The sequence below is a fragment of the Pseudomonas sp. Pme6b genome (assembly GCF_058129925.1).
In genome coordinates this window covers 5,613,567-5,671,237 of the sequence record NZ_CM176704.1, presented here as the reverse complement: position 1 = coordinate 5,671,237, position 57,671 = coordinate 5,613,567, and the positions used below count along the sequence as shown (strand labels likewise).

General features: G+C 56.4%; 44 protein-coding genes and 3 pseudogenes (2 of these 47 cut by a window edge). 20 read left to right on the top strand and 27 right to left on the bottom strand.

Annotation, left to right across the window (positions count from 1 at the left end; all coding sequences use genetic code 11):
* Both AC4ANE_RS25855 and AC4ANE_RS25850 read right to left on the bottom strand, forming a co-directional pair.
* Positions 1-1,119 carry the 5' portion of a cation:proton antiporter gene (locus tag AC4ANE_RS25855; protein ID WP_004654928.1) on the bottom strand. It extends 141 nt beyond the left edge of the window, so 1,119 of the gene's 1,260 nt are visible here — the first part of the coding sequence; the start codon lies at positions 1,117-1,119; the stop codon falls past the left edge of the window.
* A gap of 279 nt (positions 1,120-1,398) precedes the next feature.
* Positions 1,399-1,728, bottom strand: a complete 330-nt coding sequence (locus AC4ANE_RS25850; protein WP_004663292.1) for a DUF2790 domain-containing protein — start codon at positions 1,726-1,728, stop codon at positions 1,399-1,401.
* Between the two features lie 217 nt (positions 1,729-1,945).
* Between AC4ANE_RS25850 and AC4ANE_RS25845 the strand changes: the two genes are divergently transcribed.
* Both AC4ANE_RS25845 and AC4ANE_RS25840 read left to right on the top strand, forming a co-directional pair.
* Complete coding sequence (locus tag AC4ANE_RS25845) at positions 1,946-2,170, top strand: hypothetical protein (RefSeq protein ID WP_004663296.1); 225 nt, start codon at positions 1,946-1,948, stop codon at positions 2,168-2,170.
* Between the two features lie 451 nt (positions 2,171-2,621).
* Positions 2,622-3,935 carry an OprD family porin gene (locus tag AC4ANE_RS25840; protein ID WP_044423795.1) on the top strand — a complete coding sequence of 438 codons (1,314 nt, stop codon included), beginning with the start codon at positions 2,622-2,624 and terminating at the stop codon, positions 3,933-3,935.
* A 269-nt stretch (positions 3,936-4,204) separates the two neighbouring features.
* On the opposite strand, the gene AC4ANE_RS25835 is transcribed toward AC4ANE_RS25840, so the two are convergent.
* The 15 genes and pseudogenes from AC4ANE_RS25835 to AC4ANE_RS25765 form a co-directional block, all read right to left on the bottom strand.
* On the bottom strand, positions 4,205-5,464 hold the full coding sequence (locus tag AC4ANE_RS25835) for an IS256-like element ISPsy17 family transposase (RefSeq protein ID WP_460408603.1): 1,260 nt from the start codon (positions 5,462-5,464) through the stop codon (positions 4,205-4,207).
* A gap of 87 nt (positions 5,465-5,551) precedes the next feature.
* Positions 5,552-5,941: a hypothetical protein gene (locus AC4ANE_RS25830; RefSeq protein WP_169790068.1), complete on the bottom strand. Its 390-nt coding sequence runs from the start codon at positions 5,939-5,941 to the stop codon at positions 5,552-5,554.
* Positions 5,942-6,026: 85 nt separating this feature from the next.
* A complete protein-coding gene (locus AC4ANE_RS25825) occupies positions 6,027-6,290 on the bottom strand; it encodes a hypothetical protein (RefSeq protein WP_057431362.1) in 264 nt (87 codons plus the stop codon).
* A gap of 219 nt (positions 6,291-6,509) precedes the next feature.
* Positions 6,510-6,755, bottom strand: coding sequence for a hypothetical protein (locus tag AC4ANE_RS25820; protein WP_080392311.1), 246 nt, complete (start codon positions 6,753-6,755; stop codon positions 6,510-6,512).
* Between the two features lie 208 nt (positions 6,756-6,963).
* A pseudogene (locus AC4ANE_RS25815) lies at positions 6,964-8,302 on the bottom strand (RHS repeat domain-containing protein); the annotation flags it as partial.
* A 132-nt stretch (positions 8,303-8,434) separates the two neighbouring features.
* Positions 8,435-8,887: an NTF2 fold immunity protein gene (locus AC4ANE_RS25810; protein WP_080718958.1), complete on the bottom strand. Its 453-nt coding sequence runs from the start codon at positions 8,885-8,887 to the stop codon at positions 8,435-8,437.
* Positions 8,865-10,549 (bottom strand): annotated as a pseudogene (locus AC4ANE_RS25805) (RHS repeat-associated core domain-containing protein); the annotation flags it as partial. The gene AC4ANE_RS25810 and the pseudogene AC4ANE_RS25805, both read right to left, overlap by 23 nt.
* Before the next feature lie 109 nt (positions 10,550-10,658).
* Positions 10,659-11,078, bottom strand: a complete 420-nt coding sequence (locus AC4ANE_RS25800) for an NTF2 fold immunity protein (RefSeq protein ID WP_054082432.1) — start codon at positions 11,076-11,078, stop codon at positions 10,659-10,661.
* An 8-nt stretch (positions 11,079-11,086) separates the two neighbouring features.
* Positions 11,087-11,729 (bottom strand): annotated as a pseudogene (locus tag AC4ANE_RS25795) (RHS repeat-associated core domain-containing protein); the annotation flags it as partial.
* A 193-nt stretch (positions 11,730-11,922) separates the two neighbouring features.
* Entirely contained in the window at positions 11,923-12,354 is a 432-nt protein-coding gene (locus AC4ANE_RS25790; protein ID WP_010196009.1) for an NTF2 fold immunity protein, read from the bottom strand.
* Between the two features lies 1 nt (position 12,355).
* Positions 12,356-16,582 (bottom strand): RHS repeat-associated core domain-containing protein, encoded by a 4,227-nt coding sequence (locus AC4ANE_RS25785; protein WP_031597051.1) that lies wholly within the window; start codon positions 16,580-16,582, stop codon positions 12,356-12,358.
* Positions 16,583-16,693: 111 nt separating this feature from the next.
* On the bottom strand, positions 16,694-17,281 hold the full coding sequence (locus AC4ANE_RS25780; protein ID WP_002555708.1) for a hypothetical protein: 588 nt from the start codon (positions 17,279-17,281) through the stop codon (positions 16,694-16,696).
* Positions 17,282-17,561: 280 nt separating this feature from the next.
* Complete coding sequence (locus AC4ANE_RS25775; RefSeq protein ID WP_460408602.1) at positions 17,562-20,726, bottom strand: CusA/CzcA family heavy metal efflux RND transporter; 3,165 nt, start codon at positions 20,724-20,726, stop codon at positions 17,562-17,564.
* 24 nt (positions 20,727-20,750) lie between these two features.
* Positions 20,751-22,004, bottom strand: a complete 1,254-nt coding sequence (locus AC4ANE_RS25770) for an efflux RND transporter periplasmic adaptor subunit (protein WP_002555706.1) — start codon at positions 22,002-22,004, stop codon at positions 20,751-20,753.
* Positions 22,005-22,071: 67 nt separating this feature from the next.
* Positions 22,072-23,298: a TolC family protein gene (locus AC4ANE_RS25765; RefSeq protein ID WP_002555705.1), complete on the bottom strand. Its 1,227-nt coding sequence runs from the start codon at positions 23,296-23,298 to the stop codon at positions 22,072-22,074.
* A 266-nt stretch (positions 23,299-23,564) separates the two neighbouring features.
* Here AC4ANE_RS25765 and AC4ANE_RS25760 point away from each other — a divergent pair, with 266 nt between their 5' ends.
* The 3 genes from AC4ANE_RS25760 (at position 23,565) to AC4ANE_RS25750 (ending at position 26,143) form a co-directional block, all read left to right on the top strand.
* Positions 23,565-24,239: a heavy metal response regulator transcription factor gene (locus AC4ANE_RS25760; RefSeq protein WP_002555704.1), complete on the top strand. Its 675-nt coding sequence runs from the start codon at positions 23,565-23,567 to the stop codon at positions 24,237-24,239.
* The gene (locus tag AC4ANE_RS25755; RefSeq protein WP_044423944.1) at positions 24,236-25,627 is read left to right on the top strand and encodes a heavy metal sensor histidine kinase; all 1,392 of its coding nucleotides are present in this window, start codon (positions 24,236-24,238) and stop codon (positions 25,625-25,627) included. Before AC4ANE_RS25760 ends, AC4ANE_RS25755 begins: the two co-directional genes overlap by 4 nt.
* 114 nt (positions 25,628-25,741) lie before the next feature.
* Positions 25,742-26,143 (top strand): MAPEG family protein, encoded by a 402-nt coding sequence (locus tag AC4ANE_RS25750; protein ID WP_002555701.1) that lies wholly within the window; start codon positions 25,742-25,744, stop codon positions 26,141-26,143.
* A 47-nt stretch (positions 26,144-26,190) separates the two neighbouring features.
* Here the strand turns inward: AC4ANE_RS25750 and AC4ANE_RS25745 are convergent, their stop codons facing one another.
* Together AC4ANE_RS25745 and ligB are read right to left on the bottom strand one after the other, a co-directional pair.
* Entirely contained in the window at positions 26,191-26,601 is a 411-nt protein-coding gene (locus AC4ANE_RS25745; protein ID WP_002555700.1) for a DUF1090 domain-containing protein, read from the bottom strand.
* Between the two features lie 39 nt (positions 26,602-26,640).
* Positions 26,641-28,326 carry an NAD-dependent DNA ligase LigB gene (ligB, locus tag AC4ANE_RS25740; RefSeq protein ID WP_002555699.1) on the bottom strand — a complete coding sequence of 562 codons (1,686 nt, stop codon included), beginning with the start codon at positions 28,324-28,326 and terminating at the stop codon, positions 26,641-26,643.
* Between the two features lie 40 nt (positions 28,327-28,366).
* On the opposite strand from ligB, the gene AC4ANE_RS25735 reads away from it, so the two are divergent.
* A complete protein-coding gene (locus AC4ANE_RS25735; protein ID WP_460408600.1) occupies positions 28,367-28,645 on the top strand; it encodes a hypothetical protein in 279 nt (92 codons plus the stop codon).
* A gap of 150 nt (positions 28,646-28,795) precedes the next feature.
* On the opposite strand, the gene metK is transcribed toward AC4ANE_RS25735, so the two are convergent.
* On the bottom strand, positions 28,796-29,986 hold the full coding sequence (gene metK / locus AC4ANE_RS25730; RefSeq protein WP_002555698.1) for a methionine adenosyltransferase: 1,191 nt from the start codon (positions 29,984-29,986) through the stop codon (positions 28,796-28,798).
* Between the two features lie 20 nt (positions 29,987-30,006).
* Positions 30,007-31,002 carry an ArsR/SmtB family transcription factor gene (locus AC4ANE_RS25725; protein ID WP_002555697.1) on the bottom strand — a complete coding sequence of 332 codons (996 nt, stop codon included), beginning with the start codon at positions 31,000-31,002 and terminating at the stop codon, positions 30,007-30,009.
* A 258-nt stretch (positions 31,003-31,260) separates the two neighbouring features.
* On the opposite strand from AC4ANE_RS25725, the gene tkt reads away from it, so the two are divergent.
* The 8 genes from tkt to AC4ANE_RS25685 all read left to right on the top strand — a co-directional run bounded on the left by tkt (position 31,261) and on the right by AC4ANE_RS25685 (position 39,264).
* The gene (tkt, locus tag AC4ANE_RS25720) at positions 31,261-33,258 is read left to right on the top strand and encodes a transketolase (protein ID WP_002555696.1); all 1,998 of its coding nucleotides are present in this window, start codon (positions 31,261-31,263) and stop codon (positions 33,256-33,258) included.
* A gap of 141 nt (positions 33,259-33,399) precedes the next feature.
* Positions 33,400-34,443, top strand: coding sequence for an erythrose-4-phosphate dehydrogenase (gene epd, locus AC4ANE_RS25715; protein ID WP_002555695.1), 1,044 nt, complete (start codon positions 33,400-33,402; stop codon positions 34,441-34,443).
* Between the two features lie 22 nt (positions 34,444-34,465).
* Positions 34,466-35,629 (top strand): phosphoglycerate kinase, encoded by a 1,164-nt coding sequence (locus AC4ANE_RS25710; RefSeq protein ID WP_002555694.1) that lies wholly within the window; start codon positions 34,466-34,468, stop codon positions 35,627-35,629.
* A gap of 27 nt (positions 35,630-35,656) precedes the next feature.
* On the top strand, positions 35,657-35,887 hold the full coding sequence (locus AC4ANE_RS25705; RefSeq protein WP_002555693.1) for a putative periplasmic lipoprotein: 231 nt from the start codon (positions 35,657-35,659) through the stop codon (positions 35,885-35,887).
* A gap of 85 nt (positions 35,888-35,972) precedes the next feature.
* Positions 35,973-36,170: a hypothetical protein gene (locus AC4ANE_RS25700; RefSeq protein WP_004654900.1), complete on the top strand. Its 198-nt coding sequence runs from the start codon at positions 35,973-35,975 to the stop codon at positions 36,168-36,170.
* A gap of 52 nt (positions 36,171-36,222) precedes the next feature.
* Positions 36,223-36,549 (top strand): MliC family protein, encoded by a 327-nt coding sequence (locus AC4ANE_RS25695; RefSeq protein WP_002555692.1) that lies wholly within the window; start codon positions 36,223-36,225, stop codon positions 36,547-36,549.
* Between the two features lie 114 nt (positions 36,550-36,663).
* A complete protein-coding gene (fba, locus tag AC4ANE_RS25690) occupies positions 36,664-37,728 on the top strand; it encodes a class II fructose-bisphosphate aldolase (protein WP_004654897.1) in 1,065 nt (354 codons plus the stop codon).
* 160 nt (positions 37,729-37,888) lie between these two features.
* A protein-coding gene (locus tag AC4ANE_RS25685; protein ID WP_095178871.1) for an IS3 family transposase occupies positions 37,889-39,264 on the top strand; the annotation gives its coding sequence in 2 pieces (ribosomal slippage) (positions 37,889-38,360 and positions 38,360-39,264; 1,377 coding nt in all).
* 137 nt (positions 39,265-39,401) lie between these two features.
* Here AC4ANE_RS25685 and AC4ANE_RS25680 read toward each other — a convergent pair.
* Together AC4ANE_RS25680 and AC4ANE_RS25675 are read right to left on the bottom strand one after the other, a co-directional pair.
* Entirely contained in the window at positions 39,402-39,821 is a 420-nt protein-coding gene (locus AC4ANE_RS25680; protein ID WP_002555669.1) for a DUF3010 family protein, read from the bottom strand.
* Between the two features lie 55 nt (positions 39,822-39,876).
* A complete protein-coding gene (locus AC4ANE_RS25675; protein WP_002555668.1) occupies positions 39,877-40,287 on the bottom strand; it encodes a lysozyme inhibitor LprI family protein in 411 nt (136 codons plus the stop codon).
* A gap of 228 nt (positions 40,288-40,515) precedes the next feature.
* Here AC4ANE_RS25675 and AC4ANE_RS25670 point away from each other — a divergent pair, with 228 nt between their 5' ends.
* The 6 genes from AC4ANE_RS25670 (at position 40,516) to etfB (ending at position 48,269) form a co-directional block, all read left to right on the top strand.
* Positions 40,516-41,493 (top strand): dipeptidase, encoded by a 978-nt coding sequence (locus AC4ANE_RS25670; protein WP_002555667.1) that lies wholly within the window; start codon positions 40,516-40,518, stop codon positions 41,491-41,493.
* Between the two features lie 84 nt (positions 41,494-41,577).
* Positions 41,578-42,108, top strand: coding sequence for a DUF5943 domain-containing protein (locus tag AC4ANE_RS25665; protein WP_005613912.1), 531 nt, complete (start codon positions 41,578-41,580; stop codon positions 42,106-42,108).
* 15 nt (positions 42,109-42,123) lie between these two features.
* Positions 42,124-44,184 (top strand): dimethylglycine demethylation protein DgcA, encoded by a 2,061-nt coding sequence (dgcA, locus tag AC4ANE_RS25660; RefSeq protein WP_031598465.1) that lies wholly within the window; start codon positions 42,124-42,126, stop codon positions 44,182-44,184.
* Positions 44,185-44,300: 116 nt separating this feature from the next.
* Complete coding sequence (gene dgcB, locus AC4ANE_RS25655) at positions 44,301-46,262, top strand: dimethylglycine demethylation protein DgcB (protein WP_002555664.1); 1,962 nt, start codon at positions 44,301-44,303, stop codon at positions 46,260-46,262.
* On the top strand, positions 46,262-47,482 hold the full coding sequence (gene etfA, locus AC4ANE_RS25650; RefSeq protein WP_002555663.1) for an electron transfer flavoprotein subunit alpha: 1,221 nt from the start codon (positions 46,262-46,264) through the stop codon (positions 47,480-47,482). Before dgcB ends, etfA begins: the two co-directional genes overlap by 1 nt.
* A complete protein-coding gene (etfB, locus tag AC4ANE_RS25645) occupies positions 47,472-48,269 on the top strand; it encodes an electron transfer flavoprotein subunit beta (protein WP_002555662.1) in 798 nt (265 codons plus the stop codon). Before etfA ends, etfB begins: the two co-directional genes overlap by 11 nt.
* 2 nt (positions 48,270-48,271) lie before the next feature.
* On the opposite strand, the gene AC4ANE_RS25640 is transcribed toward etfB, so the two are convergent.
* The 4 genes from AC4ANE_RS25640 to AC4ANE_RS25625 all read right to left on the bottom strand — a co-directional run.
* Complete coding sequence (locus AC4ANE_RS25640) at positions 48,272-49,507, bottom strand: PI-PLC domain-containing protein (RefSeq protein ID WP_460408598.1); 1,236 nt, start codon at positions 49,505-49,507, stop codon at positions 48,272-48,274.
* Positions 49,504-50,232: a PI-PLC domain-containing protein gene (locus AC4ANE_RS25635; protein ID WP_460408597.1), complete on the bottom strand. Its 729-nt coding sequence runs from the start codon at positions 50,230-50,232 to the stop codon at positions 49,504-49,506. The genes AC4ANE_RS25640 and AC4ANE_RS25635 overlap by 4 nt, the downstream gene beginning before the upstream one ends.
* Before the next feature lie 33 nt (positions 50,233-50,265).
* On the bottom strand, positions 50,266-55,383 hold the full coding sequence (locus AC4ANE_RS25630) for a PI-PLC X phosphodiestherase-like domain protein (protein ID WP_223227217.1): 5,118 nt from the start codon (positions 55,381-55,383) through the stop codon (positions 50,266-50,268).
* A 785-nt stretch (positions 55,384-56,168) separates the two neighbouring features.
* Positions 56,169-57,671: the 3' portion of a fibronectin type III domain-containing protein gene (locus tag AC4ANE_RS25625; RefSeq protein WP_031597332.1), read on the bottom strand. The gene runs 918 nt beyond the window's last position; the window shows 1,503 of its 2,421 coding nt (coding positions 919-2,421); its start codon lies off the right edge, out of view — the gene reads right to left on this strand; it ends in the stop codon at positions 56,169-56,171.

Genomic DNA, 57,671 nt, shown 5'->3' with positions numbered 1-57,671 from the left:
GGGCAAGGCCAGCGCCAGTGCCACCGAGACACCGCCGCGCAAGCCGCCCCAGGTCAGGATGCGGATCGTACCGTGCGGCACCTTACGCCAGCGACGCAGCAGCAGAATAGCCGGGGCCACGGTGACAAAGCGCGACAGCAGAATTGCCGCGGCCAACAGGCTGGCGGCAATCAGGTGCTGCCAAGAGAACGGCAGCAGCAACAGCTCCATGCCGATCAAAGCAAACAGCAACGCGTTGAGCATGTCATCCAGCAATTCCCAGAAACCGTCCATGTAACGACGGGTCATGTCGTTCATCGCCAGATTACGCCCCAGGTTGCCGATGATCAGCCCGGCCACGACCATCGCGATAGGGCCTGACACATGCAGCTCGGAGGCCATCGCCGAGCCGCCGATCACCAGTGCGAGAGTCAGCATGACTTCGATCTGATACTGCTCGATGCTTTTGATCATCAGGTACACGGCATAGCCAATCAGGCCGCCGAACAGCACACCGCCGACTGCTTCGTGGACGAACAGCAGGGCGGTTTCGCCAACCGTCGGCGTCTCGCCCAACTGCGCGATACCCAGCAGAACGGTGAACACCACCACTGCCGTGCCATCGTTGAACAGGCTTTCACCAACGATGGTGGTTTTCAGCGGTTTGGAGGCGTTGGCGGTACGCAACACACCGAGCACGGCAATCGGGTCGGTGGGCGAGATCAGCGCACCAAACAGCAGGCAGTACAGCGGGCTGACGTGCCAGCCGAACAGGGCGAAGATCCAGTAGGCCAGCGCGCCGATCACGGTGGTGGCAATCAGCACACCGAAGGTTGCCAGCAGGCCGATGGGCCAGCGATAGCTTCTCAGGTCGGCAAGGTTGACGTGCAGCGCCCCGGCGAACAGCAGGAAGGACAGCATCCAGTTCATCAGCAGGTCGCCGAAGTCGATCTGACCGATCAGCTGTTGTACGCGATCTTCCAGACCGGGATAGCCCAGAAAACTCAGTCCTTGCAGCAGCAAAGAGAACATCAGCGCGGTCACCATCACGCCGATGGTGGGCGGCAGACCGATAAAGCGATAGTTCACATAGGTCAGCAGCGCAGTGAGGCAGATAAAACCAGCAGCAAGTTCAAGCATCCGTCATTCCAGAATCCGTAAGTGCAGTGTCTCGATCACCGTAACCGAGCCTGTGTTTGATGGACCGGATCCATGTCCAGACACATCGCGACACGACACAGTGGGGTTTGCGTTGACCACGCCGATGCGGTGATGTTGCAAAAAAGGCAGGAATCAGTGAATGAGGCAGACTTGAAAGCGCAAGAAGCGGGGCATTGTAGACACAAAAAAGTCAGCCCGGATAACGGTCCGGGCTGATGGGGGATGTAACAGTGGGTGGCCTCCCTGGCAGGTTCAGAATCATTGGCTGTTTCTGCACCCGCTCAGGACCTGGTACTGCACGGTGTTCAACTTGCCTTTGGAGTCCTCGTAGGTCATCAGTTTCGGCATCACGCTACAGGTTTGCAGATCCGGGGATTTGCGAATGACCTTGGCGACGTCGAGCTTCATTCCGTATTTGTACTCCTTGATCTCCGGCATCGGCTTGTTATGGATAGCCGCGTATTTCTGCACGCTGGCCTGGTGTTCCTTGATCACTGTGGTGGCTTTGACTTCATCAGTGGTGTAAGCGTAAGCACTCAGTGGCGAAAGAATGACCAGAGCAAGTAACAACGATTTGGCGGTGCGCATTTTCTTTTGTCTCCGTTTGAATGTGGTTCAACCTTACCCAGTGCGCACTAACCGGAAAGTGGCTGAAACATTACAAATCGGTAATCTCGCAGATGTCAGCTTTCTAACAGTATTGTCATCCTCTGCTCACCTTCCTGTTAGCTACCCGGACGTAAGCTTGTTTCATCCCTGACGAGCACTGCGCTTTTAAGGAACTCCTTACACACCGAAAGAGGTAATGATGATGAAACTGATCAAGTCGATGGTTTTCGCCGTAGCTGCCTTGTCCGCCACTGCAGCCTTCGCCGACGACGGCAACGAATACGCAAGCACAGCGGCTGACAAGATGCGTCTTGCACAGGAACTGCGCTTCAAGGAACAGAACAGCAGCAACAAAGCCGAGCGCTACGTCAATACAGACGACAACGCCAAGGCCGAGCGGTCGACCAAGTCCGAAGGCTGATGCCTTTGATGCCCGACCCGCTGCACCCCCATTCGCCCTTTGTAGCTCCCTGCTCCTTTGGTCGGGGCGAATCTTTAAGCGTCCTTCGGGGCGCTTTTTTTATTCCCGTATCTACACAAATCGTTATCACGCCCGTGCTCCAGCGCCCGTGGGAGCGAGCTTGCTCGCGAAAAGGCCGGTACAGCCGCCAGAAGGAACGCACTTGAACCATGGAATGCCGTTCTGGACGCCCTGCGTCCTATCTTGAATGTCTGATTACACCGGTCAAAGCGTATTTTATTTTATTGAGCAACGGCGTGCTGTAATGCACTTCCTTTCATATTTGTAATCTTTCCGTCACCTCGGCGTTATATTCGCCACTTCAAGATTGTGCCCCACTGGCAGCGCTCGGGTTAATAAAAACAGCCAGATCGACATGTTTATAACAATCTGCCGATTGGACGGAGCGCACATGACTCAACTTAAAACTCTATCACTGGCCCTGTGTTCGACCCTCGCCGGTGTCGCACCGGCTGCCGTATTCGCTGAAGAGCAGAAAGAAGGCTTCATCGAAGGCAGCACGCTGACCGTACTCAACCGCAACTTCTACATGAACCGCGACCACCGCAACGGCGAATCCAGCCCTACCGGCAATGGTTACTCCGAAGCGTGGGCGCAAGGCATCATCGGGCGATTCCAGTCAGGTTTTACTCAAGGCACCTTCGGCGTCGGGGTCGATGCATTTGCCATGATCGGTATCAAGCTCGACACCGGTGACGGCCGCAACGCGTTCGACGTGCTGCCGGTCGATGGGGAAGGCCGCGCCCGTGACGAATACACCAAGGTAGGTGGCTCGCTGAAGGCCAGAGCCTTCGACACCGTCGTCAACGTGGGCGATGTCTTTCCCTCCACCCCCGTGGTTGCCTTCGGCGACTCCCGACTGCTGCCGGAAAGCTTTCGCGGCGTTACCGCCGTCAACAACAGCATCAGCGGCCTGACCCTGCAAGGCGGTCGCCTGCACTCCATGAGCCAGCCCGTTTCCAGCAACCAGCGCGACGGTTTCGTCACCTTCTACGGCGGTGCCGTGGACTCTCCATGGGTTGCCTACTTCGGCGGTGACTATCAGGCCACCGACAGGCTGAGCCTTGGCCTCTACACCAGCCGACTCAAAGACGCCTGGGATCAGAAATACGCTTCAGCGTCCTACGTGCTGCCGCTCTCTGACGACCTGTCGCTGACCAGCAGCCTGAACTACTACAACGCCACTGACGAAGGCAAAAAACTGCTCGGCGAATTCGACAACGACATCTGGAGTGCAAAAGTCGCCCTGCAATACGGCGCGCATACCCTGTCGCTCTCGCACCAGCGCAACGAAGGTGATGACGATTTCGACTACCTCAGACAGTCCGACTCCATCTACCTGGCCAACTCCATCCAGTACAGCGACTTCAACTCACCCAAAGAGCGCTCGTGGATGGTCACCTACAACCTCGACATGTCCACCTTCGACGTGCCCGGCCTGTCATTCATGACCCGCTACGGCAAAGGCACCGACGCCGACTACTCCAACGCCAACAGCACCTACATGCGCCGCGACGCACAAGGCAACCCGCTGACCGACCAGAAACGCTGGGAGCGCGATATCGAAGCGAAATACATCGTGCAGACCGGGTCACTCAAAGACCTGTCGCTGCGCGTGCGCCAGGCAACGACTCGGGCCACGGCGTTTGAATCGGACCTGGATGAGGTGAGGGTGATTGTGGAGTATCCGTTGAGTGTGCTTTGAGGGGGGATGATTGAGTGAGGCGTCCTTTGGGGCGCTTTTTTTTTGAAGAGGCGCGAATACTCTGACAGGCCAGGTTTTATGACTGGCATGTGCAGCGGAATTACGGCATCTATCCTTGGCTAATGTTTTGCAAATGATGATGCTTGCATTTGAAATTGTTTGATTTCTTGATGGTTTTGGGTGTTCTGATGTTTGTAACTTGTTACAGGGGAGTATCAGTTTTTTTGTGTTCGGGCTGGTTAGGGCCTGCCGTCAGGCAGGCCCTTGTTTTACCAGCTCGGTCTGGTAAATCGGTCTCCGTACAGGATCGCAAATTGATTCATTGCCACTTTCCAGTCGTGTGCCGCATGACCCCAGTTGGCGGTGATGTTGCGCAACCCAAGCCATATCAGTTTCGTCGCGGCCTCATCGGTCGGGAAGTGCCCTCGAGTCTTGATGATCTTGCGTAACTGGGCATTGATGCTCTCGATGGCATTGGTCGTGTAAACCACTTTGCGGATGCCCGCCGGGAAAACAAAAAACGGTATAACCCGATCCCAGGCGCGACGCCATGCAGCAACCACAGTCGGATACTGCTTGCCCCAGGGGCCCGCTTCAAAGGCGTTAAGCTCTTGCTCAGCCACATCTGCATTGATCGCCTGGTAGATCGGCTTGAGTGCTTTGGCCAGTGCCCGACGTTTATCCCAAGCGGCATAGTCCAAGCTGTTGCGGATCAGATGCACGATGCAGGTTTGCAGCGTCGTGGCAGGAAAAACCGCCCCCAACGGCTCCGGTATTCCTTTGAGGCCATCCGTGACGGCGATCAGAACATCTTCAACGCCACGAGTCTTGAGGTCGTTGAACACCTTCATCCAAAACTTGGCACCCTCGGTGCTCTCGATCCATATACCCACAATGTCGCGCGTGCCATCAGGTAATACCCCCAGCGCCAGATAAATAGCCTTGTTGCACACTAACCCCTCGTCCCGGATTTTGACCCGTAACGCATCGAAGAAGATCACCGGATACATCGGTTCCAAGGGTCGTTGCTGCCAAGCGCTCACCTCTTCCATGACCGCATCGGTGACTGAGCTGATGAAGTCATGGGACACGTCAGTTCCATACTGCTCAGACAGAAAAGCGCGGATCTCACGCACCGTCATGCCCCGGGCGTACATGGCAATTATCTTGTCGTCGAAGCCTGTAAAACGGCGTTCGTGCTTGGGAATCAGGATCGGGGCGAAGCTACCATCGCGGTCTCTGGGGATATCCAGGCGAAGCGGCCCGTCGTCGGTCAGAACCGTCTTGCTGCTTTTGCCATTACGCTGATTGGTCGACTCCTCAGGGCGCTCCGCGCCCTGAGGGCAACCAAGGTGGTGACCCAGCTCGGCGCCTAGCGCACGCTCGATCAGAGCCTTCTTGAACGCCATGGACGCGTCTTGAATGGCTTCGGCGCTCATCGGGCCTTTAACAAACTGCTCGATCAGCTCTTGGGGAATCGAGGGCAACTCCCTCGCTGTTGCATTGGCGGACTTCTTTTTGGTCGGCATACATGCACCTCTAGCTACATGTTATGCCCGAACACAAAATTTCTGACAGTCTCTGTTACAGGGTTTGGTTGTGTCGAACTCGGGTTTTTATCTTAGTGACATGCAGCCGTCAATCTCAAAGCTTTCAGAGTTTATTATGAAAATTACAAGATAATTTTCTATTTCCAAGGGGACCCAGCTTCGCAATGCCTCATCTTTTGAAGCTTCAAGCGATGCTGCACATAGGTCTGCGCCATTAAGTTGGCGCCCTTGGGCTGCCAGGTTGCTGGCTCTGAATTCTATAATGAATTTTAACGTGTTTTTATTTTGATCATCATAGATAGATACTTCTGGAGGTAGCAAGGATGAAATATCAGATATTTTGGATTTTTTAATTAATTTACGTGTGATAGGGTCGCAGAGATTCGAAGAAACGTACGTTTTGAAGTCGACTTTTTCTATTATATCTTTAGCTTTCATTTGGGTGATGGTTTTCAAGATTATTAATATCGGGGCTGTGAGCTCGCTTTGATACGGTATTCATGATGTTAAAATGAGCACTTGACTGCCGTTTTTTCATCTCTTAATCCTCACTTAAGCCACAAGCCCTCAAAAAAAACGGCAGTGGCATTTCCTGTTCACTATCCGTGCCTGAAGATAAGACATCCCCTAAAGTAGCAGTTCCACGCTCAAAGTTTAACAGAATATCGAAACAGTTGAGCTCCAAACCTCTTATGGCGAGCTGGGCTCCTGGCTTTATAGACTTCTTCACAGCAGTCGCAAGCAACTCTCGGACAGAATCGTTAAACTCCTGCTCCAAAAAGGCATTAAGTAAATCATTAGTCATAGCGCAATCTCATTTTGTGAATGCTGTATGCATGATTCAGTTTCTAATATTTACCTTAATAATGCTGGTTGACTTTCCGGAAGTATTCACGACTATAGCCTTTTCAACGTTATACTCTACCACATATCCACTCGGGCTATTCGGCCTCATCTTTATATATCGCAAAATTCTACCCGTACAGCTCGATATATTTTGCCTATACATCGCCACTTTTGGAAATCAGAAAATAATTGAGTCTAAAATAAACTGTAGTTTCACCGGGTCCGCAGCATTCCCAAAATAATATTCATTCCCTCCATCATCGAGCAGCTCAGGGGGTGTCGATTTCCAATACAGCACGAAATATTTCTCGTCCAACAAATCCTCTAATGCGCCTGCGTCATCATATGTTGATACTCTAATGTAAGGCCCATATTTCGAGTGAATAGATACCACCACTCTCTCTCCGACTTTTGAATCAATCATATTTCACCTACCAATTAATGCTGTTAAACCAGTCCAACTCCTGCTGAGTAGGAGCTCGTTTGATATCTTTAGTATCTAGAGGGTTCTCATATCGTATTGGGCGTGTTGCTCCAGGTACATAAGGGTTAAGTTCTGTTTCTTTGACTCGAGTACTGGTCATATCGAATTCCGTGCCGTCTTTATAGGTTATTTTCACTCCCGGCTCACCAGCCTTACCACCTAGTCGAGTGGTGTTCTTTGTTGTTCTGGTAGTAATCGTTCCGATTTTTTTTGCACCACCCGAAAATCTATTGCATAGACCTAACGGATCAACCCACCCATAAGGATTAGGTGCATATTGATAGAGATTATCCCCCCCCCACTCAGCCCAATCGGATCCTGCGTAATAAACCGCCCAATCTCAGGATCGTAATACCGAAACGTGTTGTAGTGAAGCCCCGTCTCGACATCGAAATACTGCCCCTGAAACCTCAGGTTCTGCTCGACCTCGTTCACCACCAGCTTCTCAATCGCCCCCCGCGGCCGATATTTGGCCTGCCAGACGATCTGCCCTTCGGCGTCGGTCATCTCCAGTGGCGTACCGATCTGATCGGTGTGGAAGTAGTAGACCTTGTTCTCTGCCTCGCCCTCTTTCTCATCAACACGGGCCAAAGGCGCATAGCTGCCAGGCTCATACAGATACAAGCTGCTTTGTTCCGGGCTTTCTTCACGCAGCAAGCGAAGGCCTTGCCAGAGAAATAGTCGATGGTCTTTCTGCCCCTTGATCTCCCACTGTTTGCCAATGCGCCTCCCCAGACTGTCGTATTGATAGCTGCTGGTGCTTTCCACTTGGCTGTTGGCCATGGTCTCGGTTTTGACCAGGCGGTTTTCGCTGTCGTAGGTGAAGGTTTGCCAGCGGACGATGCCGACGATTTTCTCGACCAGGTTGCCCCACGCGTCGTACTTGTATTCGTGGTTGCTCCATTGCTTGAGACGGTTGTCTTTGACGCGGTCGAAGCGGTTGGTGTTGAAGTTCAGGCGGTTGCCAGCGGCGTCGTAGCGGAATTCTTCGCCTTCGAAGCGTTTTTCGGGGTTGTGTTCAAGCAGGCGGCTGTTGGCTTCGTATTCGTAGGTGACCTCGCCGCGCAGTTTGTCGAGGGTGCGGCTCAGTTCGCCGGCCGGGTCGTATTCGTAGCGGCGGTGGAGCGGGTTGTAGGCGTGCTCGACGTAGCGTTCTGGCTTTATGAGCGGGTTCTGGATCTGTGAGAGTTTTTCAGCGGGCAGGGTGGTTGCGTACTGCCAGGTCTTGCGGCCAAGGGCGTCGTAGCTTTCATTGCTCAGCGTCACGAGGCGTCGTACTGGTAGGCGACTATCAGCCCTTTAGGGGCCTGACGTCTGGTCGTCAGGCCACGTGCGTTGCGGGCCAGATGGGTGGTCTGGTCCTTGCCGTCATTGTGTGTCAGGACCTGACCGTGAGCGTTGTAGGTGAAGCTCTCGCGAGTGCCGTCCGGGTGGTCGATGCGCAGCACTTCGCCGCCGGGCTTGCGCTCCAGCGTGGTGGTGTCTGATTCGGTTTTTAATGAACTGGTTTTTAATACCCAGGATCAATATTTACACTTTCGATATCCATGGCGCAAAAAAAGCGTTCAATGGATAAGTTTTCGCTAGTTGGTACTTTTAATAGTTGACTAGGTTAAAGTTTAAATATAAGTGCTTCTCCATTTTTCATTATCTTTAAATTCGCGCTTCTGTATTTTGCATGCGTTATCGGCTATCGAGAAAGTCAATCTGTATGTCTGTGCTAGACCGTGTTTTTTCTTATATACAACAGTTGCCTTTTTTTGTGAGGGTGCCTCTAGTTTCACCGAATTGTGTTCGAATTCATATTCAGGATGTGCGCTGCATACTAGGTTTTCTAATCGGTCATAGTTTCTGCCTTTCCTAGTAACATGAGTAGAAAAAATTGCTAGTAATTCAGCATGCGCACGTTCATCCGCGTCAGGTAAATCATCATCTGCATCTCTCATCGCTCTTTTGTGTTTGTAGAACCAAAGCTCCCAGTTGCACAATGCAGTCGAAAAATCACGAAATGTTTTCTCCACAATTTCCTCGCTGAGAATTGTTTCGCTTTTAGTTTTTGAACTCTGTGCCATCGATTAACTTCCCGTTACGGTAAAAATCATAATAAATATTAGTAGGCCGTGTGCCACCATTTGCATATTTGAAAATAATTTCAATGTCAACTGGTCCGTTATTTTTCACTTCGTTCGCAATGACTCTTTCGAAGTCTCGGAACAGCCCTCGATTAACTTCTGATAACTGCGGAAACACCCCATCCTTACCACCCGATCCACCAAGAAGCTTAGCGATTATATGACCAGCATCATCGTTTTGATTTCCAAGGCTTCTCGCCCAGCTCCGTGATGACGCGTTTGTGGCTGTTCCGCCTTTTTTGATGTCATTCTCGGTAATTGTAGCCGTCGCTCGCAAAGGCTGTCCTGCGGGGCCTCGGGTAACAGTAGCATTAACGCACCAGCCTAACGGATCAACCCACCCATAAGGATTAGGCGCATACAGATAGAGATTATCCCCACCACTCAACCCAATCGGATCCTGCGTAATAAACCGCCCAATCTCAGGATCGTAATACCGAAACGTGTTGTAGTGAAGCCCTGTCTCGACATCGAAATACTGCCCCTGAAACCTCAGGTTCTGCTCGACCTCGTTCACCACCAGCTTCTCAATCATCCCCCACGGCCGGTATTTGGCCTGCCAGACGATCTGCCCTTCGGCGTCGGTCATCTCCAGCGGTGTGCCGATCTGGTCGGTGTGGAAGTAGTAAACCTTGTTCTCTACCTCGCCCTCTTTCTCATCAACACGGGCCAAAGGCGCATAGCTGCCGGGCTCGTACAGATACAGGCTGCTGTGCTCGGGACCCTCTTCACGCAGCAGCCGCAATCCCTGCCAGAGAAAGCGTTTCTCGTCGCTCTGGCCTTTGATATCCGACTGTTTGGCGACGCGTCTGCCCAGGCTGTCGTACTGGTAGCTGCTGGTGCTCTCCACTTGACTGTTGGCCATGGTCTCGGTTTTGACCAGGCGGTTTTCGCTGTCGTAGGTGAAGGTTTGCCAGCGGACGATGCCGACGATTTTCTCGACCAGGTTGCCCCACGCGTCGTACTTGTATTCGTGGTTGTTCCATTGTTTGAGGCGGTTATCTTTGACGCGGTCGAAGCGGCTGGTGTTGAAGTTCAGGCGGTTGCCAGCGGCGTCGTAGCGAAAGGCTTCGCCTTCGAAGCGTTTTTCGGGGTTGTGCTCAAGCAGACGGCCGTTGGCTTCGTATTCGTAGGTGACCTCGCCGCGCAGTTTGTCGAGGGTGCGGCTCAGTTCTCCGGCCGGGTCGTATTCGTAGCGGCGGTGGATCGGGTTGTAGGCGTGTTCTACGTAGCGCTCGGGCTTTATGAGCGGGTTCTGGATCTGTGAGAGTTTTTCAGCGGGCAGGGTGGTTGCGTACTGCCAGGCTTTGCGGCCAAGGGCGTCGTAGCCGAAGCAACTGGTGAGTTTGCCTTGCGTGCGATAGATCTCGCGGTGCAGGTCGTCGCGTTCCATGTCGCTGATCAGCTGGCCGTCGAGGTTCAACTGGTGCAGGTGACCGCTGCCGTAATACAGGTGGTTCAGGTGCTGGCCGGTGGGAAGGGTCAGCGTGGTCAGGTTGCTGAGTGGATCGTAGTCGTAGGTCAATGCGCCCTGGGGTGAAGTCTCCTGTGTCAGGCGGTCAGTTTCTCTGCAGTGATACCGAGTTTTCTACCTTCTCTAGGCTTACGCTCCAGTGTAGTGTTTTTGTCTGATTTTTAAGGAATAGATTTTTAATGTATAGAATAATGACTATGCTTTTAATATCAAAAGGTTGACCATGTTAGAATAAAATTAAAGTGTCGATTCTTGCCATTTCTCTCTGCGTAGAGCCTCTTTTTTTCTAATCATCCATCCTGATTGCGAGTTGACTAAAGTGAACTTAAAGCATGCCTCAAGTCCAGAAGATTGTTCAACGATAAAAGAAGCGGATTGATCGCTTTCTTTGTCCGTTTTCACCTTGTCTCTTATAGGGTCATACATTGTAGGCTCTCCACACGCCAAACCTTCTAATCGTGCCCAGCTTTTCGGAGATTTTATTGAGTGTTTTTGCAAGATTTCTTCAAGTTTTTTTTTATAGTTTTCACTACATGAGTTTGCATCAATACCTTTTTCTATTAAAGAAAATTTTTCGCGAAAAAAACTACTTTCCCATTCATTCATGTCGCCAAGGAACTGTATTAGCACATCAAGGGGTTTAGGTTTTTCTTTCATGGGTTCCTCTAATTGTCAAATATATTAAATAGTATGCGCTTGCCATTTTGTGAAACGTTGTACAATATCTGGTCCGGGCGTGTTGAAGACTTTCCATATACAAATTTTATATCTACGTCTACAGGGCCTTTTTTTAGTACATACTCGGCAACGTCCTTTTCGAAGTCTCTAAAAAGCCCCCTGTTAATTCCCGGAAGTTGAGGGAAAACACCATTTTTTCCTCCAGCTCCACCGAGTAGCTTGGCGATTATGTGGCCCGCATCGTCGTCCGGATTGCCAAGGCTTCTCGCCCAGCTCCGGGACGACGCGTTTGTCGCAGTTCCGCCTTTTTTAATGTCATTTTCGGTAATCGTAGCCGTCGCTCGTAGAGGCTGTCCTGCGGGGCCTCGGGTAACATTAGCATTGACGCACCAGCCTAATGGATCAACCCACTCATAAGGATTAGGCGCATACAGATAAAGATTATCCCCCCCACTCAGCCCAATCGGATCCTGCGTTATAAACCGTCCTATCTCCGGATCGTAATACCGAAACGTGTTGTAGTGAAGCCCTGTCTCGACATCGAAATACTACCCCTGAAACTTCAGGTTCTGCTCGACATGGCTCATCACAAGCTTTTCTGTCATTCTCCCAAGCCCGATATTTTCTCTGTCAGACGATTTGCTACCATGCTTCGATCATTTTCAGCCGGCTTGCTATATCGCTCATCGTGAAGTGATATAGAAGGGCTTTCTTCGCCTCCAACTTCGCGTTGATTGACTCTAGCGAGCGCGTAAAGATGCCGATAATTTTAGTATTGTAAATACTCTTTATACTAGTAAGAGTTGCATTCGGGTTGAGTGATTTATAATGGGGCGCGCCGCCATTTATCATCATGGTTTAAGATCTCCTTTTTCTTTATCAACCATTCATTATTTTGGAGTTTTAGTGTTATTTTCGATAAGGTTTCTGCTCCAGCAGTTTGCTGCGCTGTTATAGAAGCAGAGTTTTTTTCGCTAGCTATTGTTTCCAATATATCGCTTTCGGGATCGTATGTGGGTGGGTTCGTACAGCCTAAGTCTATTAGTCTGCCAAAGTTACTTTTGTCTTCTATCACATATTTCTTTAGTATTTCTTCTAGTTTGCTTCTATAGGCTTTCTTTAAGGATAGATCATCTTTACCCTCTGTTAGTTCTTTTTTTCTTAGTCTGAAAAACTCCGTTTCCCAAAGGTTCATTTCTTTCATGAACTTTTCAATGGTTTCCAGCGCTTGGCTTGAAGATTCTTTATTGTTCATGTTAATTCTCAAATATACCTTCTAATATTTTATTACCTTGACGATAGACGTCATAGGTTATAGATGTAGGCCGCGTACCGCCGCTGCCATATATAAAATTAAGCTCGACGTCAACCGGCCCTCTTTTGTTTACAGTGCTGGCGATAGTCGATTCAAAAGCTCTAAATTGACCACGGTTTATCCCTTTTAACTGCGGAAATACCCCATCCTTACCACCCGACCCACCAAGAAGCTTGGCGATTATATGGCCCGCATCGTCGTCCGGATTGCCAAGACTTCTCGCCCAACTCCGGGACGACGCGTTTGTCGCAGTTCCGCCTTTTTTGATGTCGGCCTTGGTAATCGTAGCTGTTGCTCGCAAAGGCTGTCCTGCGGGGCCTCGGGTAACACTGGCATTGACGCACCAGCCTAACGGATCAACCCACCCATAAGGATTAGGCGCATACAGATAAAGATTATCCCCCCCACTCAGCCCAATCGGATCCTGCGTAATAAACCGTCCAATCTCCGGATCGTAATACCGAAACGTGTTGTAGTGAAGCCCCGTCTCCACATCGAAATACTGACCCTGAAACCTCAGGTTCTGCTCGACCTCGTTCACCACCAGCTTCTCAATCGCCCCCCACGGCCGATATTTGGCCTGCCAGACGATCTGCCCTTCGGCGTCGGTCATCTCCAGCGGCGTACCGATCTGGTCGGTGTGGAAGTAGTAGACCTTGTTCTCTACCTCGCCCTCTTTCTCATCAACACGGGCCAGCGGCGCATAACTGCCGGGTTCGTAGAGGTACAGGCTGCTCTGCCCAGGACTTTCTTCACGCAACATCCGCAATCCCTGCCAGAGAAAGCGTTTCTGGTCGGTCTTACCCTTGATCTCCCACTGTTTGCCAACGCGCCTGCCCAGGCTGTCGTACTGATAGCTGCTGGTGCTTTCCACCTGACTGTTGGCCATGGTCTCGGTTTTGACCAGGCGGTTTTCGCTGTCGTAGGTGAAGGTCTGCCAACGCACGATGCCGACGATTTTCTCGACCAGGTTGCCCCATGCGTCGTACTTGTATTCGTGGTTGCTCCATTGCTTGAGACGGTTGTCTTTGACGCGGTCGAAGCGGCTGGTGTTGAAGTTGAGGCGGTTGCCAGCGGCGTCGTAGCGGAATTCTTCGCCGTCGAAGCGTTTTTCGGGGTTGTGTTCAAGCAGGCGGCCGTTGGCTTCGTATTCGTAGGTGACTTCGCCACGCAGTTTGTCGAGGGTGCGGCTCAGTTCGCCGGCCGGGTCGTATTCGTAGCGGCGGTGGATCGGGTTGTAGGCGTGTTCGACGTAGCGCTCTGGTTTTATGAGCGGGTTCTGGATCTGTGACAGTTTTTCCGCGGGCAGGGTGGTTGCGTACTGCCAGGCCTTGCGCCCCAGAGCGTCATAGCCGAAGCAACTGGTGAGTTTGCCCTGCGTGCGATAGATCTCGCGGTGCAGGTCGTCGCGCTCCATGTCGCTGATCAACTGGCCATCGAGGTTCAGTTGATGCAGGTGACCGCTGCCGTAATACAGGTGGTTCAGGTGCTGGCCGGTAGGAAGGGTCAGCGTGGTCAGGTTGCTGAGTGGATCGTAGTCGTAGGTCAGTGCGCCTTGGAGCGACGTCTCCTGCGTTAAACGCCCCAGAATATCGTAGGCAAACTCCAGTTTTTCGGCACTGACACCGAGCTTTCTGCCGCCGTCAGTGGGTGTGCGTTGAATGGACAGTAGGCGGTCGTTGTCGTCGTAGGCGAAATCCTGTCGGGCGTCGTTGTTGAGTCTGGCCAGCAGTCGACCAATCGGGTCGCGCTCGAAATACGTGCTGCGCTGTGGCCGTTCGCCTTTTTCGCCGTAGCCGGTTTCTTCGACCTGAGTCAGATGCCCGCCAAGGTTGTAGCTGAAACGGCGGGTCAACTGGTCGATGCGTTTTTCTTCGATCAGCCGGTCGGAGTCATCGTAGGCGAACGTGTAAGTGGCGTCGTTTTCATTGTTCAGCGCCGCAAGGCGCAGGGCTTTGTCGTACTGGTAGGCGACCATCAGCCCTTTAGGGTCCTGACGTCTGGTCGGCAGGCCACGTGCGTTGCGGGCCAGATGGGTGGTCTGGTCCTTGCCGTCAGTGTGTGTCAGAACCTGACCGTGAGCGTTGTAGGTGAAGCTCTCGCGGGTGCCGTCCGGGTGGTCGATGCGCAGCACTTCGCCGCCGGGTTTGCGCTCCAGCGTGGTGGTGTTGTTCAGGGCATCGGTAACGGCGACCAGTTGATGGCGCTCGTCATAACGGTAATACGTGCTTTTGCCCGAGCAGTCCTGAAAGCGCTCTACCTGCGCGAGGTTGTTCCACCACAGGTATTTGGACTTGAGCGTCGGGTCGACGATGGTATGGGGCAAGCCGTCCTCGCCGTTGAGGTATTCGGTCTTGTGACCCAGTGCGTCGATCTCGGCGACGAGGTTGCCTCGCTCATCATAACGGGCCTTCCACACGGCGCCGTCAGGGTAGGTGATCTGTTTGACCAGCGTGGTCTTGTAGTGATGTTGATAACGCGTGGTTCGGCCCAGCGGGTCGGTCTCTGCCGTGAGGCGTGACAGATCATCGTATTCGAAGCCCAGTTGATTGCCGTCGGGCAGCGTCAGACCGTTGATATTGCCGGTGTCGTCCAGCGCGATACGGTACTGCTCACCACCGAAATCAGTGCTGGCGACGACGCGACGGTCCTTGTTCCAGGTCACCTCGGCACGGCGCCCCAATACATCCGTCACCCGCGTCTGGCGCGCCTCGAAATCATAATCGAACTGAAAGTGCTCGCCGTCGCTGGTCCAGTGTTCGACTACGCGGGGCTTGTCGTCGAGTGTTTCCCAGCGGTACTCGCAACTGAGCCCCAGTGCATTGGCGTGGCGGGTCATCAGCCCGTCGGTGTAGCTGAAGTTGCGCACGGCATCGCCATTGCGGTTGTATACACTGTTCAACTGGCCGTTGCTGTCGTAGCCATAGCGCACCAGTGTTTCAACGGCTTTGTCGTCGACGATGCGCTTGACGGTGCTCAGGCGGCTGGTCACTTCGTCGTAGTGCAGGTGTACGCGTTGCCCGCCAGTGGCGCAGATGTCGGTCAGAACGCCGTCTTCGCTGCGCACGAAATGCAGAAAATGGCCGAGGGCGTTTTCGATACGTTCCAGTGGCACCGGCTGGTTGTCGTCGGGCACTTCGCCGAAGTAATAGAAAACGTTGTCCAGCGTTTGCAGCAGGTAATGACCGCCTTCGGTACGCACCAGATACAGCTGTTCCTGTGCGTTGTAGATGCGCTGGTTGTAGTCCAGTGTCACGAACGGCACGCTGCGGCCTTGATTGTCACTGAGGTACAGAAAGCTGCCTTTTCGGCGCAGGCTTTGTTCCCAGGGCAATACCCAGCCCTTGCCCAGTGCGCTGTCGACAGTCAGGTCGCTGGCATAGAAGCGCGTCCATTCGATGGGCATAAGGCCGGGCAGGCCGAAGTCGGACTCATCGATCAACAGCTTGCGCCCAGTGGTGGTGTCGACCGGGTTGCCGTGCAGGCCACCCAGCACTTTTTCGGCCAGGGGGGCAACGCCGAAGCGAAAAATCGCGTCCCCCAGAAAGACACCGCCCATGAAGCGCAGTGCGCAAGGGCCAGCAGCTTTCAGGCCCGCCTGCATACCCAGTTTGGCGATACTGGTGACGGCCTTGGCCCCGCCCGCCACGATCAACAGAATGTCCACGGTGTAGCGGTACATCGCCGAGACTTCGTCATCCACCGGCAGGTAGCGTTGGGTACCTCCGCCGATGAAGACGTTGGGCGAGCCGGTGCCGATTTTCGCGCCGCAGGTCAGTTTGTCGCCTTTGCGCGCTGCGGGCAGGCCATTGATGAAGACGTTGCTGGACCCTTCGGCCACCTTGACGATGGGTGAGTGCTTGTCGCACACGGCGGTGCTCTCGATAGCAAAAGCAGCAGGCCGGCCGTTGATGAAGACGTTGGGCGAGGCAGACTCGATCTGCCCCGCTGGAGAGCTGAAGGCGCTGCCTATGGCCTCCCCAAGACTTGCAAGGGCGTTGCCTGCCAGGCCGACGGCCAGTCCCAGTAGAATCCCGCCGAACCCGCACGTGACGAAGGTGAATGACACATATGCCACTGCCGCGATACCCACCACTGCGCCGAGCAAAAAGCCCGTCAGTGCACCGGTGTGTTCGATCTCATCCAGTAACCGGGCTGCCTCAAACATCGCAATTACTCCTGTAGCCCGCGAGTAGTGGAGGCCCGATCAGCCACGTGACGCTGATGCTCTGCAACGGATAGTCCATTAAAACGTGTCCTGTCAGCGATGAAGTAGAGCTCAGGGGGCCGTCATACCTTCAAGCATGACGTCGAAGTCCAGCAGCCATGTTTTCAGCGCGGTTTTTTCTGAGTCGATTACGCAGCCCACGCTCAGCCACTGGCGTTCGTTTTGATCGGCGACCGGTACGATGGAACCGATCAAGCGTCCATGCCGTTCTTCGAAGCCCACGCGAAAATGGAAGTCCAGCGCCAGCGCGGCATTCCCTGCCAGTAACGTTTCATACTGGCGGATGACTCGGACATTGCCATACAACGGCTGCAGTGCTTTGACCGCTTCGGCGAACGCCCCGGCAAGGTTCGCCTCTTCAGGTACATCGCTGCGCTGAATGGAGACCACCACAGGCTCTCCATCGACTTGAATGGTGGCATCGATCGCGCTGCACCCGAACCCTTCCGGAAAGCCGAAGCGGAACCCGCCAAAATTGAAACTGCAGGGTGCGTCGAGCAAGGGTTGTGGGACAGGGATAGCCGCCTGAATGATGTCGAGCGCCTGTTGAGCGGCAGCCCGCTCGGTTTCCTCGCGCGCCAGTGCTTCGTCAGCCAGTCGGCGTTCAGAGATACGGTCGTAGAGACTGGTGCGCGTCATGCGGCTTGAACGTTGTTCATCAACTGCTACATCTCCTTACGCAGGCAACGTACTGCCGCGTGGCCCATTTGTAACTGGACGATAAGCACTTTAACGGGACCGGACTATATCTCTGAGCGGACTGATGAGCAGGAAAGCCCTGAAAATCCTGTGGGATAAAAGCTACGGACGAACGCTACTTTCAATGGCGAGTGTTTCGACCTTCCTTTAACTGAAAGTTCACTGCGGGCAGGTGAAAGCTTCAGGATGCTCTATCACGAGCCTCCTGAAGCTTTGGCGGTTACTTGAAACCCTGCTTCAACGCCTCGACCTCATCCTCCTCCCGCCGATGCGCCCACTGATACAACGCCGGCAACACCAACAACGTCAGCGCGGTCGACGACAGAATCCCGCCAATCACCACCGTCGCCAGCGGTCGCTGCACTTCGGCACCAGTGCCGGTGGCGAGGGCCATGGGGATGAAGCCCAGGGATGCGACCAGTGCGGTCATCAGCACCGGGCGCAGGCGGGTGAGGGCGCCTTCGGTGATGGCGTCGTGCAGCGAGCGGCCTTCTTCGCGCAGGCTGCGGATGAAGGCGATCATCACCAGACCGTTCAGCACCGCCACGCCCGACAGGGCGATGAAGCCCACGCCTGCGGAGATCGACAGGGGAATATCGCGCAGCCACAGGGCCATGACGCCGCCGGTGAGGGCGAACGGGATGCCGGTGAATACCAGCAGGCCGTCTTTGAGGTTATTGAACATCATGAACAGCAGCGCCAGCACCAGCAGCAATGCTACTGGCACGACGATTTGCAGGCGTTTGGCGGCCGATTGCAGTTGCTCGAACTGGCCGCCCCAATTGGTCCAGTAACCCGCCGGGATCTGCACGCCGCTGTCGATGGTGGTGCCTGCTTCTTCGACAAACGAGCCGAGGTCCCGGCCGCGCACGTTGGCGCTGACGATAACGACACGCTTGCCGTTCTCGCGGCTGATCTGGTTCGGGCCCAATACCAGATCAAGGCTGGCGACCTGGGACAGTGCGATGAAGCTGATCTGCTGGTTGGTGTTGGCACTCGCAGGCACCGGAATGAGCAGGCTGGAGAGCCCGTTCACGTCGGTGCGCAGTTGCTCGGACAGGCGCACCACCAGGTCGAAGCGGCGATCGCCTTCATACAACGTTCCCGCCTGACGACCGCCCAGCGCAATGGCGATGGCGTCCTGCACATCGGCCACGTTAAGGCCGTAACGCGCGGCTTTGTCGCGATCGATGTTGATGGTCAGTACCGGCAGGCCGGTGGTCTGTTCCACCTTCACTTCTGAAGCGCCTGGCACTTTTTGCAGGGTGGCGGCAATTTTTGCTGCGGTCTGGTTGAGCACGTTCATGTCGTCGCCGAAGACCTTCACTGCAACGTCGCTGCGCACTCCGGAAACCAGTTCGTTGAAGCGCAACTGGATCGGCTGGGACAGTTCGTAGTTGCTGCCCGGCACACTGGCGGCGGCCTTTTGCAGGTCGGCGATCAGCGTTTCGCGAGACTTGTCCGGGTCAGGCCATTCGCTTTGGGGCTTGAGCATCACGTAGCTGTCAGAGATGTTGGGCGGCATCGGGTCGGCGGCGATCTCGGCGGTGCCGGTGCGGGCGAATACGCGCTGCACTTCCGGGACCTTGTCGATGATGGCTTTTTCCAGACGCTGCTGCATGTCCACCGACTGGGTCAGGCTGGTGCCGGGCACCCGCAGCGCCTGCAAGGCGAAGTCGCCTTCGCTCAAGCTTGGGATGAACTCGCTGCCCATGCGGCTGGCGGTGAAGCCCGACAAGACAATCAGCACCAAGGCCAAACCGAACGCTATCGATCGATGCCCCAATACCCAGCTCAGTATCGGCGCGTAACGGTGGCGAGCGGTGCGCATCACAAAACCTTCTTCTTCCTTGACCTTGCCGGTGACGAATATGGCGATGGCGGCAGGCACGAAGGTCACCGAGAGGATCATGGCACCGAGCAGGGCAATGACCACAGTGAACGCCATAGGGTGGAACATTTTGCCTTCCACACCGGTGAGGGCGAAGATCGGCAGGTACACGACCATGATGATCAACTGGCCGAAAATCAGCGGTCGACGGGCTTCTCTGGCGGCGGCGAAGACCTCGTGGAAACGCTCGGAGCGGGTCAGCATGCGGCCGTATTTCTTCTGGGCATGCGCCAGCCTGCGAATGGCGTTTTCGACGATCACCACCGCGCCGTCGACGATAATGCCGAAGTCCAGCGCGCCCAGGCTCATCAGGTTGGCGCTGACCTTGTTGGTGAACATGCCGGTGAAAGTAAACAGCATGGCCAGCGGAATCACCATGGCGGTGATCAGCGCAGCACGGATGTTGCCCAGAAACAGGAACAGAATCACGATGACCAGAATCGCGCCTTCGATCAGGTTCTTTTTCACTGTTGCGATGGCTTTTTCGACCAGGTTGGTGCGGTCGTAAACCGTTACCGCCTCGACGCCTTCGGGCAGTGTGCGATTGATGTCGGCGAGTTTGGCGGCTACGGCCTGTGACACCGTCCGGCTGTTTTCACCGATCAGCATGAACACCGTACCAAGCACCACTTCACGGCCGTTTTCGGTGGCTGCGCCGGAGCGCATTTCCTTGCCGATACCGACCTCGGCCACGCTGCTGATCCTGATGGGCGTGCCCTGCACGTTGGCGATGACGATGTTGGCGATATCGTCCACCGTGCCGAGCTGGCCCGGTGCGCGTATCAGCAGTTGCTCACCGCCGCGCTCGATGTAACCTGCGCCGACATTGGCGTTGTTGCGCTCAAGCGCAGCCACCAGATCGTTCAGTGTCAGTTTGTAGGCCGCCAGCTTCTTCGGATCGGGCGCAATCTGATACTGCCTGGCAAAACCGCCGATGGTGTTGATCTCGGCCACGCCCGGTACGTTGCGTAATTGCGGCTTGATGATCCAGTCCTGAATCACCCGCAGGTCGGTCGGCGTGTACGGCGTGCCGTCTTCTTTCAGTGCGCCCTCTCGGGCCTCGACCGTCCACAGAAAGATCTCGCCGAGGCCGGTGGAAATCGGCCCCATCATCGCGTCGACGCCTTCAGGCAACTGGTCCTTGGCAATCTGCAGGCGCTCGCCCACCAACTGCCTGGCAAAGAACAGGTCAGTGCCGTCTTCGAAAATCACTGTGACCTGAGACAGGCCCGAGCGCGACAGCGAGCGCGTCTGTTGCAGACCGGGCAGGCCTGCCATGTTGGTCTCGATGGCGAACGTGATGCGCTGTTCGGTTTCCAGCGGCGAGAAGCCGGGTGCCGACGTGTTGATCTGCACCTGTACGTTGGTGATGTCGGGGACGGCATCGATAGGCAGTTTCTGGTAACTGGCAATGCCCAGCCCAGCCATGAGCAGCACAGCAAGCATCACAACGATGCGCTGTTCAATCGCGAATTGAATCAACCGTTCAAACATGGAGGTGTACTCGTGTGACGCAGATCAATGGGCGTGCTCGGCGGAGCCTTTGCCCAGCTCCGACTTGAGGATGAAACTGCCCGCGGCAGCCACTTGTGTACCGCCAGCCAGGCCTTTGACGATTTCCACGTAGCCGCCATCGCGGCGACCCAGCGTTACCGGTGTCAGTTGAAAACCTTCAGCGTTGCGTACGAAGACCGAGGGTTTGTCCTCAATCGACTGAATCGCCGACTCGGGAATGCTGACCGCCACGCTGGTCTGCTCGGCGGCGACTTCCACCGACACGAACAGGCCGGGACGCCAGGCACCCTGCGGGTTGGCAAGGGTCACGCGCACGGCGGCAGCGCGAGTCTGCTCGCCCAGCAGGCTGCCGACGTAACCAATCTTTCCTTCGACCCGCGCATTCAGATCGGGCGCGCTGACGATGACCGGACGACCGACCACCACCTTGTCCAGGTCCTTGGGCGCTACGCCGAAGGTGGCCCAGACACGCGACAGGTCGGACAGCGTGAAGGCATTGCTCGCTTCGCTGACCATCTCGCCGATGCCGAGGTGTTTCTCCACGACCATGGCGTCAAATGGCGCGATCAATTCGTAGCGATTGCCTGCGGATGGGTTCAGGCTGGCACCGATGGCGCTGATCTTCTGCCGGGCGTTGGCCAGGTTGATGTCGGCCTCCTGAAACTCCTGGCGCGCTTGCAAGTAGTCCTGCTCGGCGGAAATCTTGTCTTCCCAGAGTTTTTTCTCGCGCTGTAACGTCAGGCGGGCCAGTTCCTGGCGGCGTTGTGCGGCGTTCAGTTCGCTGCGTTGATCGGAGATCTGCTGGCTGGCAATCACTGCCAGCACCTGACCCTTTTTCACGGCTTGACCCAGATCGACCTTCACTGATTCGACCACACCGCTGACCCGAGGCACGACATGCGCGGTGCGGTCCTCATCGAAGCGGATTTCGCCGGGGAAGGTCACAGTGGTGCTCATCTGTCGAGGTTCTGCGCTTGCCAGCTCGATGCCGGCAGTCTTGATCTGCTCGGCGCTCAGTTCGATGTGTCCTTCTTCCTCTTCATGGGAAGATTCTGACGCTACGGCGCCTGGTGTTTTCTGCTCGTCGGAGTGGCCTTGCTCCTCGGCATGACCTGGTTCGGCGTCATGGTCGTGTTTCTCGCCTGATGGCTCTGTTCCAGTTGCGAATGGCAGCATCTGCGGGTTCAGCGTCAGACTGCCCAGACCAATGATGGCCACCACCGCCAGCGTGATGGCAATGCTTCGTTTGTTGTTCATAAAGGCTCCCGGCGATCAGGCGCTTGCGGCACCTTGCGATACGCTCGATATAGGCGGACAAAGACAGTCAGGGGTTGAGGCTGAACCGGTTGAGATCACCGTGAATTCGCTCGACAGCCACTCGGGCTTCGGTGGCAGTCGCCAGCGATTCCAGGTACTGGCTGCGCGCTGAAATCAGCGTTCGTTGCGCATCCAGCACTTCCAGAAAACCGAACTTGCCCATTTCGAAACCGCGCGTTGCGGTGTCGACGGCGCGCTGCGCGGCGGGCAGGATGACCTGATTGAAGGACTCGACTTCCTGCGCGGCAGTACTCCACTGATCGAGTGCGGACTGGGTCTGGGTGCGCAGCTTGAGCTCAACAGCATTGCGCAGGTCGCGTGACTGGTCGGCCCGGCGTGATGCTGCAAGTACGTTGCCCTGATTCCGGTCGAATAACGGTAGCGGCATCGACAGACCCACGACGTTGACCCGTTCGCGCTCTTCGCGGCTGTACTGGCTGCCGACGCTGACGGTCAGGTCAGGGATGCGCTTGGCGCGTTCTGAACCCAGCGCGGCTTCGCGCTGTTCTATCTGCGCCTGAGCGAGGCGTAGCTCGGCAGACTGGTTGATGGCGGTCAGTAGCTTTGCGCTCGGTGGCAGCTTGCCCGGCGACAGATCGGTGTATTCCAGACGCTCAAAAGAGGCGACCGGCGAACCTGTGGTGCGCGCCAGTTCACGGTTGCTGTTGATCTTCAGGGTCTCGGCGCGCCTTACCAGCAGGTCGGTTTCAGCCAGTTGCACCTGAGCGCGCGTGGCCTCCACCGGTGACACCTTGCCCGCCCGAACACGCCCTTCGGCAACCTGCAGGCCGCGCTCGGCCAGTATTCTGGACTGGCGCGCCAGGTCCAGACCTGCCTGCGCCCGCGCCGCTGCGTAGAACGCCTGAACCACTTCGGCCCGCAGTTCGTTGCCGCGTCGCTCCAGCTCCAGCCGGGCGGCGTCCTGGCCCTTGCTGGCGGCTTCGATGCGTGCTCCGCGCTTGCCGCCCAGTTCCAGTGCCTGGCTGAGCATCACGGTGGTGGTGCTGGTCTCGCGGCGTGTGTCTTCAACCTCCCACGACACCACCGGGTTGGGGATCAGCCCGGCCTGCTGGCGATCACCTTCGGCAACGCCGATCTCCCATTGCGCGGCGGCGAGTTCCGGGTTGCGGGCGAAGGCTGCGTCCAGCGCCTGAGCCAGGCTGATGCCCTGGGCTGCTGCGATGCCGGGAGCAGCAAATGGCAACAGCAGTAGACAAAGTGCGGCGACTTTCATGCCGGGCACCCTGTTACCAGACCGGTACGCGGAGTGCGTACGTTGTTCTTCAGTCGCATGAATTACCCTGTCCATGAAGCACCCCATCAAAACAAAAAACAAACAGGCACCTTGGCGCTGAAGTTGGCTGTGGGGACTTTATGTAACCGGAGCTATCAGAGGGATTGCTGGAAAATTACGATTTTGTTATCCAGCAAGATAAGCGTTTCTTTTCAGTACACTGCACGGCATCGTCATCATCCGTTCATCAAACAGGAAGCCTGGTTATGCGAATCCTTGTCGTAGAGGACGAGCCGAAAACTGCCGAGTACATGCATCAGGGTCTGACCGAAAGTGGCTATATCGTCGATATCGCTGCAACCGGGCTCGATGGCCTCTATCTCGCGCAGCATCAGGCTTACGATGTGGTGATACTGGATGTGAACCTGCCGGAAATGGACGGCTGGGAGGTGTTGAGTCGCCTGAGGAAGACGGTCAGTACGCGCGTCATGATGCTCACTGCACGAGGGCGCCTGGAAGAGAAGGTCAAGGGTCTGGAATTGGGCGCGGATGACTATCTGGTCAAGCCGTTCGAGTTTCCCGAGCTATTGGCAAGGGTCCGCACGTTGATGCGGCGCAGCGAGCAGACCACCACCTCCAAGGTGTTGCAGGTTGGCGATCTGGAGCTTGATCAAGGGCGGCACCGGGCGTTTCGCGGCAGCCAGCGCATCGACCTGACCACCAAGGAGTTCGCGCTCCTGCACCTGCTGATGCGTCACAGCGGGGAAGTCATGTCGCGTACCCAGATCATTTCTCTGGTCTGGGACATGAACTTCGATTGCGACACCAATGTGGTGGAAGTGTCGATCCGTCGCCTGCGCGCGAAGATCGACGATCCTTTCGAGACCAAGCTGATCCACACGTTGCGCGGCGTGGGCTATGTGCTGGAAGTGCGTGAATGAAACCGACGCGTCTGTCGACGCGCCTGGGGCTGACCGTTACTGCGCTGATTGCGTGCCTGGTGCTGGTAATGGAAATGCTCGCTTATGCGGATATTTCCCGTCAGCTCGATCTGCGCGCCGAAGACAGCCTGAACGAGAAGTTCGCGCAGATTGAACACAGCATGAGCGAGGGCTTTCTCGGCATCGAAGACATTGTTCAATACCCTCATACCCTGCGTGACCAGATCATCGGACACGACAGCTATTCGTTGATGGTGCTCGACGCGGGCAATCCTCGGCAGCAATTGATGATGGTCGGTAACGAGGAAGGCCGGAACCTGCCTGTCCCCGAGGCAGATCACATACCTCAAGGCTTTCAGGAGTTGCAGTCGGTACACGGCCACAAGATTCTGATGGGTTACAGGGAAATACACCTCAAGACAGGGCAGGATATTCTCGTCAGGCTGTCGATGGATCGGGAAAGTGACAGCACGCTGCTGCACGCTTATTTGAAATCGACTTTCCTGATACTGCCGCTGATCTTGCTGCTGGTCGGCTTCGGTGCCTGGTGGGTAGTGCGTCGTGGTCTCAGGCCGTTGGGCGCTTTCAGAAAAGTAACGGCGCTGATCTCGGCTCGCGATCTGTCTCATCGCATGAAAGTGAAGGGCCTGCCTGATGAGTTGCGCGACCTGGCGCATGCGGTCAATTTCATGCTGCACCGGCTGGACGGCGATGTGCAGCAACTGGCGCAGTTCTCGGACGACCTCGCGCATGAGTTGCGCTCGCCCATGAACAACCTGATGGGCAAGGCGCAGGTCACGCTGTCCAGGCCGCGCCCTTCGGTAGAGTACAAGCAGGCGCTGGAATCGTGTACCGAGGAGCTGGAGCGCATGTCGCGCATGATCAGCCAGATGCTGTTTCTGGCCAGTGTCAGCCAGCCTGCCGCGCCGTTGCCGGTTGAGGTCATCGACCTGCGCGAAGAAGCCGATAAGGTCGCCGAGCTGTTTTCATCTTCGGCGGAAGAGCGCGACATCACCTTGCAGGTTCAGGGTAACGCGAAGGCAACAGGCGAGCGGCTGATGATTCAGCGAGCGATTTCGAACCTGCTGTCCAACGCTATTCGCCACGGTCTGTCCGGCAGTGTCATTACCATCACCCTTGCCACGCATGCAGATGAAGTGTCACTGGCGGTGCGCAATGCGGGCGAGGGGATCGATGCCGAACACCTGTCGCGGCTGTTCGATCGCTTCTATCGGGTTCATGTCAGCCGCGCGCGACAGCAGGGCGGGACGGGGCTTGGGCTGGCGATTGTGCGTTCCATCATGAGCCTGCATGAAGGGCAGGTGACGGTCGAGAGCGAGCCCGGACACTTCACGACGTTCAGCCTGATCTTTCCTAAACTGGTGTAATGCGTCAGGTTGCTGGTCGTTCTTCAAGAACCTTTCGCTGCCCCCCGGCTCATAGCTTGTGAGCGGGTAGTGCCCGGATGCTTCAGATGAAGCTGAACCTATAAGGATGGACGTATGACAGTTGCTTTCTGGTGCGTGCTGGTCGCGATCCTGCTGCCGATTATGTGTGCCGGTATCGCCAAGTTCGGCAGCGGCAAATTCGGCAGCGGACACAATCATGACCCGCGCGCCTTTCTCGACAAGCTGGAGGGTTTCCCGCGCCGTGCGCATGCTGCCCAGCTCAACAGCTATGAAGCGACACCGGCGTTTGCCGCAGCGGTCATCATCGCGCACATTGCCGGCAATGCGCAGCTGGTGACCATTGATGTGCTGGCGGTGCTGTTCATCACCAGTCGTCTGTTGTACATCATCTTCTATCTGGCTGACCTCGCCGCACTGCGTTCGATAGTCTGGCTGGTGGGCATGGGGCTCATCGTCGCGCTGTTCGGCGTGTCGGCTTTCCCGGCCGTATCCTGACAGCCAGGTTGCGGCGCTGCCGATAATCCGCAGCGCCGCAACCTTGATCAATCGTCAGGCTGGACTTTCTCAAGGTCGGTCTGGGCTTCCTGCAACTCTTTGCGCGACTCGGCCAGCTTGTCCTTGCGCTTGTTGATCTTCTCCGGATCACCTTTGTCCATGGCCTTGTTCAAGTCGGTCTGGCGGCGGCTGACTTCCTGCTTGGCGTCCAGCACCTTTTGCTTTCTCTGCTTGATCAATGAGGTTTCGGTGCAGTTGGCATTGACCTCGGCGAGGGCCTTCTCAAGCCCGGCCTGCTCGGCCTTGTTACCTTCGGTCTTGGCGTCCTGAATCTTGCTGCTGATTTCCTGGCTTTTGATCTGGCACTCGGAAGGTGCGGGTGCCTGCTCATCTGCCAGCAGCGTTGTAGCCAGTAGCGTGCAACTGGTGAAAAGGATCAGTGGTGATAAAAACTGCATATGAACTCCGTTTGAACACGGACAAAAAATGGACGTCCGCTACTTAAAACCTGAAATACCCTGAGCCTGCAATTGATAGCTCAATGCCTGCACCTCTGGGGCCTGAAAAAAAGACCTCAGTTTCGCTGCCCGGCCAGACCCTATGCCCGGCTCTGCTTGCCATTGCTCAACGCTACGCCCGGCCAGTTCCTGCCAATTGTCAGGAAGTGTTGCGCTTCCTGTGGGCGGCAGTCCGATGGCCTTGAGCCACGTCTGAAACGGCCGTTCACGCGCTGTTTGCAGGCTGGCGAGCAGTTTAGCGCTGCTGCGCTCTGCGAAGCCGGGAATGTTAGCAAGCTCAGTATGATTCAGGGTCATCCAATCGAGCAGGCTCTCTATTTGGCCGTTTTCAATAAGCTTGTCCCAGGTCCCCGGACCGACGCCGGGCAGCGCAAGGCCTTTCTTGCCGCTGAGCCAGATCAGTCTGGCGCGGAACTGGCTTTCACAGCCTGGGGTGGCTTGCCAGCAGCTCAACTCATGAAAGTCGTCGGCTTGCGGAGTGATCATTTCAACTCGTTCAGCCGCGCGGGATATCACGCCGTCGAGTCTCGGAATCGTCAGCCCGGCCAGGCTCACGGCTACCTGATCGCCAGGTCTTATATCCAGTGTTTGCCAGCGTTGCAGTGAGCCGGTGCTGATGCGGCTGACGGTACGGTCGTCGAGACGTACCGGGGTCAGCTCCAGCACAGGGGTAATCCTGCCGCTGCGACCGATATTGAAGCTGACCTTGCGCACCTCGGCCAGTGCCTGTGCGTAAGGGTGCTTCCAGGCCGCGATCCAGTAAGGCGCACTGGCTTGCCAGCGTTGCATCGGTGGGCGCTGGCCCTGGCGCATGATCACGCCATCTGTCGCGAACGGCAGAGGATTGCGGTACCAATGCTCGCGCCATCTCGCAGCCTGAACATGATTTTCCAGTGAGTGCGTGTACGCCTCGCTGCCTTCAAAGCCCATGGCTTGCAGGCCTGCGAGTCGTTGAGCCATATCGGTAGGCCCGTTTGGCCAGTCCCAGACGAATAGCCCGATGGCATCAGCCTGCTGCGGGCTGATTGTCTGCCGGGCCAGCATGCCTGCCACCTTGCTGCGCGCGTTGACGCTGCCGGATGTTGCCTGAATATGATCGGTCAACCGCCAGTACAGCTCGCCTTGCAGGATCAGGGAGTCATGGTGGGATAGATGCTGAGGAATGGCCTTTATCAGTCGTGCCTGCGAAGTCCAGTCCTGGCCCTTGCGCCCGTCGCCGCGACTGATCGCTTGCACCAGCTGACCTTTTTCGTAAACGAGTGTGACTGCCACGCCATCGACCTTGGGTTGAATCCACAGATCGTTGCGGCCCTTGAGCCAGTCCTTGACGCTGCTTTCGTCGGCCAGCTTGTTGACGCCCGTGTGCGCAACGGGATGAGGCAACGGGCCGACTGCTGTCTTTAGCGGATCGGCCTCTGGGGTGGAAACGGCAAAGCACGAGCGCCACAGGTTCAGCTTCTGCCGCGCCTGATCGTAGAGCTCGTCCGGAATGTGCGAAATGCCCTGGCGGTGGTAGCTGTCGTCCCACGCAGCCATCTGCTGTTGCAAGTTTGTGACCTCGCTGCGCGCCTTGGCTGCAGGCCAGTCAGGGCATTGACTGGCATAGCCGAGGCCGGGCAGAAGAAACAGAAGGGCACACGTCATCAGGCGAATGGTGGGCAACATCGAAGCATCCTTGCTTTAGGAATGGGCTTGATGAGGCTAGTTGCTGGTGTTGTTTATAGACGGGTTGCTTGGTTACCGGGTTTTGCCAAAGCCCTGCGCGGCCTGTTTGATGACAGGACGCAGAGCGTCCGGAACGGCATACGACGCGGAGCGTCGCACGATAGTTGAGATAGTTGAGATAGTTGAGATAGTTGAGATAGTTGAGATAGTTGAGATAGTTGAGATAGTTGAGATAGTTGAGATAGTTGAGATAGTTGAGATAGTTGAGATAGTTGAGGTTATCGTTCCGCACGCTCCAGCGTCGGAATGCAGTGCGTGACGCTCCGCGTCACAGATCTGTGCCGCGCCGCGTATTCAAGATCGGACGCAGAGCGTCCAGAACGGCATGCGACGCGGAGCGTCGCACGATAATCGCCAGACGAAAAAAAGCCCCGAACGACCAGGTCGCTCGGGGCTTTTTTCTGGTTTTTTACAGACCGGCAGCGGCGCGCAGGGCGTCGGCGCGGTCGGTTTTTTCCCAGGTGAAGGCGGTGAAGGTGTCATCGCCAACGGTCATTTCGACCGGGGTACGGCCGAAGTGGCCGTAGGCCGCAGTGGCCTGGTACATCGGGTGCAGCAGGTCGAGCATGGTGGTGATGGCGTATGGGCGCAGGTCGAAGTTGTCGCGGACCAGCTTGATGATCTTGTCATCGGACAGCTTGCCGGTGCCGAAGGTGTTCAGCGAGATCGACGTCGGCTGTGCCACGCCGATAGCGTAGGACACCTGAATTTCGCAACGCTCGGCCAGACCGGCAGCCACGATATTCTTGGCCACGTAACGACCGGCGTAAGCAGCCGAACGGTCAACCTTCGATGGGTCCTTGCCGGAGAATGCACCGCCACCGTGACGGGCCATGCCGCCGTAGGTGTCGACGATGATCTTGCGGCCGGTCAGGCCACAGTCACCTACCGGGCCACCGATGATGAAGTTGCCGGTCGGGTTGATGTGGAACTGGGTGTCCTTGTGCAGCAGGTGCGCAGGGATGACGTGCTTGACGATCAGCTCCATCACGCCTTCGCGCAGGTCCTTGTAGGACACATCCGGGTTGTGCTGAGTCGACAGTACGATGGCGTCGACGCCGACAACCTTGCCGTTTTCGTAACGGCAGGTAACCTGGGATTTTGCATCCGGGCGCAACCACGGCAGCAGGCCGGATTTACGCGCTTCGGCCTGACGCTGCACCAATTGGTGAGAGAAGGTGATCGGTGCTGGCATCAGCACGTCGGTTTCGTTGCTGGCGTAGCCGAACATCAGGCCCTGGTCGCCAGCGCCCTGATCTTCAGGCTTGCTGCGGTCAACGCCTTGGGCGATGTCTACCGACTGTTTGCCGATGATGTTCATCACGCCGCAAGTCGCGCCGTCGAAACCGACGTCGGAGCTGTTGTAGCCGATGTCGAGGATGACGTTACGCACGATGTCTTCCAGATCGACCCAGGCCGAAGTCGACACTTCGCCAGCGATGATTGCCACACCGGTCTTGACCAGTGTTTCGCACGCTACACGGGCGTATTTGTCTTCAGCGATGATAGCGTCCAGAACCGCGTCGGAAATCTGGTCGGCGATCTTGTCCGGATGTCCTTCGGACACGGACTCGGAGGTGAAAAGTGAATATTCGCTCATCTCTACGGGTTTCCTTCATTTTACCGATGGTGAGTGTCGCCAGCCGGTCGCTGAAAATGGCGAACCTGGATCTGGAAACCATTACGTAAGCCTACATAGAGGCTTTCCCCGGGAACTAGCCCCGCAGCGATGGCCCAACGGGCCAGGTCTTCCTGCTCGAAACCTAACCAGAGATCGCCACAGGCCTCCCTGGCCCAGCTCTGGTCATGACTACACAATTCTGTTACCAGCAAACTACCGCCGGGTTTTACGTGTTCAGCCAGTTGCCTGAGGGCCTGGGCCGGGACTGCGAAATGATGCAGCACCATGTTGAGGACGACGCAGTCGGCACTGACTTTAGCGTCCGTCAGTGCATCGGCCAGCCTCAGCTCAACGTTAGCCAGCGCCTTGCGCTCGCAGACGCCGCGCGCCAGGTCCAGCATCACCGGGCTGTTGTCCATCGCGATAACCTGACCGAAGCGCCGGGCCAGCTCTGGCAGAAAGCCGCCGTCGCCGGGGCCTACTTCCAGCGCCGTTGCCTGCGCGCCGAAGCTCAGTTTGTCGAGCAAGGTCAGCAGGCTTTCGCTGTACTGCGCCAGACCGGCGATCAGGTCCTGCTGGGCACGAAACTTTTCGGCAGTACGGGCAAAGAAATCCTGGCTAGCCAGTGCACGTTGTCGATGCACCAGGCCTATGCGGCTCTGTACGTCGTCCGGCAGGTTCAGCGTGTCCACTTCATCAAGCAGCGCCGCATGCAGCCTGCCACCCGGCAATTCAGTGTGGGGCAGGGCGCGACGGTAGAAAATCGCATTGCCTTCACGCCGCGTTGCAACCAGATCGGCCTGCGCCAGCACCTTGAGGTGATGACTCATGCCAGACTGGCCGATGGCAAAAATCTGCGCCAGCTCAAGCACGCCGAACGAATCGTTGGTCAGCACACGCAGTACATTAAGCCGCAAGGGATCGCCGCCGGCCTTGCACAATGCAGAGAGGTCGTCGCATGCATCATGGCGAATGGCAGGTACACGCAGGTTCATAGCTGCGCAGTCTAGAGAGCGATCCGGAGCGCTGCAAGGGCAATATCAAAAAGTTTTGATATTGCTGGATGGGTGGCACCGGTCAGGCCTTGTGAACTTGTTGCGCTGACGGGTAATCCAGTCTTACAGGGCAAATAATGTCCGTAACCCCGGAAAAAAGCCTATGGTCGACTATCTGTGATTGCCCCCGGCCTGTCCCTGAGGGAAAATGGCCGTCTTTTTTCCGATCCTAATTTTACAATTCCCAGGAGATCAGCGATGCCAAGCCGTCGTGAGCGTGCCAATGCTATTCGTGCCCTAAGCATGGATGCCGTGCAAAAAGCCAACAGCGGCCATCCGGGTGCCCCGATGGGCATGGCGGATATCGCCGAGGTTCTGTGGCGTGATTATCTGAGGCACAACCCTGCAAACCCTGCGTTTGCTGACCGTGACCGTTTCATCATGTCCAACGGCCATGGTTCGATGCTGGTCTATTCGTTGCTGCACCTGACCGGCTACGACCTGTCCATCGACGACCTGAAAAACTTCCGTCAGCTGCACAGCCGCACACCGGGTCACCCCGAGTTTGGCTATACCCCAGGCGTTGAAACCACTACTGGCCCATTGGGTCAGGGTTTTGCCAACGCCGTCGGTTTTGCCGCTGCCGAGAAAACCCTCGCCGCACAGTTCAACCGTCCAGGCCATTCCATCGTTGATCACCATACCTACGTGTTTATGGGTGATGGCTGCATGATGGAAGGTATTTCCCACGAAGTCGCTTCCCTGGCCGGTACGCTGCAACTGGACAAGCTGATTGCGTTTTACGACGACAACGGCATCTCCATCGATGGCGAAGTCGAAGGCTGGTTTACCGACGATACGCCGAAGCGCTTCGAGTCCTACGGCTGGCTGGTGATCCGCAATGTCGACGGTCATGACCCTGAAGAAATCAAGACCGCCATCGACACCGCGCGCAAGAGCGACAAGCCGACGCTGATCTGCTGCAAGACCACCATCGGCTTTGGCTCGCCGAACAAGCAGGGCAAGGAAGAATCCCATGGTGCGCCGCTGGGTGCGGACGAAATCGCCCTGACCCGTGCGGCCCTGAAATGGAACCACGGTCCTTTCGAAATTCCGGCTGATATCTACGCCGAGTGGAATGCGAAAGAAAAAGGCCTGGCTGCCGAAGCCGAGTGGGATCAGCGCTTTGCTGCCTATTCCGCCGCTTTCCCTGAACTGGCCAACGACTTCATTCGTCGCATGAGCGGCGAGTTGCCTGCTGACTTTGCAGAGAAATCCGCTGCTTATGTCGCCGAAGTCAACGCCAAAGGCGAAACCATCGCCAGCCGTAAGGCCAGTCAGAACGCCCTGAGCGCACTGGGCCCGTTGCTGCCGGAAATTCTCGGTGGTTCGGCCGACCTGGCCGGCTCCAACCTGACCATCTGGAAAGGCTGCAAGAGCATCACTGGCGAAGACCCCAACGGCAACTACCTGCACTACGGTGTTCGTGAGTTCGGTATGGGCGCCATGATGAACGGTATTGCCCTGCACGGCGGCTTCGTGCCGTATGGCGCAACCTTCCTGATCTTCATGGAATACGCTCGCAACGCGGTGCGTATGGCCTCGCTGATGAAGAAGCGCGTGATCTACGTATTCACCCACGACTCCATCGGTCTGGGCGAAGACGGCCCGACTCACCAGCCGATCGAGCAACTGACCAGCCTGCGTACCACGCCGAACCTGGACACCTGGCGTCCGGCAGATGCCGTGGAATCGGCAGTGGCCTGGAAACACGCCATCGAGCGCAATGACGGCCCATCCGCGTTGATTTTCTCGCGTCAGAACCTGACTCACCAAGCGCGTGAACAGCAGCAAATAGATGCCATTGCCCGTGGCGGCTATGTACTGCGTGACTGCGCTGCAGAGCCTGAGCTAATTCTGATCGCGACCGGTTCTGAAGTCGGTCTGGCTGTGCAGGCGTATGACAAGCTGACCGAGCAGGGTCGCAACGTTCGTGTGGTCTCCATGCCATGCACCAGCATCTTCGAAGCTCAGGATGCGGCCTACAAGCAGGCTGTTCTGCCGCTGCAGGTCAGTGCACGTATTGCCATCGAAGCGGCTCACGCCGACTACTGGTACAAATACGTGGGTCTGGAAGGTCGCGTGATCGGCATGACCACGTTCGGCGAGTCGGCCCCTGCGTCAGCCTTGTTCGAAGAGTTCGGCTTTACGCTGGAAAACGTCTTGAGCACGGCTGAAGAGCTGCTTGAAGACTGATCAGCTATGTAACGTTGATGTTGATGTTGTGGGAGCGAGCTTGCTCGCGAATGTAGCAACTCGGTAAATCAGCTGAACCGAGTGCTGCCATTTGCGGACAAGTCCGCTCCCACATGACTGTTATTCCCTGGCGAAAACTTCATGCCCCAGCCCCGCCCTTACAAAGTTGCTCTGAACGGTTACGGCCGTATTGGTCGTTGCGTCGTTCGCGCACTGTGCGAGCGAGGGGCCAAGGCCGGGTTTGAAGTGGTTGCCATCAATGATCTGGCCGACATGGCCAGTCTCGAATACCTCACGCGCTTTGACTCCACACACGGCCGGTTTCCCGGCGAAGTGCGGGTCGAGGGGCAATACCTGCATATCAATGATCACCGCATCAAGGTTCTGCGCAGTGCGACGCCGGAAGGCATCGACTGGGCCGGGCTGGAGGTCGATCTTGTGCTTGAGTGTTCCGGTGTCTACAACACTCGCGAAGACGGCCAGCGCTTTCTGAATGCCGGTGCGCCGAGGGTGCTGTTCTCTCAGCCGATGGCCAGCGAGCGGGATGTCGACGCCACTGTCGTGTTCGGCGTCAACCAGCAGAAGCTGACTGGCCGGGAATTACTGGTCTCCGCAGCGTCGTGTACCACCAATTGCAGTGTGCCGCTGCTGCGTCTGCTGGATCAGGCCATCGGCCTTGAGTACATCACCATTACGACCATCCATTCGGCGATGAATGATCAGCCGGTAATCGACGCCTATCACCACGAGGATCTGCGCCGTACGCGCTCGGCGTTTCAGTCGATCATTCCGGTGTCCACCGGTCTGGCGCGCGGAATCGAGCGGCTGCTTCCGGAACTTGCCGGCCGGATTCAGGCCAAAGCTGTTCGTGTTCCGACCGTCAATGTGTCTTGCCTGGACATTACGCTGCAAATGTCGCGAGACACCGACGCTGTCGAGATCAACCGTATTTTGCGTGAGGCCGCCACCAGCGGCCCGCTCAAGGGACTGCTGGCCTACACTGAGTTGCCGCACGCCAGCTGCGATTTCAACCATGACCCGCATTCGGCGATTGTCGATGCGAGTCAGACCCGCGTTTCCGGTCCCAGGCTGGTCAATCTGCTGGCCTGGTTCGATAACGAATGGGGTTTTGCCAACCGAATGCTCGACGTCGCCGATCACTTTCTGCGCGTCGCTGACCAATAACAGTAAAAAAACAGGAATGCTCATGACCGTCTTGAAGATGACCGACCTCGATCTGCAAGGTAAACGTGTACTGATCCGCGAAGACCTCAATGTCCCGGTAAAGGACGGCGTTGTCAGCAGTGATGCACGTATTCTTGCCTCGCTGCCGACCATCAGGCTGGCGTTGGAAAAAGGCGCGGCCGTCATGGTCTGCTCGCACCTGGGTCGTCCGACCGAGGGCGAGTTCTCTGCTGAAAACAGCCTCAAGCCGGTTGCCGATTACCTGAGCAAGGCATTGGGTCGTGATGTTCCGCTGGTTGCCCATTATCTGGACGGCGTTGACGTCAAGGCCGGCGACGTCGTGCTGTTCGAGAACGTTCGCTTCAACAAGGGTGAGAAAAAGAACGCCGACGAGCTGGCACAGAAATATGCGGCCCTGTGCGACGTGTTCGTGATGGACGCTTTCGGTACCGCTCACCGTGCCGAGGGCTCGACCCACGGCGTTGCCAAATTCGCCAAAGTGGCAGCGGCAGGCCCGTTGCTGGCCGCCGAGCTTGAAGCGCTGGGCAAGGCCTTGGGCGCTCCGGCTCAGCCGATGACTGCCATCGTTGCCGGCTCCAAGGTGTCCACCAAGCTTGACGTACTCAACAGCCTGAGCGGCATCTGCAATCAGTTGATCGTCGGCGGCGGCATTGCCAACACCTTCCTCGCTGCGGCCGGTCACAAGGTCGGTAAATCGCTGTACGAACCTGACCTGCTCGACACCGCTCGCGCCATCGCCGCCAAGGTCAGCGTGCCATTGCCGACGGACGTGGTGGTTGCCAAGGAATTCGCCGAGAGCGCCACTGCAACCGTCAAGCTGATCGCTGACGTGGCCGACGACGACATGATTCTTGATATTGGCCCGCAAACTGCTGCGCATTTCGCCGAATTACTGAAATCTTCCGGGACTATCCTGTGGAACGGTCCAGTCGGCGTGTTTGAATTCGATCAGTTTGGTGAAGGCACCAAAACGCTGGCCAAGGCCATTGGCGAAAGCCAGGCGTTCTCCATCGCGGGCGGTGGCGACACACTGGCGGCTATCGATAAGTATGGTGTTGCAGAACAGATTTCCTACATTTCGACCGGTGGCGGTGCATTCCTCGAGTTCGTGGAAGGCAAGGTTCTGCCAGCGGTAGAAGTGCTCGAACAACGCGCCAAGGCTTGAATGAAAGCTTTGGACAAGGAGTGGTCAATGGTCAGGGCGTTACCGTGGTTTCTCATCGCAGGTTTGCTGGCCGGTTGCGCGGGCAAACCTGCGGTTGAAGAGGTGGAGAGCGACTCCCCGAGCCAACCGCTCCAGTTAAGCTGTTATCAGGCGGGCTGGCAGGCTGAAACGGTGCCGGTCATCTACAAGCGTGGCGGTCCGCAGGCATGGGATCGTTACGAGTTCATGCCCAGAACAGGCAATGTAGGATGTTTGTGAGCCAGGTCTGAAATCCGTTTGGCAACATTGACGGGCTTGGGCGGTCTTTAAAGAGTGGATATTTTTCCGGCAAAGGAGTTTCGCCATGAAGATCGCTGCCCTGGCTCTGATGAGCTGCGTTGTATTGGCTGGTTGTACCGGTTCTGGCTCACATGCCAAGACCTGTCAGATATTCAGCCCGGCCTCTGTGAATGTGCCGACGACTGAAAACAGTCAACGGGTCGAGGCACATGTAACGGGTGAGCCGGCCGACGACCGTAAACAGGAACAGAACTGCCCCTGACAGTTGAAACGACCGGCATACACCGCGTTTCGCAGGGCAGCCAGGAGATGTAATGAGACGCGTGATTGCCCTTGGGGTTTTGGCAGTGCTTGGCGGTTGTTCGAGCCTGAGCACATCGCAGCACAATGACCCCTGGAACCGTTGGGTGTGTGACAGCAATGCAGAGGTCAACTGGCGCTACATCGATTCGGCCAAAAAGGAAGTCGATGTTCGTCTGAATCAGAGCGATCAGGTGTTCAGGCTCAAGGCTGAACCCGGCGCTGCCAGCGGAACGCTTTACAGCAACAATGTGTTGGCATTCGTCAACAAGGGTAGCGAGGGCCTGATCTATTGGGACGCTACCAACGATCTGATCGGTCGCGGCTGCAAGGCCAGATAAGTCGGATCTCGGGCACACACGCACAGCCTTCGTGGCTGAGCTTATAACTTGAATGGCAGCCGCCACTACGGCAGGCTTGCTCGATTAACGACCCTACCGGGAGAGAGACAGACAATGGCACTTATCAGCATGCGCCAGATGTTGGACCACGCAGCCGAATTCGGCTACGGCGTTCCAGCTTTCAACGTAAACAACCTGGAACAGATGCGCGCCATTATGGAAGCGGCCGACAAGACCGACTCCCCGGTGATCGTCCAGGCTTCTGCCGGTGCCCGCAAATACGCCGGTGCGCCGTTTCTGCGTCACCTGATTCTCGCCGCGATCGAAGAATTTCCGCACATCCCGGTGGTCATGCACCAGGACCACGGCACCAGCCCTGACATCTGCCAGCGCTCGATCCAGCTGGGCTTCAGCTCGGTGATGATGGACGGCTCGCTGCGTGAAGACGGCAAGTCCCCAGCCGATTACGACTACAACGTCGACGTTACCCGTCGCGTAGTGTCCTTTGCTCACGCCTGCGGCGTTTCCGTGGAAGGTGAGCTGGGCGTGCTGGGTTCGCTGGAAACCGGTATGGCCGGTGAAGAAGATGGTGTTGGCGCGGAAGGCGTTCTGGACCACAGCCAGATGCTGACCGACCCTGAAGAAGCGGCTGACTTCGTCAAGCGCACCCAGGTCGATGCTCTGGCCATTGCCATTGGCACCAGCCACGGTGCGTACAAGTTCACCAAGCCGCCTACCGGTGACATCCTGGCGATCGAGCGTATTAAAGAGATCCACAAGCGCATCCCTAACACTCACCTGGTGATGCACGGTTCCTCGTCCGTTCCACAGGAATGGCTGAAGATCATCAACGAGTTCGGCGGCGACATCAAAGAAACCTACGGTGTGCCGGTCGAAGAAATCGTTGAAGGCATCAAGCACGGCGTGCGCAAGGTCAACATCGATACCGACCTGCGTCTGGCCTCTACCGGTGCCATCCGCGAATTCATGGCTAAAAACCCAAGCGAGTTCGACCCGCGCAAGTATCTGGCCAAAACCGTCTCGGCCATGCGTGACGTGTGCATCGCGCGCTACGAAGCCTTCGGCACCGCTGGCAACGCCTCGAAGATCAAACCGATCTCCCTGGACGCCATGTTCGAACGCTACGCGCGTGGCGAGCTGGATGCCAAGATCAACTGAGTTGATTGCGCATTGAAGAAACCCGCAGAAATGCGGGTTTTTTTATAGCGCTTCGAAATTGGCAGCGCGGCGCAGATTTGTGACGCAGAGCGTCACGACAGGCATTCCCACGCTGGAGTGGTATGACCCCCGAAGGTTGGACGCAACCTTTGGAGGCGTCATGGGTAAATATACAGTGCAGGCAAAACTCGCAGCCGTGAAAGAATATTGTGCCGGCAAGGCAGGGTTGAGGGATGTTGCGCATCGCCACGATGTGGACTTTTCCTGTCTTCGTCAGTGGGTCGCGGCTTATCAGATCCACGGCCCAGCGGCTCTTAAAGAGAAAAAGCGGCAGCGTTACAGTGACGAGTTCAAGCTAGCTGTTTTGAAGCGCATGCATGATGAGCGATTATCACTGCGCCAGACAGCGGCCTTGTTCGATATCCGTCAGTTCGGCATCATCAATCTATGGCAGCGCCTTTTTGACGAAGGTGCGCTTAACGCCTCCTCAAAGCCCCCTGAGAAAGCTGGACGCCCAAGAAAGATGACGACGACCCTTCCCCCTGTGAATTCCGCTCCAGTCGACGATGAATCGCGTTCGCGTGACGAGTTGCTTGCCGAGGTGAAGCAACTGCGGATGGAGGTCGATTATCTAAAAAAGCTCGATGCCTTGGTTCAGAAGAAGCAACGAATAGCGCAGCAGAAAAAGCGCAAATCGTAATAGAACTGAGGCCTTTGCATTCTCTGGACGGCCTGCTGAAGTTTGCCGGTCTGGCACGCAGCACTTTTTACTATCAACAAAAGGTACTGCTGGCAGACGACAAATACGCAGGGCTGAAGGACCTGATTCAGGCAACGTTCTACGAGCATAAGGGCCGGTATGGCTATCGTCGCATCACGGCAGTCTTGCGCAGGGCGGGCCATCTTGTGAACCACAAGACGGTGCAGAAACTAATGGGGCAGCTAGGCCTGAAGAGCCTGATACGCGTGAAGAAATACCGTTTCTACAAAGGCGAAACAGGTAAGGCCGCGCCTAACCTGCTAAAGCGTGATTTCAAAGCGCAATACCTTAACCAGAAATGGGCCACCGACGTGACCGAATTCAAAGTAGGAGGCCAGAAACTCTATCTGTCGCCGATCATGGATTTGTACAACGGCGAAATCATTTCCTATGCGATTGCCAGGCGCCCGCTGTACTCCATGGTCGACGAAATGCTTGACGGAGCATTCACGCGGCTTGGACCGGATGAAAAGCCGATTTTGCATTCTGACCAGGGCTGGCAATATCGGATGCCTATTTACCAGCGACTGCTCCATGAGAATTCGATCACAGCCAGCATGTCGCGCAAGGGTAACTGCTATGACAACGCGGCTATAGAGAGCTTTTTTAGCACGCTGAAATCCGAATTTTTCTACCTGAACAAATTTAACGATCTGGATGAGCTTCAAGCGGGTATCGAAGAGTACATTGAGTATTACAATCACTCACGCATAAAACTGAAGCTTAACGGCCTGAGTCCTGTGGAATTCAGGATGCAGGCCGCCAAGGCAGCGTAAGTGGATAATTGTCCAACCTTCGGGGGGCATACCAGAGCGTGAGGAACGATCGGCGTCCGGGAGAACACCTACAACTATCGTGCGACGCTCCGCGTCGCATGCCTTTCTGGACGCTCTGCGTCCTCTCTTGAAGTTGCTTAAACGCTCTTCATCAACCCCGCACACGCCGCCTTGTAAGCTTCGTGCTGATACTTGTTAAGCGTATCGGGCAGGGCGAAAGCGTGTTTCTTGTTCTGCGCATTAATGGTCTGCGGCGAGATCAGCGCTACATCGCAATCGGACATCAGTTGAAAGATGGTTTCGATCTTGAATGTGGTCGGGCCGCCGGCGAATTCGCCTTTCTTGCTGCGTTTTTTGATGGCGATGTGACTGACGCCGTGTTCGCGTACGAAGCTGGCGAGCTGCGTAGCGAAAGCCTTGACGTTGGCAGGCTCTTCATCGTCCTCCAGCGCGATCTTTTTCGTGGCCAGCGGCAGATGAGCGAGCCCGCTGCTCTGCCGAGTGGCAAGGGCGAAGATAGCTTCGCTGCCTTTGATTTCTACACCGCAAATAATCATGAGAAAACCTGATGAGCTCGTTCATATAAAGAAGCAGGTTATCTCATCGTAGACGTTATTCCTGTGCAATCGACTCCAGGTACTCCGAGCGCTCGTCGCTCATGCGCGCAATGCAGTCGTTTTCACTGATGGTGAATGCTTTGCTGCCTGCCGCAGAAGGGAAGACTTCAACGGCGCAATCTGCGTCACGCAGCTTCTCCCAGGCTTGCTGGGCGGTCTTGAGTTTGCTGGTAAAGTCGTTGAATTGCGTCTTGTTGGCAACGAACTGGGACTGAACACGCTTGAGCAGGTTGTTGAAATTTTCCTTGAGCAATTCTTCTGCAGTCGTGCGGCTGTAAACCGAGCACTCCAGAGTCTGCTTGTCATCGTCAACACCGTCGCAAGGCGAGACATCCGGGTTCTGAGCAGCCTGTACGCCTGTCACAGCCGTTGCCATCAGGGCCAGGGTCAGCAAAAACGTTTTCATCGAGTCGCTCCGATCCATTGATACGCTGGATTCTGTCTCAAGCGCGAGACAATGAACAGGTTTACGACATCGTGGGGCGACACGCCGTCACCCTTTGTCGCATCTTGACGCTTTCGGCAAACCCCCTGTCGTTTTTGCACCCGGTTCACGCGACCCTCCGGCATATGCTGACCCCATTAGCGCCGACAGCCGATTCGGCGCGCCGGAATCAAAAAAGGGGACAGCCTGATGAGCCCAGCCGAATTGCACGCCGACAGCATCGTTATTGACGGGCTGATCATCGCCAAGTGGAACCGCGAGCTGTTTGAAGACATGCGCAAGGGCGGCCTGACCATGGCCAACTGCACGGTGTCGGTATGGGAAGGCTTCCAGGCCACTATCAACAGCATCTGCAGCAGCCAGAAACTGATGCGCGAAAACAGCGACCTGGTCATGCCGGTGCACACCACCGCAGACATTCGCAAGGCCAAGGAACTGGGCAAGACCGGCATCCTCTTCGGCTTCCAGAATGCGCATGCCTATGAAGACCAGATCGGCTACGTCGAGATCTTCAAGCAACTGGGCGTCGGCATCGTGCAGATGTGCTACAACACCCAGAACCTGGTCGGCACCGGCTGCTACGAACGTGACGGCGGGCTGTCGGGTTTCGGTCGTGAGATCGTCGCTGAAATGAACCGTGTCGGAGTGATGTGCGACCTGTCCCACGTGGGTTCGAAAACCTCGGAAGAAGTCATTCTCGAATCGAAAAAGCCGGTCTGCTATTCCCACTGCCTGCCTTCAGGCCTCAAAGAGCATCCGCGCAACAAATCCGACGCTGAACTGAAGTTTATTGCCGACCACGGCGGCTTTGTGGGTGTGACCATGTTCGCGCCGTTTCTGGCCAAGGGCATCGATTCGACCATCGACGATTACGCCGAAGCCATCGAATACGTGATGAACATCGTGGGTGAAGATGCCATCGGCATTGGTACTGACTTTACCCAGGGGCACGGTCAGGACTTTTTTGAATACCTGACCCACGACAAGGGCTATGCCCGCCGTCTGACCAGCTTCGGCAAGATCATCAACCCGCTGGGCATCCGCACCGTGGGCGAGTTTCCCAATCTGACTGAAACATTGCTCAAGCGCGGTCATTCCGAGCGCGTGGTGCGCAAGATCATGGGCGAGAACTGGGTCAACGTACTGGCCGACGTCTGGGGCGAGTAATCCGCCAGCCACACCTTATCGAATTGAACCCCCGCGGCCTTTCAGGCGGTGGGTGTAACCCGAATCATCTGGAGTTTGACCCCCATGGCTAAAATCGCCCCGCAACTGCCTATCGAAGTCGACAGCGAAACCGGCGTCTGGACCTCCGATGCGTTGCCGATGCTCTATGTGCCCCGGCACTTTTTCGTCAACAACCACATGGGCATCGAAGAAGTGCTGGGTGCCGATGCCTACGCTGACATTCTCTACAAAGCCGGTTACAAGTCCGCCTGGCACTGGTGTGAAAAAGAAGCCGAATGCCACGGCCTGCAAGGTGTTGCCGTGTTCGAGCACTACATGAAGCGTCTGTCGCAACGCGGCTGGGGGCTGTTCAAGATTCAGGACATCGATATCGAAAAAGGCACCGCCAGCGTGAAGCTTGAGCACTCCTGTTTCGTGTATGTCTACGGCAAGGTCGGACGTAAGGTCGACTACATGTTCACCGGCTGGTTTGCCGGGGCGATGGACCAGATACTCGCCGCCAGCGGCAGCTCGATCCGTACCGTAGCCGAGCAGGTTTACGGTGGTTCCGAAGAAGGTCACGACGACGGACTGTTTGTCGTCAAGCCGCTGTAAATCGAGGATCGCGTTATGGCTTTCGAAGCGATGTTCCAGCCGATCCAGATTGGCAAACTGACAATCCGTAACCGTGTGTTGAGTACCGCGCACGCTGAGGTTTATGCCACAGACGGCGGTATGACCACCGACCGGTATGTGAAGTACTACGAAGAGAAGGCCAAGGGCGGCATCGGTCTGGCCATCTGCGGCGGCTCATCAAGTGTCGCCATCGACAGCCCGCAAGGCTGGTGGAAATCGGTCAATCTGGCGACCGACAGAATCATCCCGCACTTCCAGAACCTCGCCGACGCCATGCACAAGCACGGCGCCAAGATCATGATCCAGATTACTCACATGGGCCGTCGCTCGCGCTGGGATGGTGATCACTGGCCGACCCTGATGTCGCCGTCAGGCATTCGCGAGCCGGTACACCGTGCGACTTGCAAGACCATTGAGCCGGAGGAGATCTGGCGAGTGATCGGCAACTACGCCAGCGCAGCGGCGCGTGCCAAGGCCGGTGGGCTGGACGGGGTCGAGTTGTCGGCGGTGCACCAGCACATGATCGACCAGTTCTGGAGCCCGCGGGTCAACAAGCGCACCGATGAATGGGGTGGCAGTTTCGAGAACCGCATGCGCTTCGGCCTGGAAGTGATCAAGGCGGTGCGCAAGGAGGTCGGCCCCGACTTTTGTGTGGGCCTGCGCATCTGTGGCGACGAGTTCCACCCCGATGGTCTCAGTCACGAGGACATGAAACAGATCGCCAAGTATTACGACGACACCGGCATGATCGATTTCATCGGCGTGGTGGGCTCGGGTTGCGACACCCACAACACCCTGGCCAACGTCATTCCGAACATGAGTTATCCACCGGAGCCGTTTTTGCACTTGGCGGCCGGGATCAAGGAAGTGGTCAAGGCCCCGGTGCTGCACGCGCAGAACATCAAGGACCCGAACCAGGCAACGCGAATTCTGGAAGGCGGCTATGTCGACATGGTCGGCATGACCCGCGCGCACATTGCCGACCCGCACCTGATCGCCAAGATCAAGATGGGCCAGATCGATCAGATCAAGCAATGCGTCGGTGCCAACTACTGCATCGACCGCCAGTATCAGGGGCTGGATGTGCTGTGCATTCAGAACGCTGCGACGTCCCGCGAATACATGGGCGTGCCGCACATCATCGAAAAATCAGCCGGGCCAAAACGCAAGGTCGTGGTGGTCGGTGCCGGTCCTGCCGGTATGGAAGCGGCTCGGGTATCTGCCGAGCGTGGCCATGACGTAACGCTGTTCGAGAAAAAGGAGTTCATCGGCGGGCAGATCACTACCGCGTCCAAGGCACCGCAGCGCGACCAGATTGCCGGTATTACGCGCTGGTTCCAGCTGGAGCTGGCGCGCTTGAAAGTAGATTTGCGTCTGGGTGTTGCGGCCGATGCAGCAACCATCCTCGACCTGCGCCCGGACATCGTGGTGCTGGCGGTCGGCGGTCACCCGTTTCTTGAGCAGAACGAACACTGGGGTGCGGCTGAAGGCCTGGTGGTCAGCAGTTGGGATGTGCTGGACGGCAAGGTGGCGCCCGGCAAGAACGTGCTGGTCTACGACACCATCTGCGAGTTCACCGGCATGTCGGTGGCCGACTATCTGGCCGACAAGGGCAGCCAGGTCGAAATCGTCACCGATGACATCAAGCCGGGCGTGGCAATTGGCGGAACCTCGTTCCCGACCTACTACCGCAGCATGTACCCCAAGGAAGTGATCATGACCGGCGACATGATGCTGGAAAAGGTCTATCGCGAGGGCGACAAGCTGGTGGCGGTGCTGGAGAACGAATACACCGGTGCCAGGGAAGAGCGAGTGGTCGATCAAGTGGTGGTGGAAAACGGCGTGCGTCCGGACGAAGCGATTTATTACGCGCTCAAGGAAGGCTCGCGCAACAAGGGCCAGATCGACATCGATGCGCTATTCGCCATTCAGCCACAGCCTTCATTGAGCCAGCCGGGCGACGGTTACCTGCTGTTCCGTATCGGCGACTGCGTGGCGCAGCGCAATACCCATGCAGCGATCTATGACGGCTTGCGCCTGTGCAAGGATTTTTGAGAACAGCTACAGGTTGCAAGCTTCAAGCTGCAAGTAGAAGCCTTTGCTCGGTACTTTTTCTTGAAGCTTGCAGCTTGAGGCTTCCAGCTTAAAGCTTGCATCTTGAGGGCAACGTGATGCTAGACACCCTTCTTCCCATCCTGCTGTTCAGCGCCCTGGCCCTTGCGGCGCTGGGTGCGTGGCGGCGGGTGAGCATGTGGCGCAACGGACGGCCCTCGAAAGTCGACTTGCTCGGCGGGCTGCTGGCCATGCCCAAGCGCTACATGGTTGACCTGCACCACGTAGTCGCACGCGATAAATACATCGCCAACACCCATGTTGCCACTGCAGGCGGGGCGGTTGCCTCAATCGTGCTGGCGATTCTGGTGCACGGCTTCGGCCTGCATAACCGCGTTCTTGGCTACGCGCTATTGCTAATGACGGCGGTGATGTTTGTCGGCGCGGTATTTGTCTATAAGCGTCGTCTCAATCCGCCCGCGCGTTTGTCGAAAGGGCCGTGGATGCGTCTGCCGAAAAGCCTCATGGCGTTTTCCGCGAGTTTCTTTCTGGTCACGCTGCCGGTGGCGGGCATTCTTCCCGAGCATTTTGGTGGCTGGGTGCTCGTCGCTGTTCTCGGGCTGGGCGTGCTGTGGGGCGTAAGCGAACTGTTTTTCGGCATGACCTGGGGCGGGCCGATGAAGCACGCCTTCGCCGGGGCCCTGCACCTGGCCTGGCACCGGCGTGCCGAGCGCTTTGCTGGTGGTCGCTCCACGGGCCTGAAACCTTTGGACCTGAACGATCGAACCGCACCGCTGGGTGTGGAGAAACCTCAGGACTTCACCTGGAACCAACTGCTGGGCTTCGACGCCTGCGTGCAGTGCGGCAAGTGCGAAGCGGCCTGCCCGGCGTTTGCGGCAGGCCAGCCACTCAACCCGAAAAAGTTGATTCAGGACATGGTGGTCGGCCTTGCCGGTGGCACCGACGCAAAATTTGCGGGCAGTCCATATCCGTCGCTGGATGGCAAAGGCAAGCCGCTGGGCGAGCATGGCGGCAATCCGCATCAGCCCATCGTCAACGGGCTGGTGGACGCCGAAACGCTGTGGTCCTGCACCACGTGCCGAGCCTGCGTCGAAGAGTGCCCGATGATGATCGAGCACGTCGATGCCATCGTCGACATGCGCCGTCACCTGACCCTTGAAAAGGGCGCGACGCCAAACAAGGGTGCCGAGGTGCTGGATAACCTGATCGCCACCGATAACCCCGGCGGTTTTGCACCGGGTGGTCGGATGAACTGGGCAGCGGATCTGAACCTGAGTCTGCTCAGCGAGAGAAAGAGCGTGGACGTGCTGTTCTGGGTCGGCGATGGCGCGTTCGACATGCGCAATCAGCGCACGCTGCGCGCCTTTGTCAAAGTACTCAAAGCGGCCAGGATCGATTTCGCCGTGCTGGGCCTCGAAGAGCGCGACAGCGGTGACGTGGCACGGCGTCTGGGCGATGAGGCAACCTTTCAGGTACTTGCCCAACGCAACATTCAGACCCTGGCCAATTACAGCTTCAAGCGTATCGTGACCTGCGACCCACACAGTTTTCATGTGCTGAAAAACGAATATGGCGCTTTTGGCGGTGACTATCAGGTGCAGCATCACAGCACCTTCATGGCTGAACTGGTGCGCAATGGCGCATTGAGTCTGGGCCAGCACAAAGGTGCCAGCGTGACCTATCACGACCCGTGTTACCTGGGCCGTTATAACGGCGAGTACGAGGCCCCTCGTGACGTGCTGCGTGCGCTGGGTATAGAAATCAGGGAAATGCAGCGCTCGGGCTTTCGTTCCCGCTGCTGTGGCGGTGGTGGCGGCGCGCCGATCACCGATATCCCCGGCAAACAGCGAATTCCCGACATGCGCATGGACGACATTCGTGAAACCGCTGCCGAGGTGGTAGCAGTCGGTTGTCCACAGTGCACGGCCATGCTTGAAGGCGTGGTTGAACCACGCCCGCTGATCAAGGATATCGCCGAGCTGGTGGCCGATGCGCTGATTGAAGAAGTTATCCCCAGCCCGTCTGTTGCCAGCAAACGTGAACCCGCGGAGGTGTACTGATGAGCGACATTATCCGCCGCGACCCTCGTGCCGAGTGGATTGCTCGCAATCGACTGCACCCACTGCATGCGGCCATGCAGCCGGCGCTGAACAGCTGGATGGGACCAAACGGTTTGCTGCGCAAGAACGTGCATGGCCTGGGTTTTATCGGTCCCAACGGTATAAAGCGCATCGACCGTAGCGGCGCTCAGCAGGGTGGCGCGGTCAAGCGTTCGGCCGCTGCCGACGTGCAGTTGCCACTGCATGCCATCGTCGAGCCAGCGTTCTATATCACGGTGGTGCCCGATATGGTCGGCGGCCGCCTGAGCAGCCACGATCGCGACTTGCTGGGGCTGGCGCGTCAGCTTGCCGGAGCTGAAGGTGCCGTGCTGGCAGTGGTGTTCGGCGAACACAAGGAAACTGCGTTCGACGTTGCTGGCGTGGATCGGTTATTGATTATCGACGGTGCCGGGTTCGACGGTTATTCACCGGAACAGCGCGTGCAGGGTTTGCGAGCTGTGGATAACCAGTTCAACCCGCGCCACTGGCTGTTGCCGGACAGCCGTAGCGGCGGTGGCGAGCTGGGAAGACGTTTTGCCGCCAGTATCGGCGAGCGACCTGCAACGCGGGTCTGGCAGGTCAAGGACCAGCTGTGCATAAGTCGGGCAGGAGCCGGGCGCGAAGACCTGGTTCGGCCTTTGGCCCGTCTGATTCTGGCCGCCGTAGAGTGTGCCGAACCGGTGAGCGAAACCCGCCACGAGGTATTGGCGGTCGAGTTGTCCACAAGCGTGGCGCGCAGCCTGCCGCGTATAGAGGACCTGGGAGCGGTTGCCGTCGATCCCGGAGTTATCCCCATGGCTGAAGCCGAATTCATTCTGTCTGGCGGCAATGGTGTCAAAGACTGGGACCTGTTTCATCACGCCGCTTCGGTACTCGGGGCCACCGAAGGGGCGTCGCGGGTGGCGGTGGACGATGGTTTCATGGGCCGCGAGCGGCAGGTAGGCGCGAGTGGCACCTGGGTGACCGCAAGGGTGTATGTCGCCGTCGGTATTTCCGGGGCCATCCAGCATCTGCAGGGCATCGGCGCCTGCGACAAGGTCATTGCGATCAATCTGGATGCGGGGTGCGACATGGTCAAACGCGCTGATCTATCGGTCATCGGCGAGAGCGCCGAAGTGCTCACGGCGTTGATAGCCGCAGTGCAAGCCTGGCGCAGCGGAGGTAAGCGCGATGCAGCCTGAAGTGTCTGTGGATAAGCATGCGGTACAGATCATCAGTCTGGTGTCCATCGGGGCGCACCCGACATCGGGTCGTGCGCGCCGCGCCGAACAGGATGCGCGGGCCGTCGAGCTTGGCTTGCAGCTGGCTGGGGATAACTTGCAGGTACTGCACGCCGGCAATGCCGAAGAACCGGCACTGCGCGCTTACCTTGGCATGGGGCTCAACGAGCTGCATGTGCTGGAGCAACCCGAGGGCGCCGATGCGCTGGTCGCGTTGACTGACTACCTCCGCGATTCTGCCGCACAGGTGGTGCTGGCCGGCAGTCAGGCTGAAACCGGTGAAGGGTCGGGCATGCTGCCTTTTCTGTTGGCTGAAAGGCTGGGCTGGCCACTGGTGACCGGTCTGGCTGAGGTCGAGTCGCTGAACAACGGTACCGCAGTGGTGTTGCAGGCTCTGCCTCGCGGCCAGCGTCGTCGGCTGAAGGTCCGCCTGCCGTTTCTGGCCACTGTGGATAACGCGGCTCCCAAACCTCGACAGAGCGCATTCGGGCCCGCACAGCGTGGCACGCTGGACACCGAAAGAGTTCAGGTCGTTGCCGATGAGTTATTGACCAACCAAGCGCTGCAGCCAGCCAGACCGCGGCCCAAACGCCTGAAAGTGATCAAGGCCAAGAGCGGCGCTGATCGCATGAAAGCCGCCACTGCCAAGGCCAGCGGCGGCGCAGGCCAAGTGCTGAAGGGGCTGCGCCCGGAAGAGGGCGCAGCCGCGATTCTGAAGCTGTTGATCGATGAGGGCGTCGTAAAGTAAGGCTATGGTCTGGTGCTGCCCTCTTTGATGGGCGGTTTGCCTTTCTGCTCGGAGAGAGGCTGGAAGTAGGCATAGGAAATGCTCCCGTCCAGACCACCGCCATTACTGACCTCGACTTTTACATCCGCGTTTTCGTAACTGCGGTTGAAACTCGAAATCGTGATGGGTAGCAAGATGGCTCGTTTGAACGTTACGCCTGTACGGCCTTGGCCAAAACTTCCGTCCGGCTTGCCGGTAACCGAGAACCTCGATCCCTTACCGGCCTTGAGTATTTTGGCAGAGCGTATTTCATCGTTGTCGCAGCCATAGCTGTTATTGCCACTGCCCATTTTGAATTGTCTGTCCGCATTGAAGGGCACCGTGCAGACAATATTCTGTGTTGCCCCATTGCCTTCATAGAACACAATGCTTGCGTCGCTTATGTCGTTATCGTCTGCTTTGTTAAGCACTTTTATTCGTGAAACCTTACCGTCAAGCCCATTATTATGAGAGGCGACCTTGCAGTAGTAGAACGTATCGGCCGAGCCCTCGAATGAATCGATTCGCACCCTTTTGCCCATGGGAATCGATTGCTTGACGTCTATCAGTGTGAAGTCATCCTGCTTATCTGCGTCGGGGTTGTCGTACAGTTCTATACGCGTGCCCGCTCGAACACCCTCAAGTTCCATTGACCGGAGTTCGTCGTTCTCACACCCGCGTGAGGCAAGCTTCATGTCATATTGAACGCCGCTGGTGCCCCCACCCTGATTCACCGGCAATACGCAGGAGGTGTCCCCCGCACGGTTGGCCCGGTTGTCTTCGTAGAAATAGAGACCGCCTTGAGAAAGCGCCGCAGCATAGGGCAGCGCGTCACCCACCTGGTTGAAGTCAATGCCCAGGTAGTTGGGTTTGCGCCAACCGGTCGCTTCGCCGCAATAGTTTTCCACCCGGCGCTGCAACCAGGTCAGGTTGTTGTCCATGTTTCCTGCATGCAGCGTAGTACTGCCCCAGGCATGGAATTGATTAAGAACGAATAGCCGCGGCAAACCACCGTCACGGGTGCGCAATGAAAGGTCCATGTAGCTGTAGCGTCTTTTGCATTGCCAGTCATGAACCAGCGAAGTTATACCCAGGTTGTAGGAGTTCTCAACTTGCGTGTTGGGTGGCCAAAGAACCTCGGCCTGTTTGCCGGCCAGCGTGTACTTCTGCGCCGCTGACCCGTTCGATAACATGACGAGGCGTTTGTTACTGTCGATCATTTCCCCGAACCGTTGGCCAGCTTTGTCCGTTGGACCACATGGCTGTAATCCGCTATTTCCGGCACTTCTTCCAGCACCGGGAGCAGTTCGGCTGGGCTCAGCGTCGATTCGAAAAGCATGGAAATGACGGCATTTCGATCTTTCTTCATGTAGGCAATAAACTCTCTTAGCACGTCGCTTAACAAGGGCGCGTCCCTCCAGCATGCACCGATCGCCGGCAGATGGCATACCCGAACCCGTTTTTGCCCGTTGTCATCGCCCACATCCATGTGGATATCCAGCATGAACCCCCTGATACCGCGTTCCAGTTGTGGAGTAATGGCGTCCAGATAAGCATTGTGCGCAGTGACCCACGTGTACTGATCGAAGGTCTTGGTGAAGTCATTGATGCCCGGCGCTGCATACGCATCCTTGTTGACCCTGATCCAGTGGGCGTCTTCTGTTTCTGAGGTCGGGTAATACCAGTAATGCGCGGCTGCGTTACCGGAAAATTTCGAGCGGTAAAAAGTAATGTTATTCAGCGAGTGAATGGCGCCGGGGTACGTAGGTTCGTCCCATTCCTTCGGATCCTGCCATGTTCCTGCATGCTTGCCAGCATAGGTCCAGTAACTGTTGTCTGCAGCACCCGCAGGGTAATACCAGTTGTGTCTGGCCGGGCTGCCTTCCTTCAAGGCCTTGAAGAACCGTGTTTGGCCATTTTCATCGTAACGATGAATTTCCCCCACACGCGTAAATTCGTTCCATGTTTTGGGATCGGCTTAGTTACCTTCATTTTTGTAGAGATATGTCCAGTCTGACGTGCTGTATTCCGAGGTTGGAAAGTACCGGCCCGCTTCGGACGGACGACCCTCTTTTTCTGCACGGAACAACAACCGTTCGCCGTGGTAGTCGTAGCTGTAGATATCATCCGGGTAGGCGTAGTCGTTCCAGGTATTGGGCACTTCGAACGTACCTCGTCCCTTGCGGAAGAACTCCCACCATGTAGAGCTCTTGTCGGCAACAGGGTCGCCTTTAGCGGGCTGCTCCTTGGGGTAGTCGTTCTTGCCTGTGAACTTCGACCTGAACAACATGCTTTGATAGTCGATGGTTGTCTGATGGACAAGGCCATTCTGCGTCCAGTCAGCCAGGCTTTTGGGCTGATCGCGTGTTCCAGTGAGGTGCGTGACCTGAAGAAACTTCCAGGCTGGCGACTTTTCGACGAGAGCCGGAGGCTTCTTCTCTTCGTCCGCATCAAGTGGCGCGTTCGGAGGCTGGCTCCATTTGTCCTGCTCAGGTATACCCTCCTTGTCGGAGTTCACGCTAAACAACAAGCGCATTCCGCTGACATTGCGCACATGAACGGCGCCACGCCAGCTGACTTCGTTCCACTCTTTAGGGTTATCGACGGTGCCGGCGTGCCTGGAGATGCCATAGAAAACCCAGTTTTCGTTGTCCTGTTGATCGGCGGGGGTTGGCCAGTCATTCAATGAAGGAACACCGCTGTTTTTCGCGATGAAATAATGATCACCATCCTCGTACGTGGTTTTTACATAGTCGCCTGGTATGACGGGCTCGTTCTCATTCTTGGGATCGCTGATAGTGCCGTCGTGTCTTGCGGTCGCTACGTAGAGGAAATGTTCAGTGCTACTGTCGTCTGGGGGATAGGCCCAGTTCTGCTGGTTGGGTATTCCAGCGCGTCTGGCTTTGAAATAGAGCCGTATGCCGTCTTTTTCTACGCGATGAATCGCTCCCCTCCACGTAACTTCGTCAGGTACATGAGGGTCGGCAAAAGTGCCTGCATGCGACGTCGTGCCGTAATAGGCCCACTGTTCGGTGCTGCTTTCATCTGTGGGGTAGTACCAGTTATGTGTTGAAGGTGTCCCTGTCATCTGTGCACGGAAGTAGAGTGTTTTGCCATCATACTCATAGCGATGCAGACGTCCGGGCCACGTGTATTCATCCCACTCCTTGGGATCGTTTTCGGTTCCGGAGTGCCTGCTGACGCCCAGAAAGTGCCAGGAGTCGTTATCAGTGGGGGTCTTTGGCCGTTCGCCTACATCAACGTTCATTTCGCCGGATTTTTTGGCTTCAAACATAAATCGCGTTTCCCGGTCCAGATGGATGGCACCCGCCCAGGTTGGCTGGTCGAAATATTTGGGACTGTTCAGCGTGCCTTGGTAAATCGAAAAGCCAACATGATCAAAGTTGTTTTCGTTCCCATAGCCCTCTGGATCATCCGCCACATGCCCCCAGATTTTCGATCTGAAGAACCATCGGGTAAAACTTTCGCCAATACCGGTGGGGATTTTCACCACGTGTAGCGCGCCTGGCCAGGTTGCATCGGATTCAGGTTTCGGATCGAGCCAACTGCCCGCGTGAATACCCATGTCCAGGTAAGACCATTGCTGGTTGCTGTCAGGCGGTGTCGGATAGTGCCATCCTCCCTGACCGGGAACGCCATCGATGAGAGACCTTGCGAAGTAAACCTTTCCATCAACTTCAAAGCGGTGAATCGCGCCAGGCCAAGTGATTTCGTAAGCGTCCTTGGGTGATTGCAAGGTGCCTGCAAGCGCACTTTTACCCACATAAAACCAGTCTTCATTGCTTTGCTGTGAGTCAGGCAGCGGATGCCCGGTACTGAAAACACCGGCAAAACGAGCCTGGTAATACTTGTCCGTGGTGTGGATGACCCGGACAGTCTCGCCTGGCCTGATCATCTCCCCGGCCTGCACTGGATCAGTCAATGTGCCTTGATGAGAGGCTTGGCCCACGAACTCCCACCAGGCGTTGCCGGCTGCTTGCAGCGGAAGCGGGTGATCGATGCCGATGACAGCTAGATTGCCTGCAATCTTCGAGCGGTAATAATGCCTGGTGTTTTCGACCTGGCGCATATGAATCGCTCCCGTCCAGGTCACTTCCTGCTGATCCTTGGGATTGATGATATCGCCCGAATGCCTGGATTCTCCGACTACTGTCCAGTAATCATTTTCTCCGTTCAGAGGAATCGGCCAGTCGTGCTCGGCAAGCAGTCCATCGACTTTGGAGAGCAGATACAGAGTACGGTCTCTGGCTTGCATCGCGTGGATGCTGCCGGGCGAGGTAAATCCTGAGGAGCCTTTCGGATCGGCCCAGGTACCCTCGGGAACGTTTGTGCCCAAATACTGCCAGTGCTCGTTGTCGGTTCCAGGTACGGGATAACTCCAGTCATTGGCTTGAGGAATGCCCTGTGCGAGAGAGCGGTAATAGACGTGTTGACCTTCAACGGTAATGGCGTGAATCAGCCCCTGGCTGGTCATTTCGTCGAAGTCTTTCGGATCGGCGAACGTGCCTTTGTGCCGGACCACGCCCATCACTTTCCAATACTCTGTATCGCCCGCAGTCGGGAGAGGCCAATGGTCGGCGGTCGGGTTTCCGGACTGCTGAGCTATGTAAAACTGGCGCCGGCCTGATGAGCTGTACTCGTGAACAGCGCCAACCCAGGTCTGGCCGCTCATTGATTTGGGGTCGGCGTAAGTGCCAGCCTGATCGGAGGTAAACATGAACTCCCAGAAGTCTGTACTTGCGGGCTGTTGCGGGTAAGGTGTTTGCGAAGTGGGCTTTCCGCTGATTTTCGATTTGAGAAACACCCGTTGACCATCGATGGTTGCTACGTGTATCGCATCTGGCCAGGTAGGATCGGTAAAGGGTTTTGGGTCCGAGAAGGTGCCGGCATGTTCTCCGGCGTACTCATAGAACGCGTTGGATTCGTCGCCTGAGGGATATACAGCACCTACATCCTGAGCAAATCCGGAAAATCTGGAGCGGAAAAGTTTTTGACGCGTCAGGCCAAGCTGGTCGGCAAAGATTGCGCCGGGCGTGTTGATGTCGTTACGTTCGCGCGGCGTTTCGGCTGTGCCGCCGTTGAGTGAGGTCACGTAGCTCCACTGATCATCGCTTGTTTCGCCCACCGGATAAATCCACCCCCCTGCATCCGGTTGAGCCTGCTGCCTGGCCGCAAAAATGATGTGCTGATCTTCATCCAGGTGCAGTGCGCCAGGCCATGTGGTGTCATCACGGTCTTTGAGGTCGTCTGCCGTGCCGGCATGTTTGAACACCGTGACGAACTCCCAGTGTGTGTTACTGGCGAGATCATTCGGGTAGGGCGTCGTTGCGGAGGGCATGCCGTCGAACAGTGAGCGCAGTACTACACGCTGACCCTTGATCGAGGCCTCATGCAGTGCGCCGATCCGGGTGAAGTCATCGAAGGGCTTGAAGTCACTCCATGTGCCTGCGTGCCTGCCTGCATAGACCCAGTAAGGATCGGCGATGCCTACAGTCGAGAAGCTGTCGAGATCGTTGGCGGGGTAGCCTTCGTAATTGGAAACATAGAACGTGCGCGCGCCTGGAACAGTGCCATCCACGTAGACCGAACCTGCCTGGCTGTAGTCAGCGAACTGCCTCGGCGCTTCGAAAGTGCCTAACGGTTGTATCACCGGAATATATGACCAGTGTTCATTGCTTTCTGGTGTGGTTGGCAGCGGCCAGTCCTGCTCGGAGGGAAAGCCCTCTGCCAGCGATACGAAATAAACGGGAGTGCCGTCGATCAGCGTTTTATGCACCGCGCCGGGCCAGGTAAATTCCTGTTGGGTCTTGGGGTCGGCCACTGTTCCTGCATGGAGAGAAGTCCCCAACGAATGGAACTCGTCGGTCTGGCTGTAATCCCAACCGGTTGCCGGCGCGGTCCAGGATGTCAGCGCACGATACAGCGCTTTCCCCTGGCTCTGCGGCGCTGAATGGATAGCGCCGACCCAGGTCTCGGTGTCCAGATCAGTTCTGGGGTCCCACCAGGTTCCGGCGTTCTGGGTGATGCTGCGCACTCCCCAATAAGTGGTATTGGCAGGCCAGGTTGGGTAAGGCTGTTCAACTGCCCCCGCGAAGTGCGCCGCGAATGAAACCCACTTGCCCTGCAGTTTGGCGCGATGCAGTTTGTCGAGCGCCGTGTTTTCTCCGAAGGCTTTCGGATCTGTATATGAGCCTTCATGTGCGCCGCGATAGTCCCAGTTGTGATTGCTCTGCGCGTCATTGGGGAACTCTGCATTCAGAAGGGGCGCAAACCCGATAAATGTGGATGCGTAGTAGTGACTGCGTAGCGGGCTCAGCGGGTTGCGATAATAAGAGCCCTTCGACGTGCTCATGTCGGTCCAGGGTTTGGGGAGGGTGACCCCTATGCCTGACAGGGTTCCCGCAAACTTCCAGTACCCAGCGCCTTGCTCTGTGCCGGGTGCAGGCCAAGCATCAACACTTGGGCGTCCGGTGTGCTGTGCCAGATAAACGGTTTTGGTGTGCTCGAAATATACGAAGACGCCAGGCCATACCAGATCCTGATCGGTTTTCATGGCTTCAGGTGTTCCGGATTTATCAAAAAAGCCTAGGAAGTCCCAGAAATCATTGCTCTGTGCTGTGGTGGGATAGGGTGTTTCGGCGCTTGGCGTGCCGTCCACTTTCGAGCTTAACAAAGCCTTTTTGTTATCAATCAGGCCCATGTGCAGGGCACCCACACGGGTAGGCTCATCGAACGACTTGAGGTCCGGCCCCAGACCTGAATGCTGGCCGGCGTAGGTCCAGAATTCGGTTGAACGTGGCGTATCGGGAAAAGCCGGATCAGCCTGATCAGGCTGGCTGTCGAACACAGCGGTATAGAACACGTTGCCTTGCTCGGTCAGGTCGAGGAATACCGCGCCTTTGAAAGCTGGTTCTCCTGCCAGCCGTGGCTGCTCGAAAGTGCCCGCGTTCACTTCTTCACCGACTGCCCGGACGGGAACAGTCGAGGCCGATGGAGATGATTCAGAAGGGCTCACGCCAGGGGCCGCAGTGACCAGCCAGGCCAACAGAAGGCCGCTGGCAAATGCCACCGACATTACAATCCTTTGATATTTTTTCACGGCACACCCGAGTCCATTCACAGTGAGTTGGCAATGCATTGAATAAATCCTATACGCGGAGCAAGCGCTGAGGTACCTATCAAACCTGACAGGTCTGTGCATAACGGCTTTGCAGGACGACTTACACACAATCCCTGTGCGTGCGCCTGTGGATAATGTGTTCGTGAACGTCTGAAGGGCTTTTAGAACGTGGCTTTCGGAGTGGTGTTCAAAAAACGATCAATCTAACTCTTTATTTTCATTGCATTTTTTTGTGGATAAATGCGCACTGCCATCTGCCAGCCACTGGGTATGCCCACAATCTCTGTGCGCGTGCTTGTGGGCAAGTTGTTTGTGATTACCTGCAAGCCTTGTAAATAAAGGCTTTGGAGGTTTTGTATGAAAAATGATCAAAGCAGGGTTTTGCGTGCAGCGTTGGTCCATTCGGGTGGTTTTTCAGCTATTTTATACATTGTCCACAGCAGGCCGGGTGATTCGGACGAAGTTGTACCCAAAGTCTGTTGGCGCTTCTGTGGATAAGGTGTTCGCGCTCCTCTGTAAACCCAGTGAAACTGTGGGCTACAAGGTTTTGAGCAAAAAATGTACAGGTGCAATGTTTGCAAGGTGATCTGGATAAGTGATTGTTATCCATTACATTCCTGCGTCAGCGCAACGACTCACCCACATGAACGCTTTGAAGGCTGTGTGGATAAGTCATTTCGTCGCTATATTTTCAAGCCCGTCTCATCGGCTATGGCAGCAGGTACCTGACGTCACGAGGATTACTGCCATTTTTTCGGCAAACCGGGATAAAGTTTGCCGCCTGCTTGCTCCACCCAAAGCGCCCACAACGTTGGTGCACTACCTGGCTTCCAGTCTATTTGTGAGGTGTGAGGATTGAGACAGATATAGGTGTCGCCGCCATACGTCACTTTATCCCCCTCCAAATAGGATTGAGCTGTTTTCCACTCAGGAATCGCTGCGCTGGTCGAAGCTTGTACAACATTGCTTGGGCCAGACAGGTTTTTCTCTGTATCGAGCGCGCCGGCAAGACACTGATACGTTTTAGCCGCTGTTAGTCCTTCCACAGTGTACTTGAGTGTTGTGGCGTCGAGACTCACTGTCTCCCCGCCAAAGGTTATGAGGCGGTAGGACGCGACACCCAGTGCACTGAAAGACGCGTCCCACTCTAATGAAACACTGGTCATTGTTGCAGCGGTCTGGCGTAAGTTGCCTGGTGGCGTAGGGCGATCGTCAGAGGGCTCGGACTTTGTAGTGACCAAGAGCGTTTCAGAGCGCTCAGAGCTGTTTCCCACGCTGTCAATTGCCTGGATCTGATAACCATAAAGACGGCTGTGCAAGACACTTGTGTCAGTAAAGGGTGCGCTTCCAACGCGCTGTAAAAAAACATTATCCCTGAAGAGGTCATATTGGACGTGAGCAACTTTCGCCTTGCTCCAGTCGAGCGTTACCGACGTTGTGGTCTGTTCGGTGGATTTGAAGTCGAGAGGCAGTGACGGGTTACCGGGAGCAGGTGTTTCGCCAGCAGTCTTGACCTTTAATACATTACTGACCTCTGACCACTGAAGTTCGGTATCTTGTGCAACGACGTAGTATTCATACTGAGTATCGGCAGTGACGTCGCTATCGGTATACGCGGTCGTTACGCTTGCGATCGTTTGAAAAGGCCAACCATTGCGGCCAATTTGATACCTGACGATTTGGCTATCGCTGGTAGACGGTGTCCACGTTAGCGACACACTGCTCTGGGTGACGTCTGCGAGGCTCAATACAGGTGTCGTCGGTTTTGCATCGCCTCCGCCTTCACTCTGTGTACGCACGGTGAGCGCGGCCGAGAATTCGGATGTGTTGCCTATGACATCAATTGCACGCACCTGGTAACTGTAAGCAGTACCGGGCTGAAGGCCGGTATTGTTATAAACAGGGTTGTCTACAAGAAAGGAGTCCGCACCGTTACGACGCAATTCATATTGCAAGACCGGTTGCGGGCCTTCCGAGAGCGACCAGTTCAGTTTCACCGACGTTGCAGTTTTTTCGGTTGATCTGAGATCAGCAGGTACTGATGGTTTTTCCGGTACAGGTGTTTCGCCTCCGGTGAGATAACCGTAGCGGTTCACGAACTCCCAGTTGTACTCCTCGCCGCTTTTGTTCTTGCCGGCATCCCAGTTGACTGACCAGGTCATCAGCCCGCGAATCGGATTGCCGGCTTTTCTCAAGTCGTCCAATGCATCTATAGCATCCTGCGGGTTTACCACATAACCGGT

Excerpts from the sequence above, each read along its gene's own strand:
- AC4ANE_RS25850 (WP_004663292.1), bottom strand. The coding sequence starts at position 1,728 with ATGCGCACCGCCAAATCGTTGTTACTTGCTCTGGTCATTCTTTCGCCA.
- AC4ANE_RS25845 (WP_004663296.1), top strand. The coding sequence starts at position 1,946 with ATGATGATGAAACTGATCAAGTCGATGGTTTTCGCCGTAGCTGCCTTG.
- AC4ANE_RS25840 (WP_044423795.1), top strand. The coding sequence starts at position 2,622 with ATGACTCAACTTAAAACTCTATCACTGGCCCTGTGTTCGACCCTCGCC.
- AC4ANE_RS25835 (WP_460408603.1), bottom strand. The coding sequence starts at position 5,464 with ATGCCGACCAAAAAGAAGTCCGCCAATGCAACAGCGAGGGAGTTGCCC.
- AC4ANE_RS25825 (WP_057431362.1), bottom strand. The coding sequence starts at position 6,290 with ATGACTAATGATTTACTTAATGCCTTTTTGGAGCAGGAGTTTAACGAT.
- AC4ANE_RS25820 (WP_080392311.1), bottom strand. The coding sequence starts at position 6,755 with ATGATTGATTCAAAAGTCGGAGAGAGAGTGGTGGTATCTATTCACTCG.
- AC4ANE_RS25810 (WP_080718958.1), bottom strand. The coding sequence starts at position 8,887 with ATGGCACAGAGTTCAAAAACTAAAAGCGAAACAATTCTCAGCGAGGAA.
- AC4ANE_RS25800 (WP_054082432.1), bottom strand. The coding sequence starts at position 11,078 with ATGAAAGAAAAACCTAAACCCCTTGATGTGCTAATACAGTTCCTTGGC.
- AC4ANE_RS25790 (WP_010196009.1), bottom strand. The coding sequence starts at position 12,354 with ATGAACAATAAAGAATCTTCAAGCCAAGCGCTGGAAACCATTGAAAAG.
- AC4ANE_RS25785 (WP_031597051.1), bottom strand. The coding sequence starts at position 16,582 with ATGTTTGAGGCAGCCCGGTTACTGGATGAGATCGAACACACCGGTGCA.
- AC4ANE_RS25780 (WP_002555708.1), bottom strand. The coding sequence starts at position 17,281 with ATGACGCGCACCAGTCTCTACGACCGTATCTCTGAACGCCGACTGGCT.
- AC4ANE_RS25775 (WP_460408602.1), bottom strand. The coding sequence starts at position 20,726 with ATGTTTGAACGGTTGATTCAATTCGCGATTGAACAGCGCATCGTTGTG.
- AC4ANE_RS25770 (WP_002555706.1), bottom strand. The coding sequence starts at position 22,004 with ATGAACAACAAACGAAGCATTGCCATCACGCTGGCGGTGGTGGCCATC.
- AC4ANE_RS25765 (WP_002555705.1), bottom strand. The coding sequence starts at position 23,298 with ATGAAAGTCGCCGCACTTTGTCTACTGCTGTTGCCATTTGCTGCTCCC.
- AC4ANE_RS25760 (WP_002555704.1), top strand. The coding sequence starts at position 23,565 with ATGCGAATCCTTGTCGTAGAGGACGAGCCGAAAACTGCCGAGTACATG.
- AC4ANE_RS25755 (WP_044423944.1), top strand. The coding sequence starts at position 24,236 with ATGAAACCGACGCGTCTGTCGACGCGCCTGGGGCTGACCGTTACTGCG.
- AC4ANE_RS25750 (WP_002555701.1), top strand. The coding sequence starts at position 25,742 with ATGACAGTTGCTTTCTGGTGCGTGCTGGTCGCGATCCTGCTGCCGATT.
- AC4ANE_RS25745 (WP_002555700.1), bottom strand. The coding sequence starts at position 26,601 with ATGCAGTTTTTATCACCACTGATCCTTTTCACCAGTTGCACGCTACTG.
- ligB (WP_002555699.1), bottom strand. The coding sequence starts at position 28,326 with ATGTTGCCCACCATTCGCCTGATGACGTGTGCCCTTCTGTTTCTTCTG.
- metK (WP_002555698.1), bottom strand. The coding sequence starts at position 29,986 with ATGAGCGAATATTCACTTTTCACCTCCGAGTCCGTGTCCGAAGGACAT.
- AC4ANE_RS25725 (WP_002555697.1), bottom strand. The coding sequence starts at position 31,002 with ATGAACCTGCGTGTACCTGCCATTCGCCATGATGCATGCGACGACCTC.
- tkt (WP_002555696.1), top strand. The coding sequence starts at position 31,261 with ATGCCAAGCCGTCGTGAGCGTGCCAATGCTATTCGTGCCCTAAGCATG.
- epd (WP_002555695.1), top strand. The coding sequence starts at position 33,400 with ATGCCCCAGCCCCGCCCTTACAAAGTTGCTCTGAACGGTTACGGCCGT.
- AC4ANE_RS25710 (WP_002555694.1), top strand. The coding sequence starts at position 34,466 with ATGACCGTCTTGAAGATGACCGACCTCGATCTGCAAGGTAAACGTGTA.
- AC4ANE_RS25705 (WP_002555693.1), top strand. The coding sequence starts at position 35,657 with ATGGTCAGGGCGTTACCGTGGTTTCTCATCGCAGGTTTGCTGGCCGGT.
- AC4ANE_RS25700 (WP_004654900.1), top strand. The coding sequence starts at position 35,973 with ATGAAGATCGCTGCCCTGGCTCTGATGAGCTGCGTTGTATTGGCTGGT.
- AC4ANE_RS25695 (WP_002555692.1), top strand. The coding sequence starts at position 36,223 with ATGAGACGCGTGATTGCCCTTGGGGTTTTGGCAGTGCTTGGCGGTTGT.
- fba (WP_004654897.1), top strand. The coding sequence starts at position 36,664 with ATGGCACTTATCAGCATGCGCCAGATGTTGGACCACGCAGCCGAATTC.
- AC4ANE_RS25680 (WP_002555669.1), bottom strand. The coding sequence starts at position 39,821 with ATGATTATTTGCGGTGTAGAAATCAAAGGCAGCGAAGCTATCTTCGCC.
- AC4ANE_RS25675 (WP_002555668.1), bottom strand. The coding sequence starts at position 40,287 with ATGAAAACGTTTTTGCTGACCCTGGCCCTGATGGCAACGGCTGTGACA.
- AC4ANE_RS25670 (WP_002555667.1), top strand. The coding sequence starts at position 40,516 with ATGAGCCCAGCCGAATTGCACGCCGACAGCATCGTTATTGACGGGCTG.
- AC4ANE_RS25665 (WP_005613912.1), top strand. The coding sequence starts at position 41,578 with ATGGCTAAAATCGCCCCGCAACTGCCTATCGAAGTCGACAGCGAAACC.
- dgcA (WP_031598465.1), top strand. The coding sequence starts at position 42,124 with ATGGCTTTCGAAGCGATGTTCCAGCCGATCCAGATTGGCAAACTGACA.
- dgcB (WP_002555664.1), top strand. The coding sequence starts at position 44,301 with ATGCTAGACACCCTTCTTCCCATCCTGCTGTTCAGCGCCCTGGCCCTT.
- etfA (WP_002555663.1), top strand. The coding sequence starts at position 46,262 with ATGAGCGACATTATCCGCCGCGACCCTCGTGCCGAGTGGATTGCTCGC.
- etfB (WP_002555662.1), top strand. The coding sequence starts at position 47,472 with ATGCAGCCTGAAGTGTCTGTGGATAAGCATGCGGTACAGATCATCAGT.
- AC4ANE_RS25640 (WP_460408598.1), bottom strand. The coding sequence starts at position 49,507 with ATGATCGACAGTAACAAACGCCTCGTCATGTTATCGAACGGGTCAGCG.
- AC4ANE_RS25630 (WP_223227217.1), bottom strand. The coding sequence starts at position 55,383 with ATGTCGGTGGCATTTGCCAGCGGCCTTCTGTTGGCCTGGCTGGTCACT.